General features: G+C 72.2%; 49 protein-coding genes and 1 pseudogene (1 of these 50 cut by a window edge). 21 read left to right on the top strand and 29 right to left on the bottom strand.

Features of this window, described 5'->3' with window-relative positions:
• From ACZ6ZN_RS09330 to ACZ6ZN_RS09310, 5 genes are all read left to right on the top strand, one after another.
• A protein-coding gene (locus ACZ6ZN_RS09330) for an MFS transporter (protein WP_469644574.1) crosses the window boundary here: on the top strand, positions 1-1368 show its 3' portion. 234 nt of this gene lie to the left of the window's left edge; the window shows 1368 of its 1602 coding nt (coding positions 235-1602); the start codon falls outside the window, past its left edge; its stop codon occupies positions 1366-1368.
• A gap of 104 nt (positions 1369-1472) precedes the next feature.
• Entirely contained in the window at positions 1473-2123 is a 651-nt protein-coding gene (locus tag ACZ6ZN_RS09325) for a TetR/AcrR family transcriptional regulator (protein WP_398111279.1), read from the top strand.
• Between the two features lie 177 nt (positions 2124-2300).
• On the top strand, positions 2301-3353 hold the full coding sequence (locus ACZ6ZN_RS09320; protein ID WP_398111278.1) for an endonuclease/exonuclease/phosphatase family protein: 1053 nt from the start codon (positions 2301-2303) through the stop codon (positions 3351-3353).
• A gap of 132 nt (positions 3354-3485) precedes the next feature.
• Positions 3486-4703: an MFS transporter gene (locus ACZ6ZN_RS09315; protein ID WP_451876459.1), complete on the top strand. Its 1218-nt coding sequence runs from the start codon at positions 3486-3488 to the stop codon at positions 4701-4703.
• Between the two features lie 170 nt (positions 4704-4873).
• Complete coding sequence (locus tag ACZ6ZN_RS09310; protein ID WP_469644569.1) at positions 4874-5419, top strand: hypothetical protein; 546 nt, start codon at positions 4874-4876, stop codon at positions 5417-5419.
• 186 nt (positions 5420-5605) lie between these two features.
• Here the strand turns inward: ACZ6ZN_RS09310 and ACZ6ZN_RS09305 are convergent, their stop codons facing one another.
• From ACZ6ZN_RS09305 to ACZ6ZN_RS09290, 4 genes are read right to left on the bottom strand one after another with little or no spacing between them, the layout of a single operon-like run.
• On the bottom strand, positions 5606-6079 hold the full coding sequence (locus ACZ6ZN_RS09305; protein ID WP_398111480.1) for a GNAT family N-acetyltransferase: 474 nt from the start codon (positions 6077-6079) through the stop codon (positions 5606-5608).
• Between the two features lie 32 nt (positions 6080-6111).
• Positions 6112-6528: an arsenate reductase ArsC gene (locus tag ACZ6ZN_RS09300; RefSeq protein ID WP_469644566.1), complete on the bottom strand. Its 417-nt coding sequence runs from the start codon at positions 6526-6528 to the stop codon at positions 6112-6114.
• Entirely contained in the window at positions 6528-7298 is a 771-nt protein-coding gene (locus ACZ6ZN_RS09295) for an aquaporin (RefSeq protein ID WP_469644564.1), read from the bottom strand. Before ACZ6ZN_RS09295 ends, ACZ6ZN_RS09300 begins: the two co-directional genes overlap by 1 nt.
• Complete coding sequence (locus ACZ6ZN_RS09290) at positions 7295-7675, bottom strand: ArsR/SmtB family transcription factor (RefSeq protein ID WP_451876455.1); 381 nt, start codon at positions 7673-7675, stop codon at positions 7295-7297. The genes ACZ6ZN_RS09295 and ACZ6ZN_RS09290 overlap by 4 nt, the downstream gene beginning before the upstream one ends.
• Before the next feature lie 88 nt (positions 7676-7763).
• Between ACZ6ZN_RS09290 and ACZ6ZN_RS09285 the strand changes: the two genes are divergently transcribed.
• Positions 7764-8270 (top strand): ArsI/CadI family heavy metal resistance metalloenzyme, encoded by a 507-nt coding sequence (locus ACZ6ZN_RS09285; RefSeq protein ID WP_469644561.1) that lies wholly within the window; start codon positions 7764-7766, stop codon positions 8268-8270.
• Between the two features lie 135 nt (positions 8271-8405).
• On the opposite strand, the gene glnA (ACZ6ZN_RS09280) is transcribed toward ACZ6ZN_RS09285, so the two are convergent.
• Positions 8406-9767: a type I glutamate--ammonia ligase gene (gene glnA, locus ACZ6ZN_RS09280; RefSeq protein ID WP_398111268.1), complete on the bottom strand. Its 1362-nt coding sequence runs from the start codon at positions 9765-9767 to the stop codon at positions 8406-8408.
• 491 nt (positions 9768-10258) lie between these two features.
• On the opposite strand from glnA (ACZ6ZN_RS09280), the gene ACZ6ZN_RS09275 reads away from it, so the two are divergent.
• The 3 genes from ACZ6ZN_RS09275 (at position 10259) to ACZ6ZN_RS09265 (ending at position 13390) form a co-directional block, all read left to right on the top strand.
• The gene (locus ACZ6ZN_RS09275; RefSeq protein ID WP_469644559.1) at positions 10259-10924 is read left to right on the top strand and encodes a DUF3105 domain-containing protein; all 666 of its coding nucleotides are present in this window, start codon (positions 10259-10261) and stop codon (positions 10922-10924) included.
• On the top strand, positions 10921-11541 hold the full coding sequence (locus tag ACZ6ZN_RS09270) for a DUF305 domain-containing protein (protein ID WP_469644556.1): 621 nt from the start codon (positions 10921-10923) through the stop codon (positions 11539-11541). Before ACZ6ZN_RS09275 ends, ACZ6ZN_RS09270 begins: the two co-directional genes overlap by 4 nt.
• Before the next feature lie 94 nt (positions 11542-11635).
• Complete coding sequence (locus tag ACZ6ZN_RS09265) at positions 11636-13390, top strand: NAD+ synthase (RefSeq protein WP_469644553.1); 1755 nt, start codon at positions 11636-11638, stop codon at positions 13388-13390.
• Positions 13391-13448: 58 nt separating this feature from the next.
• Here ACZ6ZN_RS09265 and ACZ6ZN_RS09260 read toward each other — a convergent pair whose 3' ends face one another.
• Complete coding sequence (locus ACZ6ZN_RS09260) at positions 13449-14075, bottom strand: VOC family protein (protein WP_398111263.1); 627 nt, start codon at positions 14073-14075, stop codon at positions 13449-13451.
• Between the two features lie 115 nt (positions 14076-14190).
• Positions 14191-14640, bottom strand: a complete 450-nt coding sequence (locus ACZ6ZN_RS09255; protein ID WP_398111262.1) for a VOC family protein — start codon at positions 14638-14640, stop codon at positions 14191-14193.
• Positions 14641-14932: 292 nt separating this feature from the next.
• On the opposite strand from ACZ6ZN_RS09255, the gene ACZ6ZN_RS09250 reads away from it, so the two are divergent.
• Positions 14933-17941, top strand: coding sequence for a bifunctional [glutamine synthetase] adenylyltransferase/[glutamine synthetase]-adenylyl-L-tyrosine phosphorylase (locus ACZ6ZN_RS09250; RefSeq protein ID WP_451876451.1), 3009 nt, complete (start codon positions 14933-14935; stop codon positions 17939-17941).
• A 558-nt stretch (positions 17942-18499) separates the two neighbouring features.
• Here the strand turns inward: ACZ6ZN_RS09250 and ACZ6ZN_RS09245 are convergent.
• Both ACZ6ZN_RS09245 and ACZ6ZN_RS09240 read right to left on the bottom strand, forming a co-directional pair.
• The gene (locus tag ACZ6ZN_RS09245; protein WP_469644549.1) at positions 18500-19621 is read right to left on the bottom strand and encodes a phosphatase PAP2 family protein; all 1122 of its coding nucleotides are present in this window, start codon (positions 19619-19621) and stop codon (positions 18500-18502) included.
• 93 nt (positions 19622-19714) lie between these two features.
• Positions 19715-20749, bottom strand: a complete 1035-nt coding sequence (locus tag ACZ6ZN_RS09240) for a LacI family DNA-binding transcriptional regulator (protein WP_398111259.1) — start codon at positions 20747-20749, stop codon at positions 19715-19717.
• A gap of 390 nt (positions 20750-21139) precedes the next feature.
• On the opposite strand from ACZ6ZN_RS09240, the gene ACZ6ZN_RS09235 reads away from it, so the two are divergent.
• The 7 genes from ACZ6ZN_RS09235 (at position 21140) to ACZ6ZN_RS09205 (ending at position 33989) form a co-directional block, all read left to right on the top strand.
• On the top strand, positions 21140-22408 hold the full coding sequence (locus ACZ6ZN_RS09235; RefSeq protein ID WP_451876449.1) for an extracellular solute-binding protein: 1269 nt from the start codon (positions 21140-21142) through the stop codon (positions 22406-22408).
• A gap of 117 nt (positions 22409-22525) precedes the next feature.
• Positions 22526-23530, top strand: coding sequence for a carbohydrate ABC transporter permease (locus ACZ6ZN_RS09230; RefSeq protein WP_469644545.1), 1005 nt, complete (start codon positions 22526-22528; stop codon positions 23528-23530).
• A 13-nt stretch (positions 23531-23543) separates the two neighbouring features.
• Positions 23544-24443, top strand: coding sequence for a sugar ABC transporter permease (locus tag ACZ6ZN_RS09225; protein WP_469644542.1), 900 nt, complete (start codon positions 23544-23546; stop codon positions 24441-24443).
• A 137-nt stretch (positions 24444-24580) separates the two neighbouring features.
• On the top strand, positions 24581-26272 hold the full coding sequence (locus ACZ6ZN_RS09220) for a glycoside hydrolase family 13 protein (RefSeq protein ID WP_469644540.1): 1692 nt from the start codon (positions 24581-24583) through the stop codon (positions 26270-26272).
• Between the two features lie 120 nt (positions 26273-26392).
• On the top strand, positions 26393-27766 hold the full coding sequence (locus ACZ6ZN_RS09215) for an alpha-amylase (protein WP_451876446.1): 1374 nt from the start codon (positions 26393-26395) through the stop codon (positions 27764-27766).
• Between the two features lie 194 nt (positions 27767-27960).
• Positions 27961-33357 (top strand): pullulanase-type alpha-1,6-glucosidase, encoded by a 5397-nt coding sequence (gene pulA, locus ACZ6ZN_RS09210; protein WP_469644538.1) that lies wholly within the window; start codon positions 27961-27963, stop codon positions 33355-33357.
• A gap of 275 nt (positions 33358-33632) precedes the next feature.
• Positions 33633-33989 carry a 5-carboxymethyl-2-hydroxymuconate Delta-isomerase gene (locus tag ACZ6ZN_RS09205; RefSeq protein ID WP_469644535.1) on the top strand — a complete coding sequence of 119 codons (357 nt, stop codon included), beginning with the start codon at positions 33633-33635 and terminating at the stop codon, positions 33987-33989.
• 6 nt (positions 33990-33995) lie between these two features.
• On the opposite strand, the gene ACZ6ZN_RS09200 is transcribed toward ACZ6ZN_RS09205, so the two are convergent.
• From ACZ6ZN_RS09200 to ACZ6ZN_RS09190, 3 genes are all read right to left on the bottom strand, one after another.
• Entirely contained in the window at positions 33996-34685 is a 690-nt protein-coding gene (locus tag ACZ6ZN_RS09200; protein WP_469644532.1) for a TetR/AcrR family transcriptional regulator, read from the bottom strand.
• Between the two features lie 93 nt (positions 34686-34778).
• Complete coding sequence (locus ACZ6ZN_RS09195; protein WP_469644530.1) at positions 34779-36740, bottom strand: hypothetical protein; 1962 nt, start codon at positions 36738-36740, stop codon at positions 34779-34781.
• Between the two features lie 48 nt (positions 36741-36788).
• Positions 36789-37316 (bottom strand): tetratricopeptide repeat protein, encoded by a 528-nt coding sequence (locus ACZ6ZN_RS09190; RefSeq protein WP_469644527.1) that lies wholly within the window; start codon positions 37314-37316, stop codon positions 36789-36791.
• Between the two features lie 164 nt (positions 37317-37480).
• Between ACZ6ZN_RS09190 and ACZ6ZN_RS09185 the strand changes: the two genes are divergently transcribed.
• The gene (locus ACZ6ZN_RS09185; protein WP_398111248.1) at positions 37481-37912 is read left to right on the top strand and encodes a hypothetical protein; all 432 of its coding nucleotides are present in this window, start codon (positions 37481-37483) and stop codon (positions 37910-37912) included.
• A 77-nt stretch (positions 37913-37989) separates the two neighbouring features.
• Here ACZ6ZN_RS09185 and ACZ6ZN_RS09180 read toward each other — a convergent pair whose 3' ends face one another.
• From ACZ6ZN_RS09180 to ACZ6ZN_RS09140, 9 genes are all read right to left on the bottom strand, one after another.
• Positions 37990-39531: a DUF1996 domain-containing protein gene (locus tag ACZ6ZN_RS09180; RefSeq protein ID WP_398111247.1), complete on the bottom strand. Its 1542-nt coding sequence runs from the start codon at positions 39529-39531 to the stop codon at positions 37990-37992.
• A gap of 203 nt (positions 39532-39734) precedes the next feature.
• Positions 39735-40388 (bottom strand): LuxR C-terminal-related transcriptional regulator, encoded by a 654-nt coding sequence (locus ACZ6ZN_RS09175; protein ID WP_398111246.1) that lies wholly within the window; start codon positions 40386-40388, stop codon positions 39735-39737.
• Entirely contained in the window at positions 40379-41638 is a 1260-nt protein-coding gene (locus ACZ6ZN_RS09170; protein ID WP_469644524.1) for a sensor histidine kinase, read from the bottom strand. Before ACZ6ZN_RS09170 ends, ACZ6ZN_RS09175 begins: the two co-directional genes overlap by 10 nt.
• Positions 41639-41738: 100 nt before the next feature.
• Positions 41739-42740: an NAD-dependent epimerase/dehydratase family protein gene (locus ACZ6ZN_RS09165; protein WP_469644521.1), complete on the bottom strand. Its 1002-nt coding sequence runs from the start codon at positions 42738-42740 to the stop codon at positions 41739-41741.
• Between the two features lie 199 nt (positions 42741-42939).
• A complete protein-coding gene (locus ACZ6ZN_RS09160) occupies positions 42940-43530 on the bottom strand; it encodes a winged helix-turn-helix domain-containing protein (RefSeq protein ID WP_469644518.1) in 591 nt (196 codons plus the stop codon).
• A gap of 119 nt (positions 43531-43649) precedes the next feature.
• Positions 43650-43772 (bottom strand): hypothetical protein, encoded by a 123-nt coding sequence (locus ACZ6ZN_RS09155; protein ID WP_398111242.1) that lies wholly within the window; start codon positions 43770-43772, stop codon positions 43650-43652.
• 126 nt (positions 43773-43898) lie between these two features.
• Entirely contained in the window at positions 43899-44930 is a 1032-nt protein-coding gene (gene glnII, locus ACZ6ZN_RS09150; protein WP_398111241.1) for a glutamine synthetase, read from the bottom strand.
• Positions 44931-45258: 328 nt separating this feature from the next.
• Positions 45259-45993: an RlpA-like double-psi beta-barrel domain-containing protein gene (locus ACZ6ZN_RS09145; RefSeq protein WP_469644514.1), complete on the bottom strand. Its 735-nt coding sequence runs from the start codon at positions 45991-45993 to the stop codon at positions 45259-45261.
• Between the two features lie 119 nt (positions 45994-46112).
• On the bottom strand, positions 46113-46472 hold the full coding sequence (locus tag ACZ6ZN_RS09140) for an arsenate reductase family protein (RefSeq protein WP_398111238.1): 360 nt from the start codon (positions 46470-46472) through the stop codon (positions 46113-46115).
• 225 nt (positions 46473-46697) lie between these two features.
• Here ACZ6ZN_RS09140 and ACZ6ZN_RS09135 point away from each other — a divergent pair, with 225 nt between their 5' ends.
• Positions 46698-47018 (top strand): hypothetical protein, encoded by a 321-nt coding sequence (locus ACZ6ZN_RS09135; RefSeq protein WP_451879226.1) that lies wholly within the window; start codon positions 46698-46700, stop codon positions 47016-47018.
• A 159-nt stretch (positions 47019-47177) separates the two neighbouring features.
• On the opposite strand, the pseudogene ACZ6ZN_RS09130 reads toward ACZ6ZN_RS09135, so the two are convergent.
• Positions 47178-48209: pseudogene (locus ACZ6ZN_RS09130) on the bottom strand (aldo/keto reductase); the annotation flags it as partial.
• A gap of 101 nt (positions 48210-48310) precedes the next feature.
• Here ACZ6ZN_RS09130 and ACZ6ZN_RS09125 point away from each other — a divergent pair.
• Positions 48311-48922: a TetR/AcrR family transcriptional regulator gene (locus ACZ6ZN_RS09125; RefSeq protein WP_469644510.1), complete on the top strand. Its 612-nt coding sequence runs from the start codon at positions 48311-48313 to the stop codon at positions 48920-48922.
• 24 nt (positions 48923-48946) lie between these two features.
• Here ACZ6ZN_RS09125 and ACZ6ZN_RS09120 read toward each other — a convergent pair whose 3' ends face one another.
• From ACZ6ZN_RS09120 to glnA (ACZ6ZN_RS09095), 6 genes are all read right to left on the bottom strand, one after another.
• Positions 48947-50128, bottom strand: a complete 1182-nt coding sequence (locus ACZ6ZN_RS09120; RefSeq protein WP_469644507.1) for a winged helix DNA-binding domain-containing protein — start codon at positions 50126-50128, stop codon at positions 48947-48949.
• A gap of 122 nt (positions 50129-50250) precedes the next feature.
• The gene (locus tag ACZ6ZN_RS09115; protein ID WP_469644505.1) at positions 50251-51885 is read right to left on the bottom strand and encodes an alpha/beta fold hydrolase; all 1635 of its coding nucleotides are present in this window, start codon (positions 51883-51885) and stop codon (positions 50251-50253) included.
• Between the two features lie 40 nt (positions 51886-51925).
• Entirely contained in the window at positions 51926-52510 is a 585-nt protein-coding gene (gene pspAB / locus ACZ6ZN_RS09110; RefSeq protein WP_469644502.1) for a PspA-associated protein PspAB, read from the bottom strand.
• 319 nt (positions 52511-52829) lie between these two features.
• Positions 52830-53201: a cupin domain-containing protein gene (locus ACZ6ZN_RS09105; RefSeq protein WP_469644499.1), complete on the bottom strand. Its 372-nt coding sequence runs from the start codon at positions 53199-53201 to the stop codon at positions 52830-52832.
• 212 nt (positions 53202-53413) lie between these two features.
• Positions 53414-53677 carry an SCO2583/SCO2584 N-terminal domain-containing protein gene (locus ACZ6ZN_RS09100; protein ID WP_451879220.1) on the bottom strand — a complete coding sequence of 88 codons (264 nt, stop codon included), beginning with the start codon at positions 53675-53677 and terminating at the stop codon, positions 53414-53416.
• 143 nt (positions 53678-53820) lie between these two features.
• Positions 53821-55230, bottom strand: a complete 1410-nt coding sequence (gene glnA, locus ACZ6ZN_RS09095; protein ID WP_369196108.1) for a type I glutamate--ammonia ligase — start codon at positions 55228-55230, stop codon at positions 53821-53823.
• A gap of 210 nt (positions 55231-55440) precedes the next feature.
• Between glnA (ACZ6ZN_RS09095) and ACZ6ZN_RS09090 the strand changes: the two genes are divergently transcribed.
• Positions 55441-55908 carry an RDD family protein gene (locus ACZ6ZN_RS09090; RefSeq protein WP_451879219.1) on the top strand — a complete coding sequence of 156 codons (468 nt, stop codon included), beginning with the start codon at positions 55441-55443 and terminating at the stop codon, positions 55906-55908.
• A gap of 93 nt (positions 55909-56001) precedes the next feature.
• Here ACZ6ZN_RS09090 and ACZ6ZN_RS09085 read toward each other — a convergent pair whose 3' ends face one another.
• A complete protein-coding gene (locus ACZ6ZN_RS09085) occupies positions 56002-56703 on the bottom strand; it encodes a DUF4191 domain-containing protein (RefSeq protein ID WP_398111230.1) in 702 nt (233 codons plus the stop codon).
• Positions 56704-56754 lie beyond the last annotated feature (51 nt).

Below are 56754 nucleotides of genomic sequence, written 5' to 3'. Positions count from 1 at the left end.
GGCCTGCTGTTCACCGCCGGGCTGCTCGGCGACCGGCTGGGCCGCAAGAAGGTCCTGCTCGGCGGCCTCGCCGTGTTCGGCATCGGTTCGGCGCTCGCCGCGTTCTCCGGCTCACCCGGCCAGCTGATCACCTTCCGCGCCGTGATGGGCGTGGGCGCCGCGTTCGTCATGCCCGCCACCCTCGCCGTCCTCATGAACGTCTTCGAGCGCGACGAGCAGCCGAAGGCCATCGGCATCTGGGCGGGCGGCGTCGGGCTGGCCATCGCCATCGGCCCGATCACCGGCGGACTGCTGCTCGACCACTTCTGGTGGGGCTCGGTCTTCCTCGTCAACGTGCCGATCGTGCTGCTCGCCCTCGCCCTGATGCTCTGGCTCGTGCCCGACTCCCGCGACCCGGCTCCGGGCCGCATCGACCCCGTCGGCGTCGCGCTGTCCGTCGTCGGCCTGGTGCTGCTCGTCTACGGCATCATCAAGGGCGGTCAGCTCGCCGACTTCACCGACGCCACCGTGCTGTCGACGATCGGCGCGGGTCTGGCCGTGCTGGTGGCCTTCGTGGTGTTCGAGAGGCGCAGCGACCACCCGTCGATCGACGTCACGTACTTCAAGAACAAGGTCTTCTCGGCCGCCATCGCCGCCATCGCGCTGGTGTTCTTCGCCCTGATGGGCGTGACCTTCTTCGCGGTCTTCTACACGCAGAGCGTGCGCGGGTACTCGCCGCTGCAGACCGGTCTGCTGATGCTGCCGCTGGCCGCCGCCCAGCTGTTCTTCGCGCCGCGCGCCCGGCTGGTGGTCGACCGCTTCGGCAACCGGGCCACCACCACGGCCGGCATGCTCGTCCTCGCCGCGATGCTGGCCGCCTTCGCCCTCCTGGACGCGGACACCCCCATCTGGCTCCTGGAAGTGATCTTCTTCCTCATGGGCGCCGGCATGGCGCACATCATGACGCCGGTCAGCGTCGTCATCATGCAGGCCCTGCCCCGCGAGAAGGCCGGCTCGGCCTCCGCCCTCAGCAACACCTTCCGCCAGGTCGGCGGCGCCCTCGGCATCGCCGTCCTCGGCTCGGTGCTGTCCACCGCGTACCGCAACAGCATCGAGGGGGACCTGGGGCAGCTGCCGCCGGGCCTGCGCCACACCGCGGGGGAGTCCATCGAGGCCACCCTCGGCGTCGCCCAGAAGCTCGGACCCGAGGGCAGGGCCCTGGTCACCCCGGCCTACGACGCCTTCCTGCACGCCATGCACGTCACGGCCCTGTGGGGCGCGGGCATCGCCGTGCTCGGCGCGGTCGTCGTGGCGCTGTTCCTGCCCGGCAGGCGGCAGGACCCCCAGCAGCCCGGCAGGGAACAGGAGTTGTCGCACACCGGGTCCTGACCCCGCGGGACAATGCAGCGTGCGGCAAGGAGCCGTCCCCACCCGGGGTCAGCAACGCACCCGGTGCCGTGAGAGCACCCGGTGCCAGGAAAGGACGCAGCGACGTGAGCCTCGCCGAACGGCAGACCCCGCACGACGGACCCGCCCGGGGCCGCCCCAGGAGCGAGGCCGCCGAACGCGCCATCATCGAGGGCGTGATGAGGCTGCTGGAGGAGGGCGTGCCCCTGGCGGAGCTGTCCATCGAGCGCATCGCCCGCACCGCCGGGGTCGGCAAGGCCACGATCTACCGGCGCTGGAGCGGCAAGGAGGAGCTGTTCGTCGACATCGTGCGCGGCGCCGAACTCCCCGACCCGGAGCTGCCCGGCACCTCCGTGCGCGACGACCTCGTGGTGCTGCTGGAGCAGGTGCGCCGGCGCGGCCTCGCCCAGCGCTCCTCGGCCATCCTGCACAGCGTGCAGGCCCAGATGAAGAGCAGCCCCAAGCTCTGGGCGGCGTACCACGCCACCGTCGTCGCCCCGCGCCGCCGGCTCGGCCTCGAGGTGCTGCGCCGCGGGCAGGACAACGGCGAACTGCGCACCGACGTCGACCTGGAGCTGCTCAACGACCTGTTCGTCGGCCCGGTCCTGGTCCGTTCCGTCCTGAGCCCGGACGCCGACCTTCCCGAGGACCTCGCCGAACGGGTCGTCGACACCCTGCTCCAGGGCCTGCGCCCGGCCGGCCCGCCTCCCGGTGAGGCCGGTCCCGACCGGCCGTAATGTGCGCGTTTCGTCACAGACCACACGTTCGGCGGGTGTGATCGGAACTCCCCGGAGGAACTCGAACGTCCTCGCTCCCGTACGGCCGTCGACGGACGGCGGGAACGGAACGGATCATCCCCTAGGGTCGTGAGGCACGGGGGCGATGGTGTGCACGGCAGGCAGTGAGGCGACGGTATGGCGCAGCAGGCGTACATGACGGAGACGGACAACGGCGGCTCGGGACCCGAGCACCGGGGAACCCGGCTTCGGCGCCTGTTCGGACGGCTGGCCCGCGGCTGGCGGGGCGATCCCCGCGTCTGGCGGCGCGGGCTCGTCGTCGCCGGGTGCGCGGTGCTGCTGGGTGTGGTCCTGGCGCTGCACGCGCAGATCCCCAACAGCATCGGCAACCTGGGCAGTCTCACCGAGACCTTCCTGCCCTGGCTGGGGCTGTGCATCCCGGTGCTGCTCCTGCTCGCGGTGGTGCGCCGGTCCGCGACCGCGCTCATCGCCGTGGTGCTGCCCTCGGTGATCTGGCTGAACCTCTTCGGCGGCCAGCTCAGCGACAAGACGGCCACCGGCGGCGACCTGACCGTGGTCACGCACAACGTCAACGCCGAGAACCCCGACCCGCAGGGCACCGCCCGGGACGTGGCCGCCTCCGGCGCGGACGTCCTCGCCCTGGAGGAACTGACCCCGGCCGCCGTCCCGGTGTACGAGAAGGCGCTGGCGTCGACGTACCGCTACCACTCCGTGCAGGGCACGGTCGGCGTGTGGAGCAAGTACCCGCTGAGCGGGGTGCGGGCCGTCGACCTCGACATGGGCTGGACGCGGGCGATGCGCGCCACGGTGACCGCGCCGACCGGACGGCTCGCCGTCTACGTCGCCCATCTGCCGTCCGTGCGCGTGAAGATGGAAGCCGGCTTCACGGCCCGTCAGCGCGACCGCAGCGCCGACTACCTCGGTGAGGCCATCGCCCACGAGCCGCTGCCCGACGTCGTCCTGCTCGGCGACCTGAACGGCACCATGAACGACCGCGCGCTCAATGCGGTGACCTCCCAGATGCGCTCCACGCAGGGCGCGGCCGGCAGCGGCTTCGGCTTCAGCTGGCCCGCCTCGTTCCCGATGGCGCGCATCGACCAGATCATGGTCCGCGGTCTGACACCGCAGAGTTCCTGGACCCTGCCGCAGACGGGAAGCGACCATCTGCCGGTCGCGGCCCGTGTGAAGGTCACCACAGCGGGATCCTGAACCCGCAGGTCAGAGGCGCGTCAACGGGAAGACTCCCTCGGGGCCCCGGCTGCTGGAATGCTGCGCCTGCGAGACTTTGTTCCGTACTTGAACATAAGCGTACGGATCTCAGCACGTCTCGAAAGGTTCTTCATGCCCCTGGCCCTGCTCGCCCTCGCCGTGGGTGCCTTCGGCATCGGCACGACCGAGTTCGTGATGATGGGGCTGCTGCCCGATGTCGCGGACGACCTGAACATCTCCATCCCCGGCGCCGGCCACCTGGTGTCGGCGTACGCGCTGGGCGTGGTCATCGGCGCGCCGCTGCTGGCCGCCGTCACCGCGAAGATGTCCCGCCGCACGGTCCTGATCGGCCTGATGGGGCTCTTCGTCGTCGGCAACGCCCTGTCGGCGCTCGCACCCGGCAACGGCTGGCTGCTGGCCGCCCGCTTCCTGAGCGGGCTGCCGCACGGCGCCTTCTTCGGCGTGGGGGCCGTCGTGGCCACGAACATGGTCGCCCCCGAACGCAAGGCCCGCTCGGTGTCCCTGATGTTCCTCGGCCTGACGGTCGCGAACGTCGCCGGGGTGCCGGTCGCGACCCTCATGGGCCAGCACCTCGGCTGGCGCGCGACCTTCCTCGGCGTCAGCGCCATCGGACTGGTGGCGATCGCCGCGCTCGCGGCGCTCATCCCGCACGACCACGAGCACGCCACCGCCCGGGGCCTGCGCGGCGAACTCGCCGCCCTGCGCTCCCTGCCGGTCTGGCTGTCGCTCGGCACGACCGTCGCGGGCTTCGGCGCCCTGTTCGCGGCCTACAGCTACATCACCCCGATGCTGACCGACGCCGCCGGGTACGCCGGTGCCAGCGTCACCCTGCTGCTGGCGCTGTTCGGCGTCGGCGCCACCGCCGGCAACCTGCTCGGCGGCCGCCTGGCCGACCACTCGCTGCGCGGCACGCTGTTCGGCGGCCTGATCTCGCTGGTGGCGGTCCTGGCGCTGTTCCCGCTGCTGATGCGCACGGAGGTGACGGCCGCCGTGGCGGTGACGCTCCTGGGCATGGCGGCCTTCGCCACCGGGTCGCCGCTGCAGCTGATGGTCATGGAGAAGGCCTCCGCGGCCCCGTCCCTGGCCTCCTCGGCCAACCAGGCCGCCTTCAACCTGGCCAACGCGGGCGGCGCCTGGATCGGCGGCCTCGCCCTGGCCGCGGGCTTCGGCGTCACGTCCCCGGCCCTGACGGGGGCGGCCCTGGCCGTCCTCGGCCTGGGGGTGGCCGCACTGGCCGCGGCGGTGGACCGCCGCCGGGCGCCGGCGCCGGGCCGCGAACGGGTCGTGGCGAGCCACGTCCCGCAGGAGGCGGAGGCCCTCCACCACTGACGCCTCCGGCACGAGCGACAGCACGGCAGCCCCCGGGAACCCGCCCGGGGGCTGCCGTGCTCTCCGCCTGCCCGGGCAGGTCCCGACCTCCGGTGGGGACCGCCTTTACCGGAGCCTCCCGTTGCGGCACCGTGTCTCCGACTGTCCGCGTGAGTCATGGGGGAGACGACGTGTGGGAACAGGTGCCTGCTCTGGCCGGTGTCCTCGTGGGAGCCGTCGGCTCCTATGTGGCCACCAGCCTCACGGAGCGGAGCCGGTGGCGACGCGCACGGGCCGAACGCTGGGATCAGAAGAGGCTGGACACCTACGCGTCCTACGCGAACTGCCTGAAGCATCAGATCAACATCGCCCAGCGCATGGGCGCTGCCAGAGGGTTCCAGCACGCCGTGAACCCGCTGGACCCCGAGGGAGAAGGCCTGGTGCAGCTCGCCGAGGCCGAGGCGCGGCGTGCGTCCGAGTGGGAGACGGTGCTGCTCGTCGGCGATGCCGAGACGGTGGCGGCGGCCCGGCAGTGGCACGAGGCGGTGTGGAACGTCGAACTCTATGCGCGCGGCATGAAGGACGACCCCGCGGGCTGGGAGAGGGCAGTCGGCCGGATGAGCCGAGCACGTGATCAGTTCTACGCCCTCGCACGGCGCGACCTGGGCATCCCGGGACCCCCGCCGCCCTCCGGCAACTGGCCCCGGGTCTGGCAGCAGCAGGACGAGACCGCCTGACGACGACCGGCTGCCGGCCCGCACGGACGTGCGCGAGCGCCACGGCCGTGGCCAGAAGCAAGGCCAGGCCCGCGCCGCGCCCGGTGGCGGATCTGCTCGCCGAGGCTGGGCCGTCCCGCCACGCACCCTCTGATGGCGCTCCGGGCCGCCAGGAGCGGCCACCGGCCGGGATCACCTCCGTGACGCTCAGTCCACAGTGGGGCTCCGGCGTTCGACGAGGACGACGTCGCGCCATGTGCCGTGGTGGCGGCCGATGCGCTCGCGGGTGCCGATGACGCGGAACCCGGCCCGTTCGTGGATGACGAGGCTGGCGGTGTTCTCCGGGAAGATGCCGGACTGCACCGTCCAGATGCCCGCCGCGTCGGTGGAGGCGAGCAGCGCGGTCAGCAGGCTCATGCCGACCCCGCGGCCCCGGGCGTCGGGGTGGACGTACACGGAATGCTCGACGACACCGGCGTACGCGCACCGGTCGGAGACCGGCACGACGGCGGCCCACCCGAGAACCAGGGCGCCTTCGTCCAGGGCGACCAAGCGGTGGTCGGGCAGTTTGGCGTCGTCGAACGCCTCCCAGGTCGGGGCCGTGGTCTCGAAGGTGGCGTTGCCCTCGTCGATGCCCGATCGGTAGATCGCCAGGACCTGTGCGGCGTGCTCGGGCCGCATCGGTGCGATCCGCAGGCCGGTGGCCGGGGCCTTCACGCTGCCTCGATGCCGAGGTCGGCGAGCAGACCACGGATGCGCCGCTCGATCTCGTCGCGGATCGGGCGGACCGCCGCGACGCCCTGGCCGGCCGGGTCGTCCAGCTTCCAGTCCAGGTACCGCTTGCCGGGGAAGTACGGGCAGGCGTCGCCGCAGCCCATGGTGATCACCACGTCGGACGACTGCACCGCCTCCGCGGTGAGGACCTTGGGGGTCTCGGCGGAGATGTCGATGCCGACCTCCTGCATGGCCTCCACCACGGCCGGGTTCACCGCCTCGGCCGGGGCGGACCCGGCCGAGCGGACCTGCACGCGGTCGCCTCCGAGGTGGGTGAGGAAGGCAGCGCCCATCTGGGAGCGGCCGGCGTTGTGCACACACACGAACAGCACGGAGGGAACGGCGGAGGTGCTCATCAGGTCAGGGCGCTCTCTTCGGTGGGGCGGGGCAGATCGGCGGGCTGTTGCCTGCCCTGGGGGACGGCGACGTCCTCGTTCACCCCGGCCGGGCGGCCGAAGCAGAGGGCGGCCAGGCCCAGACCGGCGGCGGCGCCGACCAGTTGGGCGGCGAGGAACGGCACCACGGACGCGGGGGCGATACCGGCGAAGCTGTCGGTGAACGCCCGGCCGATCGTGACGGCCGGGTTGGCGAAGGAGGTGGAGGAGGTGAACCAGTACGCCGCGCCGATGTAGGAGGCGACCGCGACCGGCGCCAGGTGGGCGCGGCCTGCGCGGGCCAGGCCGACGACGAGCCAGACCAGCCCGGCCGTGGCCACCACCTCGCCCAGCCACAGGTGGCCGGCGGACCGATCGTGGGTGGAGAACTCCACCAGCGGCCTGCCGAACATGGCGTCGGCGAGCACCGCACCCGCGATCGCTCCGGCGATCTGGGCGGGCACATATGCCGCGACGTCGCGCAGGGCCGGAGCCTGTCCCGTCCGGCGGCCGGTGCACCAGGCGGCGAGGGTGACCGCCGGGTTGAAGTGCGCCCCCGACACCGGGCCGAGCAGGGTGATCAGTACGCCGAGGCCGAAGACGGTGGCCAGGGAGTTGGCGAGCAGCTGCACGCCGACGTCGCGGGTCAGTTCGGTGGCCTGGATGCCGGAGCCGACCACCACCGCGACCAGCGCGGCCGTGCCTGTTCCCTCCACGGCCGCCCGCCGGGCCAGGGGCGCTGCCACGCTCACGCCGGCACCTTCGCGGCCGCGGCGGGGGTCTGGAGCAGAGCGGACAGCTTCGCGAGCGCCTCGGGGAGCACCCAGTAATACACCCAGGTCGCGCGCCGCTCCGAGGCCACCAGCCCGGCTTCCCTGAGCACCTTCAGGTGGTGGGAGATGGTGGGCTGGGAGACGTCGAACGGGCCCGTGAGGTCGCACACGCACGCCTCGCCGCCCTCGTGTGAGGCGATCAGCGACAGCAACCGCAGCCGGATGGGGTCCGACAGGGCCTTGAACATCCGCGACAACTCGGCCGCGGCTTCCTCGCCCAGGGGCTCGCGGACCATCGGCGCGCAGCACGCCGCCTCGTCCTGTCCGAGCACCGGCAGATCAGCGTGTTTCGACATTTCTCTATGTTGACAGGCATCTAATCCGGTGGCAAGGTCGCCTGTATCGACAGATGTCGAAACAGTCGCTTCCGGATGGGAGACCGCCATGTCCCGCGTTCAGCTCGCCCTGCGCGTCGCCGACCTCGAAGGCTCGATCGCCTTCTACTCCAAGCTGTTCGACGCCGAGCCCGCCAAGCGCCGCGAGGGCTACGCCAACTTCGCCCTCACCGAGCCCCCGCTCAAGCTCGTCCTCATCGAGGGCGGGACCGGCGAGGACACCCGCCTGGACCACCTCGGTGTCGAGGTGGCCGGGACCGAGGACGTGAACGCCGCCACGACCCGGCTGAAGGAAGCAGGTCTGGCCACGTTCCAGGAGAACGACACCTCCTGCTGCTACGCGCTCCAGGACAAGGTGTGGGTGACCGGACCGGGCAAGGAGCCGTGGGAGGTCTACGTCGTCAAGGCCGACGCCGACACCCTGGAGAAGGCCAGCACCGCCCCTGACGCGTGCTGCGGTACCACTGCCTGCTGCACCCCCGGCGAGGCGGCTGTCGACCCGGCCCGGACCCCGGCCGAGGCCAAGGCCGCCGCCGGATGCGCTTGCGGCAGCTGACCGACGCCCGGGCCGGCTCTCAGCGCCGGGATGCGTCCGGACGGCCCACGGACGGCCCGGTGAAGAAACAAGCGATGGGGCCGACGGTCCTCAGTCCGTCGGCCCCATCCGCCGCATGGGCAGGAAGCCTGCCCCCTACAGCACCGGCAGGCTCTTCCGCAGCTCGAACGCCGTGACCTCGCTGCGGTACTCCTCCCACTCGCTCCTCTTGTTGCGCAGGAAGAAGTCGAAGACGTGCTCGCCCAGGGTCTCGGCGACGAGGTCGCTGCGCTCCATCAGGGTCAGGGCCTCGCCCAGGTTCTGGGGGAGCGGCTCGATGCCCATCGCGCGGCGCTCTGCGTCGGACAGCGCCCACACGTCGTCCTCGGCGCCCGGCGGGAGCTCGTAGCCCTCCTCGATGCCCTTGAGGCCGGCGGCCAGCAGGACCGCGTAGGCCAGGTACGGGTTCGCGCCGGAGTCGAGGGAGCGGACCTCGACGCGGGCCGAACCCGTCTTGCCGGGCTTGTACATCGGGACCCGGACCAGGGCCGAGCGGTTGTTGTGGCCCCAGCAGATGTAGGACGGCGCCTCGCCGCCCGCGCCCGCCGTGCGCTCCGCGCCGCCCCAGATGCGCTTGTAGGAGTTGACCCACTGGTTGGTGACCGCGGAGATCTCCGCCGCGTGCCGCAGCAGGCCCGCGATGAAGGAGCGGCCCACCTTGGACAGCTGGTACTCCGAGCCCGACTCGTAGAAGGCGTTGCGGTCGCCCTCGAAGAGGGAGAGGTGGGTGTGCATGCCGGAGCCGGGGTGCTCCGAGAACGGCTTCGGCATGAACGTGGCCTGCACGCCCTGCTCCAGCGCCACCTGCTTCATGACCAGACGGAACGTCATGACGTTGTCGGCCGTGGAGAGCGCGTCGGCGTACCGCAGGTCGATCTCCTGCTGGCCGGGCGCGCCCTCGTGGTGGGAGAACTCCACGGAGATGCCCATCGACTCCAGCATGGTGATCGCCTGGCGGCGGAAGTCCATGCCGACGTTGGTCGGGGTGTGGTCGAAGTAGCCGGAGTTGTCGGCCGGGGTGGGGCGCGAGCCGTCCAGCGGGCGGTCCTTCAGCAGGAAGAACTCGATCTCCGGGTGGGTGTAGAAGGTGAACCCCAGGTCGGAGGCGCGGGCCAGGGCGCGCTTGAGCACGTAGCGGGGATCGGCGAAGGAGGGCGAGCCGTCCGGCATCAGGATGTCGCAGAACATCCGGGCCGTGCCGGGGGCCTCCGCACGCCAGGGCAGGATCTGGAACGTCGACGGGTCCGGCTTGGCGATCATGTCGGACTCGTAGACCCGGGCGAAGCCCTCGATCGCGGAGCCGTCGAAGCCGATGCCCTCGTCGAAGGCCTGCTCCAGCTCGGCCGGTGCCACGGCGACGGACTTGAGGAAGCCCAGCACGTCCGTGAACCACAGGCGTACGAACCGGATGTCGCGCTCCTCCAGAGTCCGGAGCACGAACTCCTGCTGCTTGTCCATCTTCCGCTTCCCCATCCTTGCTGGTCAGGCCGCCTTCTCTTCCGTACCACGGGAGGCGGTCGGGCACCTGAGCATCCCACCACACGACCATTTCGTACGCGTTGCGGACCATGATCGCCCGACCGGCGGTGACCGGACGACCCGCGTACGCCGGGTGGACTGCTCCGATGCCCATAGTGCCTGCTCGCACCGGCGTCCGTAACGGCTGGTCCGCTTCCGGTGCCGGGCGGGGCGTCATCCCGAGCGGTACGTGATCACCCCGAGTACCCGTCCGTCGCCGCCGTCGCCGCCGGCGCCGACGTGCTCGGCCACGCCGTCCCGCCCAACGTCGCCGCCGGCCGGCCCGAACCCGTTCCCACCGGCTGCCGGGCTGTCGGTCCGCTGTCGGTGCCGTATCGATTCGGCCCATTCCCGCCACCGCCCTACGGCACGCCCCTCCCGCACCCTTACGATCAGCCCACCCGACCGTCACTTTTCCCGAAGGACACTCCATGGGCTCCGCCAAGAAGAGCAGCACCGGACGCCAGGCGCGCATAGAGGAGATGCGGCGTGCGGAGCGGGCACGCGAGCGCCGCAACCGGATCCTCGCCGCCGTGGCCGGTGTGGTGGTCGTCGGCGGACTCGTCGCCGGCGGCGTGGTGCTCGTGCGCTCCCAGGACGACGGCGGCAGCAGCACCGCGACGAGCGACTCCTCCGGCAAGGGCAGGTTCGTCAGCGGTAAGGACGGGGTGAGGACGTGGCAGGGCAAGCTGTCGCGCAACCACGTCACCAAGGCCGTCGAGTACGCCTCCGAGCCGCCCGTCGGCGGTGACCACAACCAGGTCTGGATGAACTGCAACGGCGACGTCTACACCAAGGAACTGAACAACACCAACGCCGTGCACTCCCTGGAGCACGGCGCGGTGTGGGTGACGTACAACGCCGACGCGAAGAAGGCCGACGTCGACGCGCTCGCGGCGAAGGTGAAGAAGACCCCGTACACGCTGATGAGCCCGATGGACGACCAGAAGGACCCGATCATGCTCTCGGCCTGGGGGCACCAGCGCACGGTGACCGGCGCCGACGACCCGGACGTCGACACGTTCTTCGAGAAGTTCGTCCAGGGCGAGCAGACCCCCGAGCCGGGTGCCGCCTGCACCAACGGGCTGTCGCAGTGAGGCACGTGCCGCTGGTCGCCGCGGCCGCGGCGACGGCGCTCGTCGCGGCCGGGGCGATCACCTACGCCGTCGCCGGTGACGACGGCGGCACCACCGTCCCGTCGGTGGAGTCCGCGGACGCCGGGTTCGCCCGGGACATGGCGGTGCACCACCAGCAGGCCGTGGAGATGTCGTACATCGTGCGCGACCGCACCGAGGACGAGGAGGTGCGGCGCCTGGCCTACGACATCGCGCAGACGCAGGCCAACCAGCGCGGCATGATGCTCGGCTGGCTCGACCTGTGGGGCCTGCCCAAGGTCACCTCCGAACCCCCCATGACCTGGATGGACATGGGCGGCATGGCCTCGGGCGAGGACGGCGCGCTGATGCCCGGCATGGCGACGAACGCCGAGATGGAACGGCTCGGGAAACTCGACGGCGAGCAGGCCGAGGTCTCCTACCTGCGCCTGATGACGGCCCATCACCGCGGTGGCATCCACATGGCCGAGGCGTGCGTGCGCGCCTGCACGGTCGGCGTGGAGAAGCGGCTCGCCCAGGGCATGGTGGACGCCCAGCAGTCCGAGATCGGGCTCATGGCGGACCTGCTCGAGGAGCGCGGAGCAGCACCCCGTCCGTAGCGCGACGGCGCCGGGGGTGAGGAGTGCGGTGAGGAGTGCCCCACCCTGGTGCCCCGCCACCCTATTGCGTCGCTCTGACGATTACACTGGGCCCGTGCCTCAACTACGTCTCGCCCTGAACCAGATCGACGCCCGCGTCGGCGACCTCGCCGGCAACACCGAGTCGATCGTCCGCTGGACCCGGCACTCCGCCGAGCAGGGAGCGCACCTCGTGGCGTTCCCGGAGATGGTGCTGACCGGGTATCCCGTCGAGGACCTCGCCCTGAGGTCGTCCTTCGTGGAGGCCTCCCGGTCGGCCCTGCGCGCCCTCGCCGCCCGGCTGGCCGACGAGGGCTTCGGGGAGCTTCCGGTGGTCGTCGGCTATCTCGACCGCAGCGAGAGCGCCCAGCCGAAGTACGGCCAGCCGGCCGGCGCGCCCCAGAACGCCGGAGCGGTGCTGTACGGCGGCGAGGTGGTCCTCCACTACGCCAAGCACCACCTGCCGAACTACGGCGTCTTCGACGAGTTCCGCTACTTCGTGCCCGGCGACAGCATGCCCGTCCTGCGCGTCCACGGCGTGGACGTGGCCCTGGCCATCTGCGAGGACCTCTGGCAGGACGGCGGACGCGTCCCCGCCGCCCGCGCCGCGCAGGCGGGGCTGCTGCTGTCCGTCAACGCCTCCCCCTACGAGCGCAACAAGGACGACACCCGTCTGGAGCTGGTCCGCAAGCGCGCCCAGGAGGCCGGCTGCACGACCGCCTACCTCGCCATGATGGGCGGCCAGGACGACCTGGTCTTCGACGGCGACTCGATCGTCGTCGACAAGGACGGCGCCGTCGTCGCGCGGGCGCCGCAGTTCTCCGAGTGCTGCGTGGTCGTCGACCTGGACCTGCCGGCCGCGTCCCCCGACGCCCCGACGGGCGTGGTGAACGACGGTCTGCGCATCGACCGGGTCGTCCTGTCCGAGGACCCGCTGCCCCGGTACGAGCCGGAGCACGCCGGCGGCTACGCGGACCGCCTCGACGACGACGAGGAGGTCTACTCGGCCCTCGTCGTGGGCCTGCGCGCGTACGTGGCGAAGAACGGCTTCGAGTCGGTCCTCATCGGCCTGTCCGGCGGCATCGACTCCGCGCTGGTCGCGGCGATCGCCTGCGACGCGCTGGGCGCGCAGAACGTGTACGGCGTGTCCATGCCGTCGAAGTACTCCTCGGACCACTCCAAGGACGACGCGGCCGAGCTCGCCCGCCGCACGGGCCTGAACTACCGCACGGTCGCCATCGAGCCGATGTTCGACGCGTACATGGGCTCCGTGAACCTCACCGGCCTGGCGGAGGAGAACCTCCAGTCCCGGCTGCGCGGCACGCTGCTCATGGCCCTGTCCAACCAGGAGGGCCACATCGTCCTGGCCCCCGGCAACAAGTCGGAGCTGGCGGTCGGCTACTCCACGCTCTACGGCGACTCCGTCGGCGCGTACGGCCCGATTAAGGACGTCTACAAGACGTCGGTGTTCCGGCTGGCCGAGTGGCGCAACCGCGCCGCACGGGAGCGCGGCCAGACCCCGCCGATCCCGGAGAACTCGATCAGCAAGCCGCCGAGCGCCGAGCTGCGCCCGGGCCAGGTCGACACCGACTCCCTGCCGGACTACCCGGTGCTGGACGCGATCCTGGAGCTGTACGTCGACCGCGACCGGGGCGCCGACGAGATCGTCGAGGCCGGCTTCGACGCCCAGCTCGTCGCGAAGACGCTGCGCATGGTCGACACGGCCGAGTACAAGCGCCGGCAGTACCCGCCGGGCACGAAGATCTCCCCGAAGGGCTTCGGCAAGGACCGGCGGCTGCCCATCACCAACGGGTGGCGCGAGTCGCTGTGACGGTGGCGGCGCGGGGGCCGGTGCCCCGCTGAGGCGCGGGGGCCGGTGCCCCCGCGCCTCACCGCGAGGCGGCCTCCGCGGCGGCCGTCCAGGCGAACCCGTCGGGATCGGTGAACGGTCCGGCGTCGCTGCCGATCAGGATCCGGTGCGAGCCGCTCCCCTCGGGGGAGACACCGGCGACCTTGGCCAGACCGCGCCGCTTGTACAGGGCGAGCTTGACCGGACCCGTCCCGGTGGCGAACTCGACGTACTTGGAGCCGAAGCTCTTCGCGACGGCGAGCCCGCGGCCCGTGTAGAACTGCTTGGCCGCCTTCACGTCCTCCACGCCCAGCAGGAGCACGAACTCCTCCACGCTCCTCGACGCCGGGCCCGTGTTCTTCTTCGCCGACGAGGCGAGCTGCCAGACGGTTCCGTCCGGGGCCTGCACGACGCCGCCGTAGCCCCACAGCGACTTCGCCGGGGGCTTCAGCGTGCGGGCACCGGCGGCGACGGCGGCCTCGGCGAGGGCGTCGACGTCGGCCGGCTGCGCCACCACCAGCGACAGCGTGAAACCGCGGAAGCCGGTGGACGGCGCCTCGGAGGCCGCCAGCCGCAGGCGTCCGTCCAGGCCGAAGGCGGTGCGGTAGAAGCGCTCGGCGGCGTCGACGTCGGTCACTTCGAGGGTGATGTGTGCGAGAGAGGTCATGAGGACGACGCTAGTCACGGCGTCGCGCACGGGCTTCTCGATTCCTGACCGGATGCACCCGACCGGTGGGCGGGGTCGCCGGGCGGGTGCGGGTGCGGGTGCGCCGGGCGGGGCCTCAGCCCGTCTGCTGCCGCTTCACCTTCGCCAGCAGCTCGTGCAGCGGCTCCGTGGCCCTGCGCCGGTACTCCTGCACCGCCCACCCGTTGCCGTCCGGGTCCTGGAAGTGCATGAACGTGGCGCCGTCGTCCGGGGCGTACTGCACCGGCTCGGACACCTCCAGGCCGCGCGCGACCAGCTCCGCGTGCGCCGCCTTGATGTCGGCCACGCACAGCTGAAGGCCCTGGTAGCTGCCCGGGGCCGGAGTGGGACCCGGGGTCATCTGCCAGATGGACTCGCCCAGGGCGATCGAGCAGCCCGAACCGGGCGGGGTCAGCTGCACGATGCGCATCCCGGGCATGACCTCCTGGTCGATGTCCACGTGGAAGCCGACCTTGTCCCGGTAGAAGTCCCGGGCGCGGTCGACGTCGGTCACGGGCAGCGGGATGACTTCGAGGGTGAGGTCCACGGCGAGACTCCTTCGTCCGGCGTCCGGCGAGCCACCGCCCCGTCCGGCGGAGCGGCTCCCCTCACCGAACCGGAAATCCGGGCGCGGCGCCACCGAATCGCACCGGCCCGTCCCGCCCGCGAGCCCGCCGGTGCCCCGCGGGCCGCTCGCCGGGGCCTGCCGGACGACCCACGGGAGGGAGCCCGTCCGCCTGCCGAACTCGGCGGCGCCCGAGCGGGCTCGTGCGGTTAGGCTCAAAGCCGTACGACCTTGATCCGATGGATGTCCGAGGAACAGTGCGAGGGAGGCCCGGATGACGGCGGTGCCGGGGCGCAGGAGCAGTACCTTCACACGCCTGCTGCGGCACGGTTTCACCGACGCCTCCGCCGCCGAGCGCCTGCTGGACAGCCCCGAGCTCGCCCCCCTGCGCGACGACCCCGTGCTGCTGGCCGCGCTGGGCGGCACCGCCGACCCCGACCTCGCCCTGCTCGGGCTGGTCCGCCTGCTGGAGGCCCAGCCGGACCCCGGCGCCCGGCAGGAGCTGCTCGACACGCTGATCGCGGCCAAACCGCTGCGTGACCGGCTCCTCGGTGTGCTCGGCGCCTCCACCGCCCTGGCCGACCACCTCGTCCGCCACCCGGGCGACTGGCAGGCCCTGGTGACCTACGAGTCGCGGGACCTGCACCCCGGAGTGGAGGAGTTCGAGGCGGGCCTCGCGGAGGCGGACGACCCCGTCTCCCTGCGCGTGGCCTACCGGCGCTGCCTGCTGTCCATCGCCGCCCGGGACGTGTGCGGCACGACCGGCGTCGCCGAGTCCGCCGCCGAGCTGGCCGACCTCGCCACCGCCACCCTGCGGGCCGCGCTCGGCCTCGCACGGGCCGCCGCACCCGAGGACGACGCCCGGTGCCGGCTCGCCGTGATCGCGATGGGCAAGTGCGGCGGACACGAGCTGAACTACGTCTCCGACGTGGACGTCATCTTCGTGGGGGAGGCCGCCGAGGGCGCCGACGAGACCGAGGCCGTGCGGGCCGCGACCCGGCTCGCCTCGCACCTGATGCGGATCTGCTCGGAGACCACGGTCGAGGGCTCCATCTGGCCGGTCGACGCCAACCTGCGCCCCGAGGGCCGCAACGGCCCGCTCGTGCGGACCCTGGCCAGCCACCTCGCCTACTACCAGCGCTGGGCCAAGACCTGGGAGTTCCAGGCCCTGCTCAAGGCCCGTCCGGTGGCCGGCGACCTCGACCTCGGCGCGGAGTACGTGGCCGCCGTGCAGCCGCTGGTCTGGAAGGCGGCCGAGCGGGAGAACTTCGTCGCCGACGTGCAGAAGATGCGCCGCCGGGTCGTGGAGAACATCCCCGCCGCCGAGGTCGACCGCCAGCTGAAGCTGGGCCCGGGCGGCCTCCGGGACGTCGAGTTCGCCGTGCAGCTGCTCCAGCTCGTGCACGGCAGGGCCGACACCTCCCTGCGCAGCGGCACCACCCTCGACGCCCTCCAGGCCCTCGCCGCGGGCGGCTACGTGGGCCGGGCCGACGCCGCCCAGCTCGACGAGGCCTACCGCTTCCTGCGCCTCATGGAGCACCGCATCCAGCTGTTCCGGCTGCGGCGCACCCACCTGGTGCCCGAGGACGAGGCCGAGCTGCGCCGCATCGGCCGCTCCCTCGGCCTGCGCACCGACCCGGTCGCCGGCCTGCACCGCGAGTGGCGCCGGCACGCCACCGTCGTACGCCGGCTGCACGAGAAGCTGTTCTACCGGCCGCTGCTGGACGCCGTGGCCCAGCTCGCCCCCGGCGAGGCCCGGCTGAGCACCGAGGCGGCGCGCGAGCGCATGGTCGCCCTCGGGTACGCCGATCCCGCCGCCGCGCTGCGCCACCTGGAGGCCCTCGCCTCGGGCGTCACCCGCAAGGCCGCCATCCAGCGCACCCTGCTGCCCGTGCTGCTCGGCTGGTTCGCCGACTCCGCCGACCCGGACGCGGGCCTGCTGAACTTCCGCAAGGTGTCCGACGCCCTGGGCAAGACGCCCTGGTACCTGCGGCTGCTGCGGGACGAGGGCGCCGCCGCGCAGAACCTGGCCCGCGTGCTGTCCGCCGGCCGGCTCGCGCCCGACCTGCTGATGCGCGCCCCGGAGGCGGTGGCGCTGCTCGGCGACGGGGACGGCGGCGGGCTGGAGCCGCGCCCCCGGCTCCACCTGGAGCAGGAGATACTCGCCGCGGTGCGGCGGGCGGACGGCGCCGCCCAGGCGGTCACGGCCGCCCGCGGGGTGCGCCGCCGGGAGCTGTTCCGCACGGCCGCCGCCGACATCGTCGGCTCCTACGGCACCGAGGAGCAGCCCGCCGAGGCCGACCAGGGCGCCCTGGTGGACCTCGTCGGGGCGGCGGTGTCCGACCTGACCGCCGCCACCCTCGCGGGCACGCTGCGCGCCGTGGTCCGCGAGCACTGGGGCGACAGCCTGCCCACCCGGTTCGCGATCATCGGCATGGGCCGCTTCGGCGGTCACGAACTGGGCTACGGCTCCGACGCGGACGTGCTGTTCGTGCACGAGCCCCGCGAGGGCGCCGACGAGGCGGAGGCCTCCCGGGCGGCCGGCAAGGTCGTCTCCGAGATGCGCCGCCTGCTGCAGATCCCCAGCGCCGACCCGCCGCTGCTCATCGACGCCGACCTGCGCCCGGAGGGCAAGTCCGGCCCCCTCGTGCGGACCCTGAAGTCCTACGGGGCGTACTACCGCCGGTGGTCGCTGACCTGGGAGTCGCACGCACTGCTGCGGGCCGAACCGGTCGCCGGGGACGAGGACCTGGGCCGCCGCTTCATCGAGCTGATCGACCCGCTGCGCTACCCGGCCGACGGGCTGAGCGAGGAGGCCGTCCGCGAGATCCGGCGGCTGAAGGCCCGGATGGAGTCCGAGCGGCTGCCGCGCGGCGCCGACCCCAAGCTGCACGCCAAACTCGGCCCGGGCGGCCTGTCCGACGTCGAGTGGACCGTGCAGCTCATGCAGCTGCGGCACGGCGCCGAGGAGGCGGGGCTGCGCACGACCCGCACCCGGCAGGCCCTGGCCGCCGCCCGCGCGGCCGGCCTGATCGGCGACGAGGAGGCGGAGATCCTGGACGAGGCCTGGGTGCTCGCCAGTCGCGTACGCAACGCGGTGATGCTGGTCCGCGGCCGGGCCGGCGACACCTTCCCCTCGGACCCGAGGGAACTGGCGGCGGTGGGCCGCTACCTGGGGTACGGACCCGGTCACGTCGGAGACATGCTGGACGCCTACCGGCGCACGGCACGCAGGGCACGCGGCGTGGTGGAGGAGCTGTTCTACGGGGCGGGGGAGCGCTAGTCGCGGACCCGGTGCCCCCCGGGCCGCTCAGCCCCACCAACACCCCACGCCCGAACGCCCCCCCCGCAGCGCCGGACCACGCCCAGCCTCTCCGGGCCGGAGCACCCCCGCACCGCGTCCGCCCGAGAGCGGCCCGGCCGTACGGGCGCCGGCTCATGAGCCGCCCGGACGCGAGACGCCCCGCTGCGAGGCGCCCGGCCGCGAGGCGTCCGGCCGCCGGGCCGTCCGCTTACGCGTCCGGCCGTGCGGCGCTGGCCAGTGAGCCGCTCGGACGCGGGGCGTCTGCCAGCGCGATGTCCCCCTAGGGAGGCGTCCCGTCCGCGAGGCGCCTGGCCGCGCGGCGTTCCCCCGCGAGCCTCTCGGTCGTGCGGCGCCGGCTCGTGAGCTGCCCGGAGGCGAGACGTCCCGCTGCGAGGCGTCCGGCTGCGCGGCATCCGCCCGCGAGTGTCCCGGCTGTGGGGCGTCCGGTCGTGCGGCGCCGGCCCGTGGGCCGCGCGGACGCGGGCCGTCCACCCGCGAGGCATCCGCCCGCGAGACGTCCGCCCGCGAGACGTCCGCCTACGCGTCCGGCCGTCCGGCGCCGGCCCGTGAGCCGCCCGGACGCGGGACATCCGCCTGCGCGACATCCCCCCGCCCGGCATCCGCCTGCGAGTCGCCCGGCCGTGCGGCGGCCCATGAGTCGCCGGGACGCGGGACATCCGCCCGCGCCGCATCCGCCCGCGCCGCGTCCGCCCGTGAGCCGCCGGGACGCGGGACATCCGCCTCAGCGACATCCCCCCGCGCGGCGCCCGCCCGCGCAGCGCCCCCGTGTGCCGCGTTCGGTCGGGGTCCGGCCGCCGGGGCCGGCCGGCGGGCGCGTTCGACCACCGTGCGCGGCAGCGCGTACGGCTGCCTGCCGTACCACAGGCGTGCCACCGCGAAGCCGAACGCCAGGCACAGCAGGCCGCCCACGGCGTCCAGCCAGAAGTGGTTGGCCGTGGCGACGATGACCACCAGCGTCAGCGCCGGGTACAGCAGGCCCAGCACCCGCACCCACGGCACGCGCGCCAGGGCGAAGATCGTCAGCCCGCACCACAGGGACCAGCCGATGTGCATCGACGGCATCGCCGCGTACTGGTTGGACATGTTCTTCAGGTCGCCGGACGCCATCGAGCCCCAGGTCTGGTGGACCATGACCGTGTCGACGAAGTCCCCGCCGTTCATCAGCCGAGGGGGAGCCAGCGGATACAGGTAGTAGCCGACCAGGGCGACGGCGGTGGTCGCGAACAGCACCAGGCGGGTCGCCGCGTAGCGGCCGGGGTGGCGGCGGAAGAGCCAGACGAGCACACCCAGCGTGACGACGAAGTGCAGCGTGGCGTAGTAGTAGTTCATCCCGATGATGAGCCAAGTCACCGAGTTGACCGCGTGGTTGACCGACTCCTCGACGGCGATGCCCAGCTGGTGCTCGACCTGCCAGATCCAGTCGGCGTTGCGCAGCGCCTGCGTCTTCTGCTCGGGGACCGCGTTGCGGACGAGTGAGTACACCCAGTAACTCACCGCGATCAGCAGGATCTCGAACCAGAACCGGGGTCTGCGCGGGGCCCGGAGCCGCCGCAGGGGTCCCGGCCGGGATCCGGACGCAGCGGTGATCGGGAGGGCCGCTTCCCTGCCCTCCGGCTGCGTCACGGTCGTGTCACCCATAGGCACAAAGTCTGCCAGAAAAGGACTTCCCCACCGATGATCCCGCGGCCCGGTCCGAGCCGCATGTTCTACGGCGAAATCAGGCCGTACGCCTCAGGAGCGGGCACGGTCCCCGGGAGCCGACGCGGTCGAGCCGCGCACCACCAGTTCCGGCATGAACACGAACTCGCTGTGCGGGGCGGGCGTTCCGCCGATCTCCTCCAGCAGTGTGCGCACGGCGGCCTGGCCCATCGCCGGGACCGGCTTGCGGATCGTGGTCAGCGGCGGGTCGGTGAAGGCGATCAGCGGGGAGTCGTCGAAGCCCACCACGGAGATGTCCTTCGGCACGTCCAGACCGCGCTGCCGGGCCGCCCGGATCGCCCCCAGGGCCATCATGTCGCTGGCGCACACCACGGCCGTGCAGTCCCGCTCCATCAGGGCGACGGCGGCGGCCTGCCCGCCCTCCAGCGTGTACAGCGAGTGCTGGACCAGTTCGGTCTCGACGACCTCGGCGGCCAGCCCCAGCTGGTCCTGCACCGCCCGCACGAACCCCTCGATCTTGCGCTGCACCGGCACGAACCGCTTCGGCCCGAGCGCCAGGCCGATCCGGGTGTGCCCCAGGGACGCCAGGTGCGTCACCGCCAGGCTCATCGCCGCACGGTCGTCGGGGGAGATGAACGGCGCCTGCACCTTCGGCGAGAAGCCGTCGACGAGCACGTAGGGCACGCCCTGTGCGCGCAGCCGGTCGTAGCGCTGCATGTCGGCGGTGGTGTCGGCGTGCAGTCCGGAGACGTAGATGATGCCGGCGACGCCGCGGTCCACGAGCATCTCGGTCAGCTCGTCCTCGGTCGAGCCGCCCGGGGTCTGGGTGGCCAGCACCGGCGTGTAGCCCTGCCGGGTCAGCGCCTGGCCGATGACCTGGGCCAGGGCCGGGAAGATCGGGTTCTCCAGTTCCGGGGTGATCAGGCCGACCAGGCCCTCGCTGCGCTGGCGCAGCCGCACCGGACGTTCGTAGCCGAGGACGTCGAGGGCGGCCAGCACGGACTGGCGGGTGGTGGCGGCGACGCCCGGCTTCCCGTTGAGGACCCGGCTGACGGTCGCCTCGCTCACCCCCGCCTGCAACGCGATGTCCGCAAGCCGTGTGGTCACAGCACCGGACTGTAGCGGCCGGATCTCCGCTTGCACACCGACGGGACGCCTGGTGCGCGCGGTCGCGCGGCCCACTGCGGGTGGCTTGGTCATCGCGGTCCCTCAACTCGTGGTCGGCGTCCGCTCCGCAACGGATGATTCCCCCGACGGCAACGGATGGCAAGTGCTTGCAGAGTCTTGCACAACTGTCCGAGTCCCCGCCGAACAGCCGGAAATCGGGGCCTCGAAGCGGTCGAGGAGAGGTCACGGCGGGATAACCATCCCCACCTCTTGCAACTTTTTGCTGCAAGGTCTTTCGCAACGCCTTGCAGCGGGGCTAATGTCACCGACGCCCGGCGGCCAACGGCGCAGTCGGCAGCACGAAACGGGCTTCACCCTCAAGGAGAACTCATGCGGCGTGGCATAGCGGCCACCGCGCTGGTGGCGTCCCTCGCCCTGGCAGCGACGGCGTGCGGCGGAAGCGACAGCGGCGACAAGGCCGACGGTCCCGTCACCCTCACCTGGTGGGACACCTCCAACGCCACCAACGAGGCGCCGACCTACAAGGCCCTCGTCAAGGAGTTCGAGGCCGCCAACAAGGACGTCAAGGTCAAGTACGTCAACGTCCCCTTCGACCAGGCGCAGAACAAGTTCGACACCGCCGCCGGTTCCAAGGGTGCCCCGGACGTGCTGCGCTCCGAGGTCGGCTGGACCCCGGCCTTCGCCAAGAAGGGCTTCTTCCTGCCGCTGGACGGCACGGACGCCCTCGCCGAGCAGGACAAGTTCAAGTCCAACCTGATCAAGCAGGCCCAGTACGAGGGCAAGACCTACGGCGTCCCGTTCACCACGGACACCCTGGCCCTCGTCTACAACAAGGCCCTGTTCGAGAAGGCCGGCGTCGAGGCCCCCAAGACCTGGGACGACCTGAAGAAGGCCGCGGCCACGATCAAGGACAAGACCGGCGTCGACGGCTACTGGGGCTCGACCCAGTCCTACTACGCCCACTCCTTCCTCTACGGCGAGGGCGCCGACACCGTCGACGTCGACGCCAAGAAGATCACGGTCACCTCGCCCGCGGCCGAGAAGGCCTACGGCACCTGGCTGAGCCTGTTCAAGGGCAAGGGCCTGCACAAGGCCGACACCACCGCCGACGCCTACGCCCACATCCAGGAGGCGTTCGTCAGCGGCAAGGTCGCCTCGATCATCCAGGGCCCGTGGGAGATCACCAACTTCTACAAGGGCTCGGCGTTCAAGGACAAGGCCAACCTGGGCATCGCCACCGTCCCGGCCGGCTCCTCCGGCAAGGCGGGCGCCCCGACCGGCGGCCACAACCTCTCGGTGTACGCGGGCTCGGACAAGGCCCACCAGGAGGCCTCGCTGAAGTTCGTGAAGTTCATGACCTCGGCCAAGGCCCAGGAGACCATCGCGCTCAAGAACAACACGCTGCCGACGCGCGACGACGCCTACACCGCCGAGGTCAAGGCCGACCCGGGCATCGCCGGCTACCAGGGCGTGCTCGCCGCCGCCCAGCCGCGCCCGGAGCTGCCCGAGTACAGCTCGCTGTGGACGCCGCTGGACGACGAGCTGCTCGCGATCGCGGGCGGCAAGAAGTCCCTGGACGCGGGGCTGAAGAGCGCCGAGACCTCCATCGCCAAGCTGCTGCCGGACTACAGCAAGTAGGCCCCCACGGCCGCCGGATCCTCCAGACAGAGGGGGAAGGATCCGGCGGCCATCGGCCTGTGTGCCGTATCCCCTGATCTCCAGCTGATCTCCAGTTCGCGAAGAAGGTTGTCGAACATGACAGTCGCCATCGACCGAGCGACCGGCAAGCGGAGCGGTGACCGCGGTCCCCGGTCCGGGCTGGGCCGGCGCCTCAAGCACAGCTACCAGAAGCACTGGTACGCCTACGCGATGATCGCGCCCGTGGCCGTCGTGCTCGGCGTCCTCGTGCTGTACCCCCTGGCCTACGGCTTCTACCTGACGCTGACCGACGCGACCAGCCTCAACACGGCCCGGACGATCGGCGTCAACGAGATCGAGGCCACCTACAAGTTCATCGGCTTCGACAACTACGCGGACATCCTGTGGGGGGAGACGGCCTACGACCGCTTCTGGTCCCACTTCATCTGGACGATCGTGTGGACGGCCCTGTGCGTCGCCCTGCACTACTCCATCGGCCTCGGCCTGGCGCTGCTGCTCAACCAGAAGCTGCGCGGGCGCACCTTCTACCGGCTGATCCTCATCCTGCCGTGGGCCGTGCCGACCTTCGTCACCGTCTTCGGCTGGCGCTTCATGCTCGCCGACTCCGGCATCATCAACTCCGGCCTGGAGATGCTGCACCTGCCGAGCCCGGCGTGGCTGGAGGACACCTTCTGGCAGCGCTTCGCCGCGATCATGGTCAACACCTGGTGCGGCGTGCCGTTCATGATGGTCTCCCTGCTCGGCGGCCTGCAGTCCATCGACTCCTCCCTCTACGAGGCCGCCGAGATGGACGGCGCCAGCCGCTGGCAGCAGTTCCGCTACGTCACGCTGCCGGGCCTGAGGTCGGTCAGCTCCACCGTGGTGCTGCTCGGCGTGATCTGGACGTTCAACCAGTTCGCCATCATCTTCCTGCTGTTCGGCAACACCGCCCCGGACGCGCAGATCCTCGTCACCTGGGCCTACCAGCTCGGCTTCGGACAGCAGCCGCGCGACTTCGCGCAGTCGGCCGCCTACGGCATCCTGCTGCTCGGCATCCTGATCGTCTTCACCTCCTTCTACCGCCGCTGGCTGAACCGCGATGAGCAGCAGCTCGCGATCTGAGGCAGGAGTCCCCATGAGCACCACGACCGTCCAGCAGTCCGCCGGCGGGGCTCCGGTCCCCGCCGCCGCCCCCGCGCGCCCGCGCGGCCGGCGCGGCACGGCCGGGAGCCTCCTCTCCCACGGCCTGCTGACCCTCGCGAGCCTGATCGCGATCTTCCCGATCGCCTGGCTGGTCTTCCTGTCCCTCGGCCCGGACAAGGACGACTACCTGCACCCCGGCGGCATCTGGTCGAAGATGACCCTGGACAACTACAGCTTCGTGCTCCAGGAGACCGCCTTCTTCCACTGGCTCCAGAGCACCCTGATCGTGTCCCTGGGGACCACCGTCATCGGAGTGGTCATCGCCGCCACGACCGGGTACGCGGTGTCCCGCATGCGCTTCCCGGGCTACAAGAAGTTCATGTGGGTCCTGCTGTGCACGCAGATGTTCCCCATCGCCGTGCTGATCGTGCCGATGTACCAGATCCTGTCGAGCCTTCAGCTCGTCGACACCTACTTCGGCCTGATCCTGGTCTACTGCTCGACCGCGGTGCCCTACTGCGCCTGGCTGCTGAAGGGCTACTTCGACACCATCCCGTTCGAGATCGACGAGGCCGGCCGCGTCGACGGGCTCACCCCCTTCGGCACCTTCTTCCGGCTGATCCTGCCGCTCGCCCGACCGGGACTGGCGGTGGCGGCCTTCTACAGTTTCATCACCGCCTTCGGCGAGGTCGCCTTCGCCACCGTGTTCATGCTGGACGACGAGAAGTACACCTTCGCCGTCGGCCTGCAGAGCTTCATCAGCGAGCACGACGCCCAGCGCAACCTGATGGCCGCGACCGCGGTGCTCATCGCGATACCCGTCTCCGCGTTCTTCTACCTCGTGCAGAAGAACCTGGTGACCGGGCTCACCGCCGGCGGCACCAAGGGCTGACCCGCCCCCGGGCCGTCGCCGGACGGCCCCCCACCAGCCCGAGGCGGCCGCGGTGCCCATCCGACCCCGCTGTGCCGCGGCCGCCTCGCACCACCTCACGTCCCATGACCACACCCTCGTTACGCCTCAAGGACGACATGAGCCAGCACTCAGCTGCACCTGCCCCCAGCCCCACGTCCGCCCTGGCCGTCGCCAAGCGCCGCGACTGGTGGCGGGACGCGGTGATCTACCAGGTGTACCCGCGCAGCTTCGCCGACAGCAACGGCGACGGCATGGGCGACCTGGAGGGTGTCCGCACCCGTCTTCCCTACCTGCGCGACCTCGGCGTGGACGCCGTGTGGCTCAGCCCCTTCTACGCCTCGCCGCAGGCCGACGCCGGCTACGACGTCGCCGACTACCGGGCCGTGGACCCCATGTTCGGCAACCTGCTGGACGCCGACGCGCTGATCCGCGACGCCCACCACCTGGGCCTGCGCGTCATCGTGGACCTCGTGCCCAACCACTCCTCCGACCAGCACGAGTGGTTCAAGCGGGCCGTCGCCGAGGGCCCGGGCTCCCCGCTGCGGGAGCGTTACCACTTCCGCCCGGGCAAGGGCGCCGACGGCGAACTGCCGCCCAACGACTGGGAGTCGATCTTCGGCGGCCCGGCCTGGACCCGGGTCACCGAACCGGACGGCACCCCCGGCGAGTGGTACCTGCACCTCTTCGCCCCGGAGCAGCCCGACTTCAACTGGGACCACCCGGCGGTCGGCGACGAGTTCCGCTCGATCCTGCGCTTCTGGCTGGACATGGGCGTCGACGGCTTCCGCATCGACGTCGCCCACGGCCTGGTGAAGGCGGACGGGCTGCCCGACCTGGGATCCCACGACCAGGTGAAGCTGCTGGGCAACGATGTCATGCCGTTCTTCGACCAGGAAGGCGTGCACGAGATCTACCGGCAGTGGCGGCTCGTCCTCGACGAGTACGCGGGGGGGAGGATCTTCGTCGCCGAGGCCTGGACCCCGACCATCGAGCGCACGGCCCACTACGTCCGCCCGGACGAGCTGCACCAGGCGTTCAACTTCCAGTACCTGAGCACCCACTGGGACGCCGCCGAGATGCGCGAGGTCATCGACCGGACGCTGGAGGCCATGCGCCCGGTCGGCGCGCCCGCCACCTGGGTGCTGTCCAACCACGACGTGACCCGGCACGCCACCCGCTTCGCCAACCCGCCCGGCCTGGGCACCCAGATCCGCCTGGCCGGCGACCGGGAGCTGGGCCTGCGCCGCGCCCGCGCCGCCAGCCTGCTGATGCTGGCCCTGCCCGGCTCGGCCTACGTCTACCAGGGCGAGGAACTCGGCCTGCCCGACGTCGTCGACCTGCCCGACGAGGTGCGCCAGGACCCGGCGTACTTCCGTGGGGCCGGTCAGGACGGCTTCCGTGACGGGTGCCGGGTGCCCATCCCGTGGACCCGGACCGGTACCTCGTACGGCTTCGGTGACGGGGGCAGCTGGCTGCCGCAGCCCGACAGCTGGGGCGAGTTGAGCGTCGAGGCGCAGACCGGGGTGCCCGGTTCGACCCTGGAGCTGTACCGCGCCGCCCTCGCCGTCCGGCGCGAGCACCCCGACCTGGGCGCCGGCACGTCCGTGGAGTGGCTGCGGGCGCCCGAGGGCGTCCTGGCCTTCCGGCGCGGGGAGTTCGTCTGCGTCGCCAACACCACGGGCGAGTCGGTGGCGCTGCCGGCCCACGGCCGGGTGCTGGTCGCGAGCGGGGAGATCGTGCTCGTGGACGACGAGGCGAAGGTGCCCGCCGACACCACGGTGTGGTGGACGACCGCGCAGGCCGACTAGTTTTCGCTCTCGATTTAGTACGGCCCGCTGCCCTTTCGGGCGGCGGGCCTTTAACATCTGCGTCACCGCAAGGTTTCTGAACCTTGCAGCAAGAGCCTTCAACGGAGAAGGAAACCCCACATGGCACGCAGACACCTCTCCGCCGCCGTCGCGCTCGCCGCGGCTGCGGTTGTCATGAACCCGACCATCGCACAGGCCTCGCCACCCGGCACCAAGGACGTCACCGCCGTCCTCTTCGAGTGGAAGTTCGCCTCCGTCGCCCGCGAGTGCACCACCACCCTCGGCCCCGCGGGCTACGGGTACGTGCAGGTCTCCCCGCCTGCCGAGCACATACAGGGCCCGCAGTGGTGGACCTCGTACCAGCCGGTCAGCTACAAGATCGCCGGACGGCTCGGCGACCGCGCCGCTTTCCAGAACATGGTGAACACCTGTCACGCGGCCGGGGTGAAGGTCGTCGTCGACACCGTCATCAACCACATGTCGGCGGGCAGCGGCACCGGCACCGGCGGCTCGTCGTACACGAAGTACACCTACCCCGGCCTGTACTCCTCCTACGACTTCGACAACTGCACCTCGCAGATCAGCAACTACCAGGACCGCGGCAACGTCCAGAACTGCGAACTGGTCGGCCTCGCCGACCTCGACACCGGCGAGGACTACGTCCGCAGGACCATCGCCGGGTACATGAACGACCTGCTCTCCCTCGGCGTCGACGGCTTCCGCATCGACGCGGCCAAGCACATGCCGGCCGGGGACCTCGCCAACATCAAGTCCCGGCTCAGTAACCCGTCGGTGTACTGGAAGCAGGAGGCCATCTTCGGCGCCGGCGAGGCCGTCCAGCCCACCGAGTACACCGGCAACGGCGACGTCCAGGAGTTCCGCTACGCCTACGACCTCAAGCGGGTCTTCACCAACGAGAACCTCGCCTACCTGAAGAACTACGGCGAGGGCTGGGGCTACATGAACAGCGGCGTCTCCGGCGTCTTCGTCGACAACCACGACACCGAGCGCAACGGCTCGACCCTCAGCTACAAGGACGGGGCCAACTACACCCTGGCCAGCGTCTTCATGCTGGCCTGGCCCTACGGCGCCCCCGACGTCAACTCCGGCTACGAGTTCACCGACCACGACGCCGGGCCGCCCAACGGAGGCCAGGTGAACGCCTGCTGGCAGGACGGCTGGAAGTGCCAGCACAACTGGCCCGAGATCAAGTCCATGGTGGGCTTCCGCAACGCCACCCGGGGTCAGGCCGTCACCAACTGGTGGGACAACGGCGGTGACGCCATCGCCTTCGGCCGGGGCAGCAAGGGCTTCGTGGCCATCAACCACGAGTCGGGCTCCCTGACCCGGACCTACCAGACGTCGATGCCCGCGGGGACGTACTGCAACGTGCAGAACAACACGCAGGTGACCGTGAACGCGAGCGGGCAGGTCACGGCCACCCTGGGCGCCAACACGGCTCTGGCGATCCACGCGGGCAAGTCCGCCTGCTAGACGCACACTTCCGTGCGCGGTACGCCCGGTCCCGGCCGCCCCCTCATGGGGCGGCCGGGACCGCTGCGCCGGGCCACGCCCGGTGGTTGAAAGTTCTTTCCAATGCTTTCAGGACTCTTGCTGTAAGGGTTTCGGCGGCGATACGGTCGCGCGGGGTCGGACCCGAGAGAGCCGCAATCGCTAGGAGCCCATCTGTGATACCGAGATGGCCGGTGCCGTCCAGGCGCCGAACCGCCCGTGCCGGACGGGTCGCCGCGGTCACCGCAGCGGCGCTGGCCGCCACACTCGTCCAGCCGCTCGCCGCCGGGGCGGCCACCCCGCCGGCGCCGCCGTCCGACGCCGCGCTGGCCGCCCAGCCCGCCCGGCACGACGCCACCCGTGAGCAGTTCTACTTCGTCCTGCCCGACCGCTTCGCCAACGGCGACCCGCGCAACGACAAGGGCGGCCTGACCGGTTCACGCCTGTCGACCGGCTACGACCCGACCGACAAGGGCTTCTACCAGGGCGGCGACCTCAAGGGCCTGACCCGGAAGCTCGACTACATCAAGGGCCTGGGCACCACCGCCCTGTGGATGGCGCCCATCTTCAAGAACCAGCCCGTGCAGGGCACCGGGGCGAACGCCTCCGCCGGCTACCACGGCTACTGGATCACCGACTTCACCCAGGTCGACCCGCACTTCGGCACCAACGAGGACCTCGAGAACCTCATCGACAAGGCCCACGACAAGGGCATGAAGGTCTTCTTCGACGTCATCACCAACCACACCGCCGACGTCGTCGACTACGAGGAGAAGTCCTACGACTACCTCTCCAAGGGCGCCTTCCCCTACCTGACGAAGGACGGCGTGCCCTTCGACGACGCCGACTACGCCGACGGGCGGCGCCGCTTCCCCGCGGTCGACCGGGACTCCTTCCCGCGCACCCCCGTGGTCACCAGGAAGAACAAGGTGCCGTCCTGGCTCAACGACCCGACGATGTACCACAACCGCGGCGACTCCACCTTCGCCGGTGAGAGCTCCACCCACGGCGACTTCTCCGGCCTCGACGACCTGTGGACCGAGCGCCCCGAGGTCGTCGACGGCATGGAGAGGATCTACCAGCGCTGGGTGCGGGACTTCGACATCGACGGCTTCCGGATCGACACCGTGAAGCACGTCAACATGGAGTTCTGGACCCAGTGGGCCACCGCCCTCGACGCCTACGCCGCGAAGCGCGGCCGCGACGACTTCTTCATGTTCGGCGAGGTCTACTCGGCCGACACGGACGTCACCGCCCCGTACGTCACGCAGGGCCGGCTCGACGCCACCCTCGACTTCCCCTTCCAGGAGGCGGCCCGCCAGTACGCCTCCCAGGGCGGCAGCGCCCGCAAGCTCGCCGGCGTCTTCGGTGACGACCACAAGTACACGACCGGCAAGGCCAACGCGTACGAGCAGGTCACCTTCCTCGGCAACCATGACATGGGCCGCATCGGGTCGTTCCTGAAGCAGGACGACCCCGAGGCCACCGACGCCGAGCTCCTCGCGAAGGACAAGCTCGCCAACGAGCTGATGTTCCTCAGCCGCGGCAACCCGGTCGTCTACTACGGCGACGAGCAGGGCTTCGCCGGCCCGGGCGGCGACAAGGACGCCCGGCAGAGCATGTTCGCCTCACGCACCGCCGACTACCTCGACGACGACCGCATCGGCACCGACGCCACGCACGCCGAGGACGCCTACGACACCAAGGCGCCCCTCTACCGGCAGATCAGGGCCCTCGCCCAGCTCCGCAAGGCCAACCCGGCGCTGGCCGACGGCGTCCAGCAGGAGCGGTACGCGGCCGACGGCCCGGGCGTCTACGCCTTCACCCGCACCGACGCGAAGACCGGCACCGAGTACGTCGTCGCCTTCAACAACGCGGGTGAGAAGAAGACCGCGACCTTCGAGACCGGCTCGGCCGGCATGACCTACCGGGGCATCCACGGCACCGACGCGCGCCCGAAGAGCGACAACGACAGGAAGCTCACCGTCACCGTCCCGGCCGGCTCGGCGATCGTCCTCAAGGCGGCAGGGAAGCTCGCGAAGCCCGCCGCGGCCCCGACGCTCACCCTGAAGGCCCCCGCGGCAGGCGCCACCGGCACGGTGGACGTCACCGCGGACGTCGACGGCGGGCAGCTGAACCGGGTCGTCGTCGCCGCGCAGACCGGCAACGGCAAGTGGCAGGTCCTCGGCTCCGCCGACCACGCCCCCTACAAGGTCACCCACACCATCGGCAAGGACGTGGCACCCGGCACGGCCCTGCGCTACAAGGCCCTCGTGATCGACTCGGCCGGCCGCACCGCGAGCGCCCTGGCCGCCTCAACCACCGGCACCCCGCCCGTCCAGGAGCCGCCCACCGCGTCCTCCCGCGACTACGCGATCGTCCACTACAAGCGCGCGGACGGCGACTACGCCGACTGGGGCCTGTACGCCTGGGGCGACCTCGCCGAGGGCGAGGCCACCGAATGGCCCAAGAGCCACCCCTTCACCGGCCGGGACGCCTACGGCGCCTTCGCCTGGGTCAAGCTCAAGCCCGGTGCCTCGAACGTCGGCTTCCTCGTCATCGACAAGGACGGCACCAAGGACGTCTCCACCGACCGCACGATCGACGTCACCAAGACCGGTGAGATCTGGATCGAGCAGGGCAAGGACACCGTCACCACCGAACGGCCCGACTACCCGGCCCCCGACAAGGGGAAGGCCGTCCTGCACTACCACCGGGCCGACGGGAACTACGACGGCTGGGGACTGCACGTCTGGACCGGCGCCGCGAACCCCACCGACTGGTCGAACCCGCTGAAGCCGGTGAAGACTGACTCCTATGGCGCAGTCTTCGAGGTGCCGCTCACCGAGGGTGCCACCAGCCTCAGCTACATCGTCCACAAGGGCGACGAGAAGGACCTGCCCACCGACCGGTCGCTCGACCTCAAGGCCGACGGCCACGAGGTGTGGCTGGTGAACGGCCAGGACAAGCACCTCCTCCCGCAGCCCGCGGGCAGTGCCGCCGCCCTCGACCTGACCACCTCCAAGGCGGTCTGGATCGATCGGAACACCCTCGCCTGGAACGGCTCCGAAGCCGCCGCCTCCACCCAGCTGCTGTACTCCCGCGACGGCACGATCAAGGCCGAGAACGGCACCCTGACCGGCGACGCCGCATGGCTGCGCCTGGCGAAGGGGACGCTGAGCGACGCGCAGAAGGCGAAGTTCCCGCACCTGAAGGACCACACCGCCTGGACCGTCGACCCCCGTGACCGCGACCGGGTCCGCGAGGCCCTGCGCGGCCAGGTCGTCGCCACGCAGCGAGCTGCCAACGGCGCGGTACTCGCGGCCACCGGCGTCCAGATCGCCGGCGTCCTCGACGACCTGTACCCCGGCGCCACCAAGGCCGACCTCGGCCCCACCTTCGCCAAGGGCCGCCCCACCCTGTCCGTGTGGGCGCCGACCGCGCAGTCCGTCGCCCTGGAACTCGACGGCAGGGCCGTCCCCATGCGCCGCGACGACACCACCGGCGTCTGGTCCGTCACCGGCCCGGCGTCCTGGAAGGGCAAGCCCTACCGCTACGCCGTGAAGGTGTGGGCGCCCAGCGTCCGCAAGGTCGTCACCAACAAGGTCACCGACCCCTACGCCGTCGCCCTCACCACCGACTCGAAGCGCAGCCTGGTCGTCGACCTGGCAGACAAGGCGCTCAAGCCGTCCGGCTGGTCGTCGTACACCAAGCCCAAAGCCGTGCCGCTGCGAGACGCCCAGATCCAGGAGCTGCACATCCGGGACTTCTCCGTCGAGGACCGCACGGCGAAGCACCCCGGCACCTACCTCGCCTTCACCGACAAGGCGAGCGACGGCAGCAAGCACCTGCGCGAGCTGGCGAAGGCCGGCACCTCCTACGTCCACCTGCTGCCCGCGTTCGACATCGCCACCATCCCCGAGCGCAAGGCCGACCAGGCACGCACCGACTGCGACCTCGCCTCCCATCCGGCGGACTCCGAGAAGCAGCAGGAGTGCGTCGGCAGGATCGCCGCGAAGGACGCCTACAACTGGGGCTACGACCCGTTCCACTACACCGTCCCCGAGGGCTCCTACGCCACCGACCCCGACGGCACCGCCCGCACGGTCGAGTTCCGCAGGATGGTCAAGGCCCTCAACGACGACGGACTGCGGGTCGTCATGGACGTCGTCTACAACCACACCGCCGCGAGCGGCCAGGCCGGCACCTCCGTCCTGGACCGGATCGTGCCCGGCTACTACCAGCGGCTCCTCGCCGACGGCTCGGTCGCCAACAGCACCTGCTGCGCCAACACGGCCACCGAGAACGCCATGATGGGCAAGCTGGTCGTCGACTCGATCGTCACCTGGGCCACGGAGTACAAGGTCGACGGCTTCCGCTTCGACCTCATGGGCCACCACCCGAAGGCCAACATCCTCGCCGTGCGCAAGGCCCTGGACGAGCTGACCCTCGCCAAGGACGGCGTCGACGGCAAGAAGATCATCCTGTACGGCGAGGGCTGGAACTTCGGCGAGGTCGCCGACGACGCCCGCTTCGTCCAGGCCACGCAGAAGAACATGGCCGGTACCGGCATCGCCACCTTCTCCGACCGGGCCCGTGACGCCGTGCGCGGCGGCGGCCCCTTCGACGAGGACCCCGGCGTCCAGGGCTTCGCGTCCGGCCTGTACACCGACCCCAACTCCTCCGAGAACAACGGCACCCCGGCCGAGCAGAAGGCCCGCCTGCTGCACTACCAGGACCTCCTCAAGGTCGGCCTGACCGGCAACCTGAGCGCCTACACGTTCACCGACACCAGCGGCAAGGAGGTCAAGGGCTCCCAGGTCGACTACAACGGCGCCCCCGCCGGATACGCCGACGCCCCGGGCGACGCCCTCGCCTACGCCGACGCGCACGACAACGAGTCCCTGTTCGACGCGCTCGCCTTCAAGCTCCCGGCGGGCACCACGGCGTCCGACCGGGCCCGGATGCAGGTCCTCGCCATGGCGACGGCCACCCTCTCGCAGGGCCCGGCCCTCTCCCAGGCGGGCACCGACCTGCTGCGCTCCAAGTCCCTGGACCGCAACTCCTACGACAGCGGCGACTGGTTCAACGCCATCCACTGGGACTGCGCCGACGGCAACGGCTTCGGCCGCGGACTGCCCATGGCCGCCGACAACGCGGACAAGTGGCCCTACGCCAAGCCGCTGCTGACCAAGGCCCGGGTGGGCTGCGAGCAGATCCGGGGCGCCTCCGCCGCCTACCGTGACCTGCTGCGGATCCGCAGCACCGAGAAGGACTTCTCCCTCGCCACCGCCGCGCGGGTGCAGTCCCGGCTGTCCTTCCCGCTCTCCGGCAAGGACGAGACGCCCGGCGTGGTCACCATGCGGCTCGGTGACCTCGTCGTCGTCTTCAACGCCACGCCCGAACGGCAGGAGCAGCGCGTGTCCGCGCTCGCCGGGAGCGGCTACCGGCTGCACCCGGTGCAGGCGGCGGGCGCCGACGCCACCGTGAAGTCGGCCGCCTACGCGCGGGCGTCCGGCACCTTCACCGTGCCGGCGCGCACGGTCGCGGTCTTCACCCGGACCGCGGGGTAGCGCACCCGGTGCGGGCGGGGCGGACCGCGACCGGCGGCCCGCCCCGCCCGCCGTCAGGGCCTGTCGCTCGGATCATGCCGGGGTCGCGGGGTGTGGCACGCACATCTGCCGCGTTGTCGTCGGTTGCCAACGCTCCGCGTTGACGCCCTCCTCCGCCTTGCAGCTGCACGCACCACACCCCGCTCGGGTCGGCCGACAGGCACAGTCACTTTCGGCCGACCTGATCCGAGCGACAGGCCCTAGGGTGAGCACACCCACCCGGAACAGGAGTGCTGATGCCGCAGATCACCGTCGACTATTCCGCCGACCTCGCGGACGGTTTCGACCGGCCCGGGTTCGCCAGGGCGCTGCACGAGGCGACGGTCGAGATCGCGGCCGCGCGACCGCCCGCGTGCAAGACCCGCTTCCGCCGCACCGAGGACATCGTGGTCGGCCCCGAGAGCGAGGGCCACGCCCACGTCCACGTGCACATCGCGCTGCTCGCCGGCCGCACCGACGAGACCAAGGCGCGGCTCACCGAGGCCGCGCTGGAGGCGCTGCGGACGCATCTGAAGCAGCCCGCCGGTCTCGCCCTGCACGCCTCCGCCGAGGTCCGCGACCTCGACCCGTCCTACGCCAAGCACGAGAGCTGAGCCCGCTCAGCCCGCCAGGGCGACCAGCCGGCCGACCAGGTGCGCGAACGGGCCGTCGGCCGGCTCGTCCTTGAGGGCCGTGCGCAGCAGCTGCGTCATCTCCTCGTCGTAGGCGGCGCTGACGGCGGCGAGCGCGGCGAAGTCGTTGACCAGCTGGGGCTCCAGTTCCTCGCGCGGGATGCGCCGCCCGTCCAGCCAGATCAGTGCCGTCGACTCGGCCAGCGAGATCCACGACCGCACCACCAGTTCCAGCCGCGCGGGCGGATCCGTCACGCCCAGGTGCGAAAGGATCTGGACATACGCGGCCTGCCGTACGGAGTCGACGAGTGCGTTGGTCGTCGACGAGCCGACAGCCGGACCACCGCGCATCAGGGCCGAGAATCCGGGCCCGTGCTCGTCCACGAAGTCGAAGTAGCGGCGCATCACGCGCAGCAGCCGAGCCCCGAGCGGACCCTCGTGCGGCTCCACGAACCGGCCCGCGAGATCGTCCGACGCCCGCTTCAACGCGGCCTCGTACAGGCTGAGTTTGCCGGGGAAGTAGTGGTACACCAGCGGCCGCGAGATGCCCGCGGCCGACGCTATCTCGTCGATGGAGACATCGTCGGGCGAGCGGCGGCTGAACAGTTCGAGGGCGACGCCGATCAACTGCTGCCGCCGCTCCTCGACTCCCATCCTGCGGCGAACCCCGGTAGTCATACGAACACCTTACCGATCGAATCCGGCCTCGAACGGGCCGGACCGAGCGCGGATGTCCGCCGACGTGCCGCCGACGCCCCGGGAAGCCGCTCGTCAGCGCAGCCCGCCGACGGAACGGCCGTCCTTCAGCGTCCCCTTCAGCTCGGCCTGCGCCCCCTGTGCGGCGGGCACGGTCAGCGAACTGCCGCGCGCCGCCCCCTCGACCCCGCCGGTGGCCCGGATCGACGCCGTGTCCCGGCTGCCGGCGGCCAGCAGGTACCAGTCACCCGCCTCCGACTTCCACAGCACCCCGGCCAGCACGTGCGGCTCGCGCGCCCCGCAGGCCGGGACGTTCTCGGCCTTCGCCGTGACCGCCCCGTAGGCTCCGCCCGGCGTGTGGAACTGTGCGAGCACCCGCGCACCGCCCCCGCGCCAGGTCTCGGCCCGGGTGCACACCCACACCGCCGAGCCGCTCCCGTCGGGCAGCCGCTGCTCGTTGAACGCCCAGGCGTTGACGCCGCGCACCCCGGCGGACCGCAGCGTGCCCAGCGAGCAGGCGAACGGCGCCCAGCCGGCCAGGGCGGCGGGCCGGGACGCCTCACCCGGGGAGCCCGGCCGCCCGGCGGTCAGCCGCGCCGGGACCAGCTCGCCGAGGTCGGTCAGCAGCCGCGTGCCGGTGCCGTCGGACAGTTGCAGCACGTTCCAGGACGTGCACGGCCCCGACCGCAGCGCCGGGCTGGCCAGCGGCGCGGTCACCCCGTCGGTCAGGGCCAGGTCCATGGCCCCGGAGGCGGGCTTCATCAGATCCCGCTCGCCCGCCTTCCTCACCCAGGGGGCCGTCAGATAGCGGACGTTGCCGTCGGCCCGGCCCAGGACCACCGCGCCCGACTCGGCCCGGCCGGCGCCGTCGACCCGGGCGAAGTCGAGGGCCGCGCCTTGGGTGCCGTCCTTCGGCTCGGCGTACCGGGCGATGCGCAGCCCGTCGTGGAGGATCACCACGCGGGCCGCGTCCACCGTCCCGGCGAACAGCAACTGCGGGGGGCCGGCCGGGCCGCCGGACGGAGTGCCCGGTGTCGCCGAGACCTGGACCGTCCCGCCCGGGCGGGCCCACACCGCCAGGGCGCGGCGCAGCAGGGCCTCGTCCCCGGTGAGGTCACCGCGCGCGGGCCACACGGAGAAGTCGGTGCGCGCCGAGCTGCGCCACGCGTCGGGGGAGACCCTGGTCAGCTTCGCCGGGTCGAGGGCGGCCTGGGCGGCCGGATTGCGCGCGTACGGCGGTGCCGCGGCGCCGTCGGGGCCCCAGCCCTCACCGGGCAGCCCGAGCAGCGCCCCGCAGACCAGCAGGGCGGCACCGGCGGCCAGGGCGGCCTTCAGGTGCTGGCGGCGGCGCATCAGGTCGGTGGGGCGGGCCTGGAGCGAGCAGGGGTCGAACTCGGGCGACTCGAGCAGGCCGTACCGGGCCGGCACCGCGTCCGCCTCGCGCAGGGCGCCCTCGGGGTCGGCGGCGCCGGCCGCCGCGAGGACCTCGCACACGCCCTCGTCGGTCAGCCGCTCCAGACCGCGCAGCGCGTACACCGCCCGGGCCGGGCCGGACAGGCTGGACAGCCGCTGGTCCAGAGCGAGTTCGTCGGCCCCGCCGGAGCGCGGGAACAGCTTCAGGCCCCACACCTGCGGCAGCAGCGCGGGCAGCTGCGCCCGCTTGGGCCACGCCCCGAACCGCAGGGGCAGCCCCGCCTCCAGCGCCGTGCGCAGCACCTGGAGCCGGACGAGGGCGTAGCCCGGGTCGCCGTCCCGGCCGCTCGCCCGGTGTGCGGCTCCGCTCACGGGGCCGGCGCCCCCGGACTGGGCCGGGATCACCGGTGAGGCCGTGCGGTTGCGGGGCAGCGCGCGCTGGGTGAGGGCGTGTGCGGTCAGGACGCGCCTGCTGCGGCCCAGGCGCGGAGGCAGCACCAGATAGGCCAGGCGGACCAGTCGGGGGTAGTGCTCGACGAGGGCGGCCTCGGCCTGCTCGACGTCGACGACCGGGCCGGCGGGGGAGGAGGGTGCGGGGCGCTGGGCGACATCCTGTGACTGCACGTTCAGCAGAACGAGCGAATCGGCGGTTGGTCACCTGACTGCGGAGCGTCACACCCCGGGGGACCCGGCGGGCTCCACGAGCAGCCGGGCGTAGTGCGTCACCGACCGCTGGTAGCGCGGCAGGTGCGGGGCGAGCGCGCCCAGCACCAGCGACAGCGCCTCGCGGTCACGGCCCAGACTCGACAGGCACAGGGCGAGGACGGCCCGCACCGGATCGTCCAGCTCGTCGGAGGGCGCGTCCAGTTCCGGCGTCAGCAGCGCCACGCCCTCATCGGCGCGCCCGATGTTGCGCAGGGAGCTGGCCAGCTGGATCTTCGTCCGGCGGGCCTTGTAGCGGCTGACGCCGGGCAGGCCGCGCCGCAGCGCCTCCCGGTACAGCGGCACCGCCAGGTCGGAGCGGCCGGTGGAGTCCCAGGCGCAGGCCTGCTCGAACGGCCCGAGCGGGCTGCCGGCGGGCAGTTCGGCGACGAGGGCGTCCACGTCGGCGCGGAAGCGGGCCTCGCCCTCCTCCGTCTCGGCGTAGTCGTCGAAACGGTCCCACAGGGCGCTCACGCGCTCTTCCCAGTCCTGGTCCACCGGGTCACCCTCGCACAGGAGTGCCGCCGCGGGCAGGTGGGTTTTGAGTGCTTCGGCCTCCGCAGCCGTATCGAAGGCGAGAGCCTCGTGCCGGGGCTCCGTGCGGCATGTGTCCGGACCGTGCCGTGACCAGGACCGTGCCGTCACAAGGACCGGAGGAACAGATGAGGGTGACCCGACCGATGCTCGCGCTGAGCGGCGCGGTGGCGATACTGGCGCTGGCCGGCTGCGGAACGGGCGGCGAGGACGAGGCGGCCGTCCCGGAGGCGGTGACCGGCAGCCTGGAGCACATCGCGGCCGAGGCCAAGTGCAAGCCGAACATGCAGACCGACGCGGACACCATCCGCCAGGCCCTGTGCAGGAAGGGCAAGGAGAAGTACGTCCTCGCCACCTTCGCCACCGACCGGGGCCAGCGCGAGTGGCTGAACAGCGCCAAGGACTACGGCGGCTACTACCTCGTCGGCCGCAAGTGGGTCGCCGTGGGCCAGGAGAAGACGGTCACGGCCCTGCAGGGCACCCTCGGCGGCACGATGGAGGAGGGCTCGGCACACATGAACCCCGGCGGCAGCCACAACCGCGGCGGCCACCACGGCTGAGGACACCGGGGGCGGCCGGAACGAGAGAGAGCCGGCGGTGGGGATTCCCACCGCCGGCTCTCTCGTGCGGCCGGGGACTACTGGCAGTCCTCACCGCTGTTGATGCACTGGACCATCTCGTTCATCAGGTTCTCGTCGAAGAAGTTGATGAAGTCGTTGTGGTCGGTGATCGGCTTGTGCAGCTGCTCCGGGAAGGAGTCCACCGCGAAGGCGTTCTGCACCTGGCCGTTGTCGATCTGCGGCGCCTGGATGTCGTAGACCAGGCGGACCTGGAGCTGGGGGATGGCCTTGAAGCCGTTCGAGCAGCTGCCGTCCGCCTCCACGAAGTCCACGTGGGTGCGGTGGTTGGCGCTGTCGATGTTCTGGCCGTCCCAGCAGCTCTGGAAGTTGGACGTGCGCACCACGGAGCTGCCGTCGGGGCAGATCGGGTACTTGTCCGTCACCTGCCGGTCCTCGAAGCCGGTGCAGCTCCAGGCCGTGTTGGCGTTGTTCAGGCCGTTGGTGAGGGACTTGGCGTCACCGGTGATGATGCGCAGCGCCTTCGGCATGGCGACGACGTCGCTCGTCCGGTTGCCGACGAACTTCAGCTGCGCCTCGGCCGGCTCGACGATCTTGCCGACGTTGCCGTCCTGACCACCGCCGGGCTGGCCCTGGTCGATGTCCTGCGACCCGTCCTGGATGCGCAGCACCGGCCAGAAGTACGAGGACTTGTCGCCCTGGTTCTGGCAGGTGGTCTGGGCGTTGGCCAGGTCCTCGTCGCTCGCGAAGGCGTTGTTGCTCTGGTTGCCGACGTAGTCGTGCTGGTGCTTGGCGCCGTTGGAGACACCGGGCGCCACGATCACGTTGTCCGAGTTGCGGTTCTCGTTCTCGTTGGTGCCGCAGGACGTGGTGAAGGTGCCGGTGGAGCCGCCGTCGCCGTTCGCCGGCAGGCCGTTGGGCAGGTTGCGGCTGTTCGGCTGGACGTCCTCGATCTTGATGAAGTCGTCCGCCGCGGGACCGTTGCCGCCCTGGCCGCCGTTGTTGTTCTGGCCGCCGTTCTGCCCGCCGTTGTTGTTCTGACCGCCGTCGTTCTGGCCGCCGTTGTTCTGGCCCTGGTCCTGGCCGCCGTTGTTGTTCTGGCCGCCGTTCTGCCCGCCGTCGTTGGTGTTGGCGTCGGCGGCCATGCCGCGGCACTTGGCCAGCTGACCGAGGTTGCGCGGGGCCTTGCCGCCCACCCGCCGGATGTTGATGCCGATACGGTCCAGGGCCGCGGTCCGCTTCGACCTGAGCGGGCCCAGGATGGCGTTGTCGACGAAGCCCGGGTCACCGGCCTGCGCCCGGCGCGTGGAGGCGAGCCGGGAGTACGCCTCACTGATCTGCTTGTCGAGGTTCGCCAGCTCCTTGTCCACCCCCCGGCGGGCGCGGTTGGGCACCGACGTCAGTTTCTGGCCGACGTCCGGGCACTGGATCGTGGCGATCTGCCAGCCCGCGGACTTCGTCCGGTTCGCCGAGTTCGACTCGTGCGCCGATGCGTAGAAGTTCGCCCAGATCAGCCCGCCCCCACCGAGCGCTAGGGCCGCCGATGCGGCAATGGCCTTGGTGGCCAGCGGCGTACGGCGTTTTCTTGTGTTGCGTCCCATGGAACTCCTCTGACTTCCTTTTTCGGGGGCATCGAGGCGCCCGACAGGAGTGAAGCGGCCCCCTTCCATACGGAGGCCGCCCCCGAGGTGTTCAGGGGTCCTGAGAATTGATGCGAGATTCGTGAGGACTCTGTGCCCTCAACAACCGCTGTGAAACCGGGAGTTGCCGATCCCGCACCGAGGGTGAGGGGGCCGGTCCGGCGTCACCGGCCGTGGTCGAGATACGCGAGGACCGCCAGCACGCGCCGGTTGTCGTCGTCCGAGACCTCCAGGCCCAGCTTGGCGAAGATGTTCGCGGTGTGCTTGGCGATGGCCCGCTCGGTCACGACCAGCTTGCCGGCGATCGCCGCGTTGGACCGGCCCTGCGCCATCAGCTCCAGCACCTCCCGTTCCCGCGGCGTCAGCCGCGCCAGCGGCCGGTCCTCGCCGGACTGCCGCGCCAGCAGCTGCTGGATGACCTGCGGGTCCATCGCCGTCCCGCCGGCGGCCACCCGCCGCACCGCGTCCACGAACTGCTCCGCGTCGAAGACCCGGTCCTTCAGCAGATAGCCGACCCCGCCGCTGCCGTCGGCGAGCAGTTCGCGGGCGTACAGCTGCTCCACGTGCTGGGAGAGCACCAGCACCGGAAGGCCGGGTCGCCTGCGGCGGGCGTCGAGCGCGCACTGCAGGCCCTCGTCGGTGTGCGTCGGCGGCAGCCGCACGTCCACCACGGCGACGTCCGGGTCGAGTTCCGCCAGCGCGGCGGCCAGTTCGGGCCCGGACTCGACGGCCGCCGCGATCTCGAAGCCGTGCGCCTGCAGCAGCCGCACCAGGCCGTCGCGCAGCAGGAACAGGTCTTCGGCCAGGACTACGCGCAAGGGATCTCCATGGTGACCATGGTGGGGCCGCCCACGGGACTGCTGACGGCCAGGACGCCGTCGAATGTACCCAGTCGCCGTTCCACCCCGGCCAGCCCCGAGCCGGCCCCGACCACCGCCCCGCCCCTGCCGTTGTCCGTGACGGTCGCCCGCAGCATGCCGTCCGCCCGGTGCAGGTCGATCCAGATCCGGTCGGCGCCGGAGTGCTTCACGGCGTTGGCGAGGACCTCGCTCACCGCGAAGTACGCGGCCGACTCCACCGGTGCCTCCGCCCGCCCGGGCAGGTCCACGCTCACCTCGGTGGCCACCGGCAGCCGCAGCGCCAGCGCCCGCACCGCGTCGCCCAGCCCGCGTTCGGCGAGGACCGGCGGGTGGATGCCGCGCACCAGCTCGCGCAGCTCGGCCAGGGCCTCGACCGAGGAGGCGCGGGCCTGCGCGACGAGCAGCCGGGCCTGGGCCGGGTCCTTGTCCAGCAGGACCTCGATGGTGCCCAGGTCCATGCCGACGGCGACCAGACGCGCCTGGGCCCCGTCGTGCAGGTCCCGCTCGATGCGCCGCAGCTCGGCGGCGGAGGCGTCGACCGCGTCGCGCCGGGTCTCGGTCAGCACCCGCACCCGCTCGGCCAGTTCCTCCTGGCTGCCGCCGAGCACGGCCCGGGTCAGCCGGAAGTGCACGTCCAGCAGGCGCGGTGCGAAGAAGTGCGCGAAGAACAGCAGCACCAGGGCCAGGGCCGCCGCGCCGAAGGCCGACGCCTGCCCCGTCACCGGCACGAACCCGTACCAGTACCCGTCGGGGAAGACCCGCCACAGGCCGACGGCGAGCGCGAACCCCTCCAGCGGGTACAGCAGCAGCACGGCCGGGAGCAGCGCGGTGACGAACCCCGCGGTCATGTCGACCGGCAGCCATCCCAGGTCCCGCCAGGTCGCCGGGTCGCGCAGCATCCCGAAGGTGCGCGCCCACGGGTTGGCGTCCTTCGGCAGCGGCCGGTACGCCGGCGGGATCCGCACCCCGCCCCACTCGGCCGCGAGCAACCGCCGCCAGTTCGCGAACGCGCGGACGCCCCCCAGCACGTAGGGCGTCGTGACGAGCCCGACGCCGATCGGTATGAGCGCGATCGAGAGCAGGGACAGGGAGAAGCACAGCACCGCCCCCGGCAGGCCGACGAGGGCCAGCGCCAGTCCGCGCACGGCGGCGAGCCCGATGCGCCGTCCGTCGATCCGCCCGTTGCCGTTCTTCGTGTCGGTGGTCATGGCGTCAGTCTGGCCGAGCCCGGCGGCCCGGTCACGGGGCCGGGCCACCGGCTCGGGGGTGGTGCTACCTACACCCCCGGGCCGGTGCCGGCGGGCCGGCTCACCCGCTCCCGAGCACCTTCGCCTCCACCTCGGGGTCGAGACCCGGGCGGGGGCGGTCGGGGCGCTGGGGGGCCGTGCCCCCGCGCTCCCGGAGCCACTGCCAGGTGTCCGCCACCGTCTCCTCCACGGGCCGGCAGGCCAGCCCCGCCCCGACCGCCCGGGAGACGTCCGCGCTGTGCAGCGCGTCGTGCAGGTCGCTGCCCGGCGGCACCCACACCGGCAGCTGCGTCCACGGCTCGATGCCGGCGTCGAGGATCGCCCCGGGCTCGGTCCAGCGCAGCTCGGCCCGCCCGCCGGTGACCCGCGCGCAGGCCTCCAGCAGGCGGCCCATGGTGGCGTGCCCCTGCGGGGAGACCAGGTTGTACGGCCCGCTCAGCCGCCGCTGCGCCGCGTGCAGGATCCACGCGGCCAGGTCGCGGACGTCCACGTACTGCAAGGGCAGTTCGCGCGGTCCCGGGGCCAGGACGGGGCCGCCGCGCGCGGTCCTGGCCAGCCACCAGGGCAGCCGGCCGATGTTCTCGTGCGGGCCGAGGATCAGGCCCGACCGCACGAGCACCGACCGGTCCTCGCCGAAGGCGTCCAGCACGGCCAGTTCACCGCCGCGCTTGTCCCGGGCGTAGTCCGTCTGCTCCGCCTCGGCCGAGGCGCCCGGCACCAGGGGGGCGTCCTCGCCGTACCCGGCGGGCGGGGACCAGGCGTACACCGAGCAGCTCGACACGTACACGTACCGCCCGGCGCGGTCCCGCAGCAGCCGTGCCGCGTCCGCCACCGCGCGGGGCGCCGCCGACCAGGTGTCGACGACGGCGTCCCACTCGCCCGGGTCCCCGGCCAGGGCGGCCAGGCCTCCGGGCGCGGTCCGGTCGCCGAGCAGCGTCCGCGCGCCCGGCGGGGCGTCGTGCCGTCCCCGGTGGAAGACGGTCACGTCCCAGCCCCGCTCCAGGGCCGTCTCCACGACGGCCCGCCCCACGAACTCCGTCCCGCCCAGCATCAGCAGTCTCATGCCGTGCACTGTGCCCGGTGGGGCGGCCCCGGGGAACGGTCATCTGCTCTCGGCAGAGGCGGGAACGGCCGCTCGCGGGAACGGCCGATGATGGGACCGCCGATCACGGGACCGGCCGATGATGGGACCGCCGATCACGGGACCGGCAGATCACGAGGGCGGGGCGGGCGCGGGACCGGGCGGGGCGCGGGAGGAGCCGTCAACGGCCCGTCGGCGGCACGTACTTGTAGCCCACGCGCCGCACGGTGCGGATCGTGTCGCGGTACTCCGCGCCCAGCTTGCGGCGCAGCCGCGCGACATGGACGTCGACCGTGCGGCCGTCGCCCACGTGCCCGTAGCCCCACACCGTGCCGACCAGCTGGTCGCGGGTGTGCACCCGGCCCGGGTGGGCGACGAGATGGGCCAGCAGCTCGAACTCCAGGTAGGTGAGGTCCAGCGGCCGTCCGGCCACCTGCGCGGTGCGCTGCACGGTGTCGACGCGGATCAGCGCGTCACCGCCCGGCCCGGGGGCCGCCCCGGACTCCGCCGCGACGGGCCGGTCCGGCACGGCCATCGGGAACGGCGGCTGCTGGTCGGCCGGGACGAGCACCAGGTAGCCGACCATCGGCGGCTGTCCCGGCAGGGTGGGCAGGGTGTGCTGCGGTGCCGGGAGCCAGGTGGCGCCCGGGGGCAGCAGGTCGGCCACGGTCAGCACCTCGTCGCGGTCGACGGCGCGCAGCCGGTGCCGGGGGCCGTGGCCGGCGGAGGCGGTGAAGGGGGCGGCGGGGGACAGGGAACGAGTGGTCGCCATGAGAGGTCAGCTCTTTCGCGCGAGGAGTTCGCCGGGGAGACGGCGGCCGCGAGTTCGTGGTCGGGCTCGCCGAGGGACGTACGCGGTTCGCGCTGGCCGGAGGCCGGGTGTGGGCGGCTTCAGCAGGCCTGCGCGTTCGTCGCGCGGCAACACACCCGGTCGAAGTCGTGGTCCTGGCGGGACGGCCAGAAGGGCTCGAGGTCGTGGCGACCCGTCGCGGCGTTCTTCCGGTAGCTGGCCATGGCCCCATTGAAGCAGACGTCCCCGCGACGCAGGGACCTTCTCTCACCCCTCGGACACCCGTCGGACGGCCGAGGGGGCGCCCACCACGCGGGTGGGCGCCCCCGGGGAGCCGGTCGACGGGCCGGTCAGACCTGGCCGGCCTTCTCCAGCGCCGCGCAGCACGTGTCGACCAGCAGACGCGTCACCACGTACGGGTCGACGTTGGCGTTGGGGCGGCGGTCCTCGATGTAGCCCTTGCCGTCCTTCTCGACCTGCCACGGGATGCGCACCGAGGCGCCGCGGTCCGAGACGCCGTAGGAGTACTTGTCCCAGGGGGCGGTCTCGTGCAGGCCGGTCAGACGGTCGTCGATGCCGGCGCCGTAGTTCTTGACGTGGTCGAGCGGCTTGGAGCCCTCGCCGAGCGACTCGCAGGCGGTGATGATCGCGTCGTAGGACTCGCGCATCGCCTTGGTGGAGAAGTTGGTGTGCGCACCGGCGCCGTTCCAGTCGCCCTTGACCGGCTTGGGGTCGAGGGTGGCGGCGACGTCGAAGTCCTCGGCGGTGCGGTAGAGCAGCCAGCGGGCCACCCACAGCTGGTCGGAGACCTCCAGCGGCGCCAGCGGGCCGACCTGGAACTCCCACTGGCCGGGCATGACCTCGGCGTTGATGCCGGACAGGCCGAGGCCGGCCTTGAGGCAGTTGTCGAGGTGCGCCTCGACGACGTCCCGGCCGAAGATCTCGTCGGCGCCGACCCCGCAGTAGTAGCCGCCCTGGGGGGCCGGGAAGCCGCCCTTGGGGAAGCCGAGGGGGTAGCCGTCCTTGAAGAACGTGTACTCCTGCTCGATGCCGAAGATCGGTTCCTGCGCCGCGAACCTCTCGGCCACCTCGGCCAGCGCCGCCCGCGTGTTGGTGGGGTGCGGGGTGAGGTCGATGTTCAGCACCTCGCACAGGACCAGCACGTCCTCGCCGCCGCGGATCGGGTCGGGACAGGTGAAGACCGGCCGCAGGACGCAGTCCGAGGAGTGGCCCTCGGCCTGGTTGGTGGAGGACCCGTCGAAGCCCCAGATCGGCAGCGCGTCCAGACCGGCGGGCGAACCAGGGATGATCCTGGTCTTGGACCGCAGCTTGGCCGTCGGTTCGGTGCCGTCGATCCAGATGTACTCAGCCTTGAAGGTCACGGGCCACTTCCTTCGGGGTGTGTCCGGGCGCGTATCGCGGGTGCTGCGGCGCTGCCGCACTGAGGCGCCGCGAGGTGCTGCCCGGCAGCCTGGCAACCGGCGATTACCCGGCCGTTGCCCGGGTGTGAACCCCGTGTTACCCGGTCGTCCCGGTGGCGCCGTGCACCGGCTCCCCTCCGTCGAGCCGGTGCACGGGCCGCATGGGCCGCACGGCCCTCACGCGCGCCGGTCCTGCCACCCCTGGCCGGGGGTGGCAGGACCGGTGACACGTACGAGGGGCGGCCGAGGGGTGGGCCGCCGCCTCAGGGACCTGTCCGGTCGTCCGGCCTCACCCCACCTTCTCGATCACGGCCCGGCGGATCAGGAACTTGCCGGACTCACGGACCTGTTCGAAAGCCGCGTTGTTCAGCAGGACGCAGCTGCCGGAGACCGAAGTGACCTCCACCGTCGTGGACTTGTTGTTGTCCAGGTTGGTGACCTTCAGCTTCGTGCCGGCCGGGAACTGGTTGCTGGACGCGGCGGGCGCACCGCCCTCACCGGAGAGCGTGACCGTGGAGCCGTTGCACACCTGCCGGCCGGCCGCGGCACCGCCGCCGGGGTTCGCCGCGGGTGCGGAGGCGGCCGGCTGCGAGGGCTGCGCGCCCCCGGCCTGCTGACCGCCGCCGGCCTGCTGGCCACCGCCGGCCTGCTGGCCACCGCCGGCCTGCTGACCGCCCTGAGCGGGCTGCGAGGGCTGCGCGGCTTGGGAGTCCTGAGCCGACTCCCCGACCGCGCACCCCGACGCCTCCTGCTTCCGCTTGATCTCCGCGACGACCGCCTCGCGGTTGGCGATCCGCGCCTCGGACTGGGCGTCCGGATTGGCCCGCTGGTCCGCGATGAACTTCTGGTTGTTGCCCAGGGCCGTGGCGAGACCGAGGCAGACGGTCGACTCCGACGCGGACTTGGGGGTCGGCGCGGCGTTCGACGTGCTCGCCATGACGAAGGCCCCGCCTCCCGCCACCGCCGCCGCGCCGACCAGCAGCGCGATCGTCTTGTTCGTGCCGAGAGTTCTCCTGCGCGACATGCGCGCCTCCTGAAGAGGTAGGGGAGCGTACGCCGCTATGTACGAGATACCGAACGGGGTTGCTCAGCGGTCGCAGGAGTCGGCCGAGTGACCTGCACCACACCCGGTGGGGGGCGGGGTCAACGCGACAGGGCGTCCCGTACGGCCTCGTCGGTCCGGGCCACGACCGCCGTGCCGTCGTCCGCGGTGATGATCGGGCGCTGGATCAGCTTGGGGTGCTCGGCGAGCGCCGCGATCCACCGGTCGCGCGAACCGGCCTCGCGGGGCCAGTCCTTGAGGCCGAGCTCCTTGGCGGCGGCCTCCGCGGTGCGGGTGATGTCCCACGGTTCGAGTCCGAGCCGCGTCAGCACCTCGCGGATCTCGTCCTCGCTCGGCACGTCCTCCAGGTAGCGGCGGACGGTGTAGTCGGCGCCCTCGGCGTCGAGCAGCTGCACGGCACTGCGGCACTTCGAACAGGCCGGGTTGATCCAGATCTCCATGGGCAGCACAGTACGCGCACCGCCCTCTGTTCGATTTTCTGACGCCTCAGCAGCCTCTCCCGAACCTGCCGTGCCGAAGTGTCAATTCCCGCCCTCACCTGCGCATTTGACGGGCTGTGCGCACTCCCCGTTGTCAGTGCCCGGCGGTACACTGGAAGCAGTGTTCGAGGGTGGCGCCGGGGTGCGGAAGTCCCGGGGTCACCCGACCGCGACAGGAGGATGCCTGTGCCCGCTGCCGCTCTGAAGCCGAAGTCCAAGCCGCTGCCCACCCAGTCCACCGCGAAGCGTCCCGTCCTGCTCGACCTGCCGTACGCCCCCGTGGAGAAGCGGCCGCTGCCGCCCGGCCGGCCGCGGGAGTGGTACGTGGCGCACAACCGGCGCCTCAAGGCGATGCGGCTGGCCATCGCCCTGCTCGACTCCGGCGTCCACATGCCGGGCCAGGCGCGCAACGAGACGATCCGCGACGCGGCGGAACTGATCGGCGTCCACCCGCCGTCGGACACGACGTGCCACATGGTGCGCGCGCTCATGCGCTACGCCCGCTGAACCGCCGCGCTCCGGGCGCCGGGAACCCCGATCCGGGGGTGCCCGGCGCCCGCTCGCGGCCCCGGAGCGGAGGCTGTCCGGCGTCCGCTCGCTTGCCCGCACGCCCCGGACCACGGGCCCCTGCGCGTGCTCACGCGGCCCGGCCCGGCCCGGCGCCGGGACCACCGGCGGGTTCAGCCGGGCGAACCCCTCCTGGCGCTCGTAGGGGAAGTAGGGGTAGGGCGCCGGTCGGTGGCTCACCGCGTCGAGCCGGGCCACCTGCTCGGGGGTGAGGCTCCAGCCGACGGCGCCGAGGTTCTGCCGCAGCTGCCGCTCGTCGCGGGCGCCGATGATGACGGAGGACACCGTGGGCCTGCCGAGCAGCCAGTTGAGGGCGATCTGCGGGACCGCCTTCCCCGTCTCCCCGGCGATCTCGTCCAGTACGTCGACCACGTCGTAGAGGTGCTCCGTGCGGACCGGCGGGCCGAAGTCGGCGGTGCGGTGCAGCCGGCTGCCGGGCGGCAACGGGCTGCCGCGGCGGATGCGGCCGGTGAGGCGGCCCCAGCCCAGCGGGCTCCAGACGATCGCGCCCAGGCCCTGGTCGAGCGCGAGCGGCATCAGCTCCCACTCGTAGTCGCGGCCGATCAGCGAGTAGTACACCTGGTGGGCCACGTGGCGCGGGTGCCCCTGCCGCTCCGCGACGGCCAGTGACTTCATCACCTGCCAGCCCGAGAAGTTGGAGACGCCGGTGTAGCGCACCTTGCCCGCCCGCACCAGTGACGCGAGCGCGTCCATGACCTCCTCCACCGGCGTCCCGGCGTCGAAGGCGTGCAGCTGGAACAGGTCGATGCGGTCGGTGCGCAGCCTGCGCAGGGCGTCCTCGCAGGCGCGGATCAGCCGGGAGCGCGAGGAGCCGGCGTCGGTGGGCCCGTCGCCCATCGGCAGGCTCGTCTTGGTGGAGATGATCACCTCGTCCCGGCGGCCCTCCAGAGCCGCCCCGAGCACCTCCTCGGAGGCGCCGCCGGAGTAGACGTCGGCGGTGTCGAACATCGTGATGCCCGCCTCCAGGCAGATGTCCACCATCCGGCGCGCCTCCCGCGCGTCGGTCGTGCCCCACGCGCCGAACAGCGGGCCGCTCCCGCCGAAGGTGCCCGCCCCGAAGCTCAGCGCCGGGACCATGAGCCCGGACGCGCCCAGTCGCCTGTGTTCCATGTCCGCCCCTCTCGCTGCAGACCCGCCCTAACGGTTCTGCGGTTCCATTAGTGGTCACTAAAGTAGCAGGAGGCATTGGCTAATGGAACAGGAGTACCGTTATGGCTGACGGGGGCGAACCGGGGACCGTGCGGCCCGGGGGACGCACCGCGCGGGTCCGGGAATCGGTGCTGCGGGCCGCGGAGGACGCCCTCACCGAGTCCGGCGTCACCGGGCTGGACCTCGCCGACATCGCCCGCCGCGCCGGAGTGGGCAAGACGACCGTGTACCGCCGCTGGGGCACGGTGACCGGGCTGGTGGCGGACCTCCTGGCGGACATGGCCGAGCAGTCGGCTCCGCGCACCGAGACCGGGACCCTGCTCGGCGACCTCACCGCCAACGCCCGGCTCGTGCAGCGCACCCTGACGGACCCCCGGCAGGGGCCCCTGTTCAAGGCGCTGATCGCCGCGGCGACCGGCGACCCCCGGACGGCGGCCGCCCTGCACCGCTTCTACGACGTCCGCGTCCGGGAGTGGGCCCCGTGCGTGCGGCAGGCCGCAGACCGGGGCGAGGTGCCCGAGGGCACCGACCCGCACGAGGTGATCCGCGCGGTGTCCGCCCCGCTCTACTACCACCTGCTGATCAGCGGAGGCCGGCTGGACGAGGCGATGGCCGTCCGGGCCGCCGAGGCGGCGGCCACGGCGGCCCGGGCCGGGGTGTTCGTACGCCCGTGACGGACACGGCCCCGCAGACGCCGGCTATGCCACCAGCTCCTTCTCCAGAGGAGTGCGGAAACGCGGGGTGACCCGGGTCGTCCCGAGCAGGCCGCGCAGCCGCTCCGCCTCCCTCTCGACGGCCGCGCGGGCCTCCCGGCCGACGCCCGCCTCGTCGAGGATCCGCCACACGATCTCCCCGTCCGGGCGCTGGGCCCAGCCGCCGATCACCCGGCCGTCCCACCACACCGTCGGGCCGACGTTGCCGCTGCGGTCGAAGAGCCGCGGCCGCACCTCGGGCGCGAGGTACCAGTCGCGCTGCTGCCAACCCATGGCGGTCGGATCGAGAGCGGGCAGCAGCGCGGCCCAGGGACCGTCGGGCCCGGGCGCCGGTTCCGCGTCACCCCGCGCCACGAAGCCCGTGCCCCCGTCCAGCTCCACCTGCTCCGCCCCGATCGCCACCAGCGCGCGGCGCACCTCCGTCACCCGCCAGCCCGACCACCACTTCAGGTCGGCCTCGGTGGCCGGACCGCACACCGCGAGCCACCGCCCGAGCAGGTCGGCCTGCGCCGCGGCCGTGTCCAGCTCCTCGTGCTCGGGCGCGAGGGCCCAGCGGAACTGACTGGACGTCCAGGAGCCGAGCGGCCGGCCGCGCACCACCTTGCCCTCCACGCCCAGCACCTTCAGCAGCCGGGTCGAGACGCGGTGCAGCCCCTCGTAGCTCTTCCCCGCCCCGTATACGAACTGCTCGCGCAGACGCGGCTCGTCCCGGGCCAGCTCGGCCGCCGTCGCCTGCCCGCGCCGGGCGAGGGCCGCCAGCGTCGACTCCTCGACCTCGCGCAGCCAGGCCGCGTCCGGCGCCCCCGCCGCCGCCATGTGCGCGAGCAGCGCGGCCCGCTCCCTCGCGGCGACCGCCAGCCCCGTCGAGGCGTGCACGACCGCCGTCAGGGTCGTGGGGAACACGAAGACCGTGTGCCGCATGCCGTGCATCCGCACCAGGGTCCGGTCCTCGTACAGCGCGCGCTCGGTCTCCGGCACGGCCTTCGCCGGGTCCGCCAGCCGCGCGCCCACGGCCAGGTACACCGTCGCCGGGTCCGTGCCGTGCAGCGCCACCAGGGACTCGGCGACCTGCTCGGGCGTGGCCGCCCGGGCCTGCCCGGCCAGCCGCTGCCGCAACGCGAGCCGGGCCCGCCGCTCCACCCCGCCGATGTACCGCCGCGCCTCCATACCGGCCTCCCCGTCCCGGCACCGCCTGACCGGCGGCAACCGCTCATCCCGACGACGCACCGCCGCCCACCGGCATCATCGCGCCCCCCACCGACAACGCGCCCGCGATCACCCGCCGCCGCTCAGCCGTACCGCTCCAGCAGCCCCCTCACATACGCCTCCAGCCGCTCGCCCAGCACCCGCGGTGTCAGATCCGTCCGGCCCAGCTCGCGCCACGGCCCGGCCAGTTTCGCCGCGTCCGGGACGTAGGCCAGCGCGTCCAGCAGCCGCCAGTACAGATGCGCGGACCCGTCCGCCGAACACCGGCCGCCCCACGCCTCGTACGCGCCCCGGAACGCGAGACCGTGCTCGGGCCCGTACAGCAGCGCGAGCGCCGTCGCACAGTGGGCCACGTCGAGGTCGGCGGGCCCCCACGAGGTCTCCACCCAGTCGACGACGCCACTGATCCGCAGGCCTGCCCCCGAGCCGGTGAACAGCACGTTCCCGGGGTGGAAGTCCCGGTGCAGGAAACAGCCCTCGTACGGAGGCGGCTCCCGGCGGATCACCTCCACGGCCCGCTCCCACACCGCACCCGCCGGCGCCGCCACCCGCTCCGGCGACGTCCACGCCTGGTAGGTCCGGGGCCGCTCGGCGGGGACGACCCGGTGGATCCGGGCCAGCTGGGCCGCGAGCAGGTCCACCCTCGGGCCGACGTCGTCCTCGTCGACCCGCACCCGGCCCGGCAGGAGCGTCATCAGCAGCGAGGGGTGATCGCAGTGCTCACCCGTCGCGTCCACACCGACCAGGGCGGGGGCCGGCACCCCCTCCTCACCTGCCAGCAGGGTCAGGATCTCCGCCTCGCGACCCAGGAGCCCGCCCGCGTGCCGGCGGAAGAACGGCTTCACGAAGGACCGCAGGGCGAGTTCGCGGCCGTCGTCCAGCGTGAGCCGTCGCATCTGGGCGCTCCAGCCGCCGCTCAGGAACGCCGAGCCGGTCACCGTGCGGCCCTCGGGCAGCTGCTTGGCCACCCACGCGCGCGTGGCCGTCCAGCCCCCCTCGCCGAGCCCGGCCAGTACGGCGGCCACGAACTCCCGCCGGTCGGCGGCATGGTCGCGGAACCACAGTCCCAGCCGGTGCCGGGCCCCGGGAAACTCCCGGTGGGTGAACTGCGCCCGCCCGGCCAGCGCCTCGGAGACCGCCTGGGTCACGGCCGCCGGGATGACCTCGTCCCGGCCCGGCACCGCGAGCACGGCCCGCCCCTCGTACGCCCGCAGCACCTCCAGGGCGGGCGAACCGCGCCAGCTCCCCTCCGCGCGGATGAGCTCGCTGAACCGCCCCTCACCCGAGCCGAACGGCATGTCCCAGGCGTCGGCCGCGTACACCGCCGGCGCGCACAGTCCCAGGGCCGCCACCCGGTCCCCGTAGTGCCGGGTGAGATCAGCCACCGTCTGCCCGCTCATGCTGAACCCGACGAGCACCAGCGGCCCGTCCACGCGCGCGTGCGCGTCGATCACGGACACGGCCTGCTCGAAACGGCGGCGCAGGCTCAGCTCCCGCAGCAGGCCGGTGCTGCGGCCGTGGCCGGAGAAGTCGAAGGCGAGAGCGCGGCAGCCGTGCGCGGCGAACTCCTCCAGCAGCGGCACCAGCCGCTCCGCGCTGCCGTTTCCCGCGCCGTGCAGCAGCACGACGGTCGCCCCACCGGGCCGGTCCGTACCGCAGCGCAGCCCGCCGAGCCGCTCGCCGTCGGCCGTGTGCGTGAAGGGGGTCGGCTCACTCATGCGGTCATTCACTCACGCGGACCGCGGCCTGCGGGGCGGTTCACAGACCCGGCGCCCCCCACACCGGGGACCAGCGGCCCGGGTCCTGCTCGACGGGCAGTTCGGCGCGGAGTGCGGAACCCACCTGGCGTTCCAGGGCGTTGTCGCGCCGCTCCGCCCCGCCCGGCAGGGGCGCGAACGGGTAGAACGTGCCCCGTCTGTAGAGGTGGACCAGGGCAAGACGCCGTCCGGCGCGGTCCTCGAACCCGGCCCAGCTGCACAGCAGTTGCGGGCCAAAACCGTTGACCTCCATCTGGCTGTTGACGGCGTGCAGGTCGTTCACCAGCGCCGGCAGCTGACCGGGGGAGCGGCGGGAGACCAGCCACGAGCAGCCGTAGCCGTCCGTGCGCAGCTCCAGCGGCGGTCCGTCGCGGTCGGTGTCGGCGTCCAGCAGCGCCTGCACCTCCCGGTGGGTCTGCTCGAAGGCGGCGCCCTCCACCGTGGAGAAGCAGACCGCGCCCCGCCCCGTGGGCGTGAAGCCGGCGGCCGCCTCCAGGGTCAGGGCCGCGGACGGCAGAGCGAAGAGCCGGTCGAGATCCGGGACGACCGGCTTGGTCCGGCCGAGCAGGATGTCCAGCAGACCCATGGGCCGCTCACCGCCTCACCTCGCGCAGTCAGGCACTGGTTCCCCAGCCAGTGTGCGCCGCGCTCACCCATGAGCGGGTCGCGATCACCTCCGCTCCGGGCAAAGCCGCCACCTACGCACGGCCATCGGCCACCGACCCCGGAGCAGCCCCGGCCACCGCCCCAGGAGCAGCCCCGGCCACCCGACCTCGGCGCAGCCCAGCCACCGCGCTCGCGCACGACCGTCGGCCACCGCCCCCGCGCACGGCCGTCGGCCACCGGCCCCGGGCGGCCCGGCCCGGCACCGACCGCCGAGCCTGCGGCCGAGACGGGCATGGCCGTCAGGCCCCGGACTCCACCGCGTACCCGGGCACCGACGGCCACCGCACCGTCAGCACCACCGACTCCTCCTCCGCGCGCCAGGAATGGTCGACGCCCCGCCCCCACACCACGTAGTCGCCCTGCCGTCGCAGCAGCACGCTGCGCCCCGGCAGTTCGACGCGGAAACGCCCGCTGATCAGGACCAGCAGCGCGGTGCGCTGCTCGCCGCGCACCCACTCGGCGCGCTCGTCGCCCGGGGGGTGGACCCCCCACTTGATCTCGACGTCCTCGCTGTGCCGAGGGTCCCCGGCGGCCTTGAAGTGCCCCAGGATCCATCCCCGGTCCAGCGCGGCGTCCTCGCCGGCGTTGCCCGTGTACACGCTGTCGTCCACGGGCCCGGACGCTAGCAGGGCCGCGGGCTAGGGCCTGTCGTTCGGATCATTCCGGCGTCGCGTGGCCTGGCACGCCCATCTGCGGCGTTGTCGTCGGTTGCCAACGCTCCGCGTTGACGCCCTCCTCCGCCTTGCAGCTGGACGCACCAGACCCCGCTCGAGTCGGCTGACAGAGCCGAGCCTCATAGCCGGGCTGATCCAAACGACAGACCCTAGAACGGGGGACGGAAGTCCAGGTACCCGAGCAGGACGATCACCGCCGCCAGGCCGCCGAGCACCACGGCCGTCGACACCCACGGGGACCGGCGGCGCGCGCGGCCCACGTGCCCGGGTTCGGGACGGAAAGGCACCGGCCCCGGCGGGTCGTGCTTCCAGCGGGCGGCGAGCATGCGGGCCCGCGCGGACGGCTCCTTGTGCTCGGCGCCGTCAGCCCACCGGATGTCGAACTCGCGCTCCTCGTCGTCCCGTCCCGGCATCCCCGCACCCTTTCTCGAACAACCGTCCCCCTAGATGATCCCCCTCGGGGGCCCGCCTGGGAAGCGCGGCCCGGGCGCGGACGACGGTGCCCCCGCCTCCACTGCGGGAGACGGGGGCACCGGACGGACGACGGGGGCGTCGCTCACACGTCGAAGTACAGCTCGAACTCGTGCGGGTGCGGACGCAGCTGGAGCGGCGCGATCTCGTTGGCGCGCTTGAAGTCGATCCACGTCTCGATCAGGTCCGGGGTGAACACGTCACCCTGGAGCAGGAACTCGTGGTCGGCCTCCAGGCGGTCCAGGACCGCGCCGAGGGAGGTCGGGACCTGGGCGACGTTCGCGTGCTCCTCGGGAGCCAGCTCGTACAGGTCCTTGTCGATCGGCTCGGCCGGCTCGATCTTGTTCTTGATGCCGTCCAGGCCGGCGAGCAGCAGCGCCGAGAAGGCCAGGTACGGGTTGCCGGAGGCGTCCGGGGCGCGGAACTCGACGCGCTTGGCCTTCGGGTTGGAGCCGGTGATCGGGATGCGCATGGCCGCGGAGCGGTTGCGCTGCGAGTACACCAGGTTCACCGGCGCCTCGAAGCCCGGCACCAGGCGGTGGTAGGAGTTCACCGTCGGGTTGGTGAAGGCCAGCAGCGACGGGGCGTGCTTGAGGATGCCGCCGATGTAGTAGCGGGCGGTGTCCGACAGGCCCGCGTAACCGGCCTCGTCGTAGAACAGCGGCTGGCCGCCGGTCCACAGCGACTGGTGGACGTGCATGCCCGAGCCGTTGTCACCGAAGATCGGCTTCGGCATGAAGGTGGCCGTCTTGCCGTTCTTCCACGCCACGTTCTTCACGATGTACTTGAAGAGCTGGAGGTCGTCGGCGGCGGCGAGCAGCGTGTTGAACTTGTAGTTGATCTCGGCCTGGCCGGCGGTGCCCACCTCGTGGTGCTGGCGCTCGACCTTCAGGCCGGCCCGCTCCAGCTCCAGGGAGATCTCGGCGCGCAGGTCGGCGAAGTGGTCGACCGGCGGGACCGGGAAGTATCCGCCCTTGTAGCGCACCTTGTAGCCGCGGTTGTCCTCCAGCGCACCGGTGTTCCAGGCGCCGGCCTCGGAGTCGATGTGGTAGAAGGACTCGTTCGCGCTGGTGGCGAAGCGGACGGAGTCGAAGACGTAGAACTCCGCCTCGGGGCCGAAGTACGCCGTGTCGGCGATGCCGGTGGAGGCGAGGTAGGCCTCGGCCTTCTTGGCCACGTTGCGCGGGTCGCGGGAGTACTGCTCGCCCGTGATCGGGTCGTGGATGAAGAAGTTGATGTTCAGCGTCTTGTCACGGCGGAACGGGTCGACCCGGGCGGTCGACAGGTCCGCGCGCAGGGCCATGTCGGACTCGTGAATGGCCTGGAAACCCCGGATCGAGGAGCCGTCGAAGGCCAGCTCCTCCTCCGCGTCGAACGCCTCCGCAGGCACCGTGAAGTGCTGCATCACGCCCGGGAGGTCGCAGAAGCGGACGTCGACGAACTTGACGTCCTCGTCCGCGATGAACTTCTTGGCCTCGTCGGCGTTCTGGAACATCCAGCTCCTCCTACTCCCGACCGTCCCGCCGGGGTGGTAGTTCGTTCGTGCGGCCAGTGCGGGTGGCACACGCTGTCCTCGACCCTAGGGACGGGTGATTTCTCGGGCGTGACCCGTTTGTTTCGCACAAGTTAACCGGCTCACCCTCCACCGTAGCCCCGACGCACCCCGCCGTGCTCCGGTCATATGGGGGCGCAGTACCGTGGACGGGTGGACAACAGGCAAGCAATCGGATCGTGGCTCTCGGGGCCCCGCGCGGCCGCGGAAGAGGCCGGTGTCGACTTCGGCTACCGGGGCGAGCAGCTCGGCCTGCCCGAGGAGGGCTCCGGCTCGATCGCCCGCCCGGGCCGGCGGATCGGCGCCCTGGCCGTGGACTGGGGGCTGAGCCTGCTCATCGCGTACGGCCTGATCGCCGACAGCTACAACGAGGCGGCGCAGGTCTGGGCGCCGCTGATCATGTTCGCGCTGATGGTGCTGACGGTCGGCACGGTCGGCTTCACGCCGGGCAAGCGCCTGTTCGGCATCCGGGTGCTCGCCCTGGACACCGGCCGGGTCAGCCCTTGGCGGGCCGTCGTGCGCACGGTCCTGCTGTTCCTCGCGATCCCCGCCCTGATCTGGGACCGCGACGGCCGCGGCCTGCACGACCGGCTGGCCGGCACCGTCGAGGTCCGCATCTGACGTACGCGCCGAGCACCTGCCGCGTGCCGCGCACCCGTACGACGAAGGGGCGCCCGGAGTGGTCCGGGCGCCCCTTCGTCGTACGGGTACGGGTCAGCGGGCCTTCGGCCCGCCCTTCGGCAGGCGCATGCCCTTGGGCATCGGGCCCTTCGGCAGCGGCATGTTGCTCATCAGGTCGCCCAGGGCGCGCAGCCGGTCGTTGGTCGCGGTGACCTGCGGGCCGGTCAGCACGCGCGGCAGCTTCAGCATGGTCGTGCGCAGCTTCTTCAGCTCGACCTGGCCTTCGCCGGTGCCCACCACCAGGTCGTGCACGGGAACGTCCGCGACGATGCGGCTCATCTTGCGCTTCTCGGCGGCGAGCAGGGTCTTCACCCGGTTCGGGTTGCCCTCGGCCACGAGCACGATGCCGGCCTTGCCGACCGCGCGGTGCACCACGTCCTGGTTGCGGTTCATCGCCACCGCGGGGGTCGTCGTCCACCCCCGGCCGATGTTGTCGAGCACCGCCGCCGCGGCACCGGGCTGGCCCTCCATCTGCCCGAAGGCGGCCCGCTCGGCCCGGCGCCCGAACACGATCGCCGTCGCGAGGAAGGCGAGCAGGAGGCCCAGGATGCCGAGATAGATGGGGTGACCGATCAAGAAACCGATCGCGAGGAAGACACCGAAGGTGACGATTCCGACAGCCGCGAGTACAAGACCGATCTTCTTGTCGGCCTTGCGGGTCATCTTGTAGGTCAGGGCGATCTGCTTCAGTCGCCCGGGGTTCGCAGCGTCCGCTGCGGGTTCCTTCCTCGCCATGCCACGAAGTCTACGTGTCCGCACGAGCGCCGACGACGGCAGTGCCGCCCG

Source organism: Streptomyces sp. NPDC053665, from assembly GCF_055585285.1.
Note: the sequence above shows the minus strand (reverse complement) of the source record. Positions and strands in the feature narration are given on the sequence as shown.

What these genes read in the sequence shown, in the direction of transcription:
- ACZ6ZN_RS09300 (WP_469644566.1), bottom strand. Translation starts at nt 6,528, where the DNA reads ATGAGCACCTCCGCCGTTCCCTCCGTGCTGTTCGTGTGTGTGCACAAC.
- ACZ6ZN_RS09230 (WP_469644545.1), top strand. Translation starts at nt 22,526, where the DNA reads ATGACAGTCGCCATCGACCGAGCGACCGGCAAGCGGAGCGGTGACCGC.
- ACZ6ZN_RS09235 (WP_451876449.1), top strand. Translation starts at nt 21,140, where the DNA reads ATGCGGCGTGGCATAGCGGCCACCGCGCTGGTGGCGTCCCTCGCCCTG.
- ACZ6ZN_RS09185 (WP_398111248.1), top strand. Translation starts at nt 37,481, where the DNA reads ATGAGGGTGACCCGACCGATGCTCGCGCTGAGCGGCGCGGTGGCGATA.
- ACZ6ZN_RS09315 (WP_451876459.1), top strand. Translation starts at nt 3,486, where the DNA reads ATGCCCCTGGCCCTGCTCGCCCTCGCCGTGGGTGCCTTCGGCATCGGC.
- ACZ6ZN_RS09305 (WP_398111480.1), bottom strand. Translation starts at nt 6,079, where the DNA reads ATGCGGCCCGAGCACGCCGCACAGGTCCTGGCGATCTACCGATCGGGC.
- ACZ6ZN_RS09245 (WP_469644549.1), bottom strand. Translation starts at nt 19,621, where the DNA reads ATGGGTGACACGACCGTGACGCAGCCGGAGGGCAGGGAAGCGGCCCTC.
- ACZ6ZN_RS09275 (WP_469644559.1), top strand. Translation starts at nt 10,259, where the DNA reads ATGGGCTCCGCCAAGAAGAGCAGCACCGGACGCCAGGCGCGCATAGAG.
- ACZ6ZN_RS09125 (WP_469644510.1), top strand. Translation starts at nt 48,311, where the DNA reads ATGGCTGACGGGGGCGAACCGGGGACCGTGCGGCCCGGGGGACGCACC.
- glnA (WP_369196108.1), bottom strand. Translation starts at nt 55,230, where the DNA reads ATGTTCCAGAACGCCGACGAGGCCAAGAAGTTCATCGCGGACGAGGAC.
- ACZ6ZN_RS09320 (WP_398111278.1), top strand. Translation starts at nt 2,301, where the DNA reads ATGGCGCAGCAGGCGTACATGACGGAGACGGACAACGGCGGCTCGGGA.
- ACZ6ZN_RS09170 (WP_469644524.1), bottom strand. Translation starts at nt 41,638, where the DNA reads ATGACCACCGACACGAAGAACGGCAACGGGCGGATCGACGGACGGCGC.
- ACZ6ZN_RS09180 (WP_398111247.1), bottom strand. Translation starts at nt 39,531, where the DNA reads ATGGGACGCAACACAAGAAAACGCCGTACGCCGCTGGCCACCAAGGCC.
- ACZ6ZN_RS09085 (WP_398111230.1), bottom strand. Translation starts at nt 56,703, where the DNA reads ATGGCGAGGAAGGAACCCGCAGCGGACGCTGCGAACCCCGGGCGACTG.
- ACZ6ZN_RS09155 (WP_398111242.1), bottom strand. Translation starts at nt 43,772, where the DNA reads ATGGCCAGCTACCGGAAGAACGCCGCGACGGGTCGCCACGACCTCGAG.
- ACZ6ZN_RS09145 (WP_469644514.1), bottom strand. Translation starts at nt 45,993, where the DNA reads ATGTCGCGCAGGAGAACTCTCGGCACGAACAAGACGATCGCGCTGCTG.
- ACZ6ZN_RS09215 (WP_451876446.1), top strand. Translation starts at nt 26,393, where the DNA reads ATGGCACGCAGACACCTCTCCGCCGCCGTCGCGCTCGCCGCGGCTGCG.
- ACZ6ZN_RS09120 (WP_469644507.1), bottom strand. Translation starts at nt 50,128, where the DNA reads ATGGAGGCGCGGCGGTACATCGGCGGGGTGGAGCGGCGGGCCCGGCTC.
- pspAB (WP_469644502.1), bottom strand. Translation starts at nt 52,510, where the DNA reads ATGGGTCTGCTGGACATCCTGCTCGGCCGGACCAAGCCGGTCGTCCCG.
- ACZ6ZN_RS09260 (WP_398111263.1), bottom strand. Translation starts at nt 14,075, where the DNA reads ATGACCTCTCTCGCACACATCACCCTCGAAGTGACCGACGTCGACGCC.
- ACZ6ZN_RS09140 (WP_398111238.1), bottom strand. Translation starts at nt 46,472, where the DNA reads ATGGAGATCTGGATCAACCCGGCCTGTTCGAAGTGCCGCAGTGCCGTG.
- ACZ6ZN_RS09290 (WP_451876455.1), bottom strand. Translation starts at nt 7,675, where the DNA reads ATGTCGAAACACGCTGATCTGCCGGTGCTCGGACAGGACGAGGCGGCG.
- ACZ6ZN_RS09160 (WP_469644518.1), bottom strand. Translation starts at nt 43,530, where the DNA reads ATGGCGACCACTCGTTCCCTGTCCCCCGCCGCCCCCTTCACCGCCTCC.
- ACZ6ZN_RS09285 (WP_469644561.1), top strand. Translation starts at nt 7,764, where the DNA reads ATGTCCCGCGTTCAGCTCGCCCTGCGCGTCGCCGACCTCGAAGGCTCG.
- ACZ6ZN_RS09225 (WP_469644542.1), top strand. Translation starts at nt 23,544, where the DNA reads ATGAGCACCACGACCGTCCAGCAGTCCGCCGGCGGGGCTCCGGTCCCC.
- ACZ6ZN_RS09115 (WP_469644505.1), bottom strand. Translation starts at nt 51,885, where the DNA reads ATGAGTGAGCCGACCCCCTTCACGCACACGGCCGACGGCGAGCGGCTC.
- ACZ6ZN_RS09250 (WP_451876451.1), top strand. Translation starts at nt 14,933, where the DNA reads ATGACGGCGGTGCCGGGGCGCAGGAGCAGTACCTTCACACGCCTGCTG.
- ACZ6ZN_RS09220 (WP_469644540.1), top strand. Translation starts at nt 24,581, where the DNA reads ATGAGCCAGCACTCAGCTGCACCTGCCCCCAGCCCCACGTCCGCCCTG.
- ACZ6ZN_RS09200 (WP_469644532.1), bottom strand. Translation starts at nt 34,685, where the DNA reads ATGACTACCGGGGTTCGCCGCAGGATGGGAGTCGAGGAGCGGCGGCAG.
- ACZ6ZN_RS09205 (WP_469644535.1), top strand. Translation starts at nt 33,633, where the DNA reads ATGCCGCAGATCACCGTCGACTATTCCGCCGACCTCGCGGACGGTTTC.
- glnA (WP_398111268.1), bottom strand. Translation starts at nt 9,767, where the DNA reads ATGGACAAGCAGCAGGAGTTCGTGCTCCGGACTCTGGAGGAGCGCGAC.
- ACZ6ZN_RS09165 (WP_469644521.1), bottom strand. Translation starts at nt 42,740, where the DNA reads ATGAGACTGCTGATGCTGGGCGGGACGGAGTTCGTGGGGCGGGCCGTC.
- ACZ6ZN_RS09100 (WP_451879220.1), bottom strand. Translation starts at nt 53,677, where the DNA reads ATGCCGGGACGGGACGACGAGGAGCGCGAGTTCGACATCCGGTGGGCT.